The following is a 57,671-nucleotide window of genomic DNA, read 5'->3' as shown; positions in this document are numbered from 1 at the left end:
ACTTATGCTGACCGTATTGCCTACATCAATATGGGTAAGTCGATCACGTACCGCGAACTGGACCAACACAGCCAGGCCTTTGCCGCGTACTTACAAAAACTCGGACTGAAAAAAGGCGATGCTGTCGCCATTATGATGCCAAACCTGTTGCAATATCCGGTGGCGCTGTTAGGTGTGCTGCGTGCCGGTTGCACCGTCGTCAACGTCAACCCGTTGTATACGCCGCGTGAATTACAGCATCAATTGAATGATTCGCAGGCAAAAGCCATCGTCATTGTGGAGAACTTCGCGCATACGCTGGCTGATGTCCGCGCCAATGTGAAGCTGGACCACATCATTCTGACCAAAATGGGCGATATGCTGGGGCTGTTAAAAGGCTCGATCGTCAATTTTGTCGTGAAGCACATTAAAAAGATGATCCCAGCCTATCAGTTACCTGGCGCAATTTGTTACAAACAACTGATGCAGGATGCACAGAGCCTGACTTACCAAAAGCCTGTTGTAGTGGGCGAGGATCTGGCCTTTTTGCAATATACCGGTGGTACCACCGGCGTTTCCAAAGGCGCCATGTTAACCCACCGCAATATGGTGGCAAACCTCGAGCAAGTCGCAGGTTGTATCGGGCCTATTCTGAACCCGGGTAAAGAGTTTATTGTTACGGCGTTACCGCTGTATCACATCTTTGCGCTGACCGCGAACTGCCTGACCTTTATGAAATATGGCGGCACTAATCTGCTAATCACCAACCCGCGGGATATGCCCAATTTTGTCAAAGAACTGAGCAAATACCCGTTTACTGCGATCACTGGTGTCAACACACTGTTTAACGGCTTACTGAACTGTCCGGGTTTTGCTGAGCTGGATTTCGGCCGGTTGAAACTGTCGTTAGGCGGTGGCATGGCGGTGCAAAAACCGGTCGCCGAGCGCTGGCAGAAAGTCACGAAAACCCGCTTAGTTGAAGGTTATGGCCTGACCGAATGTGCGCCGCTGGTCACAGTCAGTCCGTTTGATCTGGATGGTTTTAACGGCAGCATTGGTTTACCGGCGCCTTCCACACATATCAAGCTGATCGATGACAATGGTGTTGAAGTGGCACCGGGTGAAGCCGGCGAAATGCTGGTGCAGGGGCCGCAAGTGATGCGGGGTTACCTGAACCGGCCAGATGAAACCGACAAAGTGCTGAAAGATGGCTGGTTATATACCGGTGACATCGCGCGGATGGATGAGCAGGGCTTTTTCTACATTGTCGATCGGAAAAAGGACATGATCCTGGTCTCGGGCTTTAATGTCTATCCGAACGAAATTGAAGAAGTGGTCGCGATGAATGAGAAAGTGCTGGAAGTTGCTGCGGTCGGTGTACCGAATGAAGCGACCGGCGAAGCAGTGAAGATTTTTGTCGTGAAAAAAGACCAAAGTTTGACCGATCAGGAACTGATCGCCCACTGCAAAGAACGTTTAACAGGTTATAAAGTACCGAAGCTGGTAGAATTCCGCACAGAGTTACCCAAAACTAATGTGGGTAAGATTTTACGTCGGGAATTAAAAGGCTGAGTCCTTGCTAAAAAAAACCGCCGACAGGCGGTTTTTTTTATTCGGTATCAGTCGATGCTGCGCTTTCGGCGTGGCCGCAAATGAATGACCATTGCTGAATGGCTGCACAGAAGGATCAACCGATGAATTACCAGATGCTGACTGCGGATGCTGCACTTGCAGCCTATTGTACCAAAGCAGCGCAAGCGCCTTATCTGGCGTTGGATACTGAGTTTATCCGCACTAATACTTTGCTGCCTAAACTCGGCTTAGTGCAGCTGAACGATGGCGACAGTGTGGTGCTGGTTGATCCGCTGTGCATCAAGGACTGGCAACCGCTGGCTGAGTTACTTGCCAATCCGGCGGTACTGAAACTGGTGCATTCCTGCACGGAAGATTTAGAGGCGCTGGCATCAGTTGGCATCGAACAAATCACACCGTTGCTGGATACGCAGCTGGCGGCAGAAGTCATCGGCTGGGGCGGCAGCATGGGATATGCCCGGCTGGTGGAACAGATGCTGGGGGTCGTAGTCGACAAAACCGAATCCCGCACCGATTGGCTGGCGCGACCGCTGGCTGAGACCCAGCTACAGTATGCTGCCAACGACGTGGTGTATTTACTGCAACTCACCCCGGCCTTACTGGCCGCGCTACCCGGCGAACGTGCCCGGGACATCCTGCTTGCAGAAGGCCGCTCACTGATTGAACGACGCCAACGTCAGATGCCGGCTGCGCTTAAATATCTCGAACTGAAAAACAGCTGGCAGTTCGCACCGCGCGAACTGGCGATCTTGCGGACTTTTTGCGCCTGGCGTTGTCAGTATGCCGAAGAGAAAGATCTGGCGTTGTCTTTGGTGATCAAAGATGCGTTGTTATATGAACTGGCGCGCCGCAAACCGCAAACGATGGAAGCGTTAAGCCAGGTCGAGGGCATGCAGGGCAGGGAACTGCGCCGACATGGTCAGCTCTGGCTGCAATTTATCCGCGAAGCAAAAGCGCTGGCTCCGGTTGAATTGCCGCAAACTTTTTACCATCTGGACAGTTTTCCTGGTTACAAACAAGTACAGCAACAACTCAGTGACGCGATTAAAGCCGCTGCGACTGCGGCCGGCATTCCGGCTGAAATTCTGTCGGTCAAACGCCAGCTCAATGAATATCTGAACTGGTGCTGGCGGGTGACCGATGAAGAGCGGCAACAACTGCCATTGCCGGAATTTTTAGGCGGCTGGCGCCGTGACATTTTGTTGCCGTATTTGCCGGTGCCACCACAGGTCCAGGCGCTGATTTAGACAAAACCTGATCTGGTCAAAAAAACGCCGCGTATACGCGCAATGCAGATCAGTTAAGAGTACTTGACCGATCCTGGCAGTGTAGGAAAATCCGGAACCCGTCATAGGTTCCGGATTTTTTTATGCCGTTAATTCAGGATTTAACCGAAGTCATTGAGATGTCCGGGGAGCCCGTCGCCCGGATGGAAGTATTTGCCAACCATATTCCAGATGAATGGGTCCGTATCGCCGCGGCCTTATCCGACAAGGTCACTATCCGCCGCAGGCGATTGCCCGCTGATATGGTGTTGTGGCTGGTGGTCGGTATGGCTTTTTTTCGCAATGAACCTATCTCAGAAGTCGCCCGTCATCTGAATATCTGTGCTGATGGTCTTGCCAACGATGTGCTCCTGGCTGACAGTGCGCTGTCGCAAGCCCGTCAGCGGCTTGGCGAACAACCGGTTGAATGGTTATTCCGTCAATGTGCGCAAGTCTGGGGTCATGAGCGTTATCCTGCTGATACATGGCATGGTCTGCAGGTATTTGCCGTCGATGGTGCTCTGTTCAGAACGCAGGATAATCCTGAGCTCAGAGGCCATTTTGGTTCGGGTAACACCGCTACCAACCGTCAGACGCCTTATCCGATGTTGCGTCTGGTGGCGCTGATGAATGTGCGCTCGCATGTGGTGGTCAACGCAGCCATCAGTCCTTATCGCAAAGGCGAAATCCCGTTGGCCCGCGATTTCATTCAATCCTTGCCGGCGCACTCCGTGACGTTACTGGATAAAGGTTTCTTCAGTGCGGACTTGCTGCTGGGCATTGCCGATGAAGAAACTAACCGGCACTGGCTTATCCCCGAGCGTAAAGGGCTGGTGTATACCGAAGTCGAACGCTATGGCGATGGYGACCGYTTGTTGCAGATGAAAATCTCCCCACAGGCGCGTAAAAAGAACCCGGCATTGCCGGAGTTCTGGCAAGTCAGGGCTGTGACCTATGAAATTGCAGRTGGCGAGAAAACAGTCTTYACCTCATTACCTGCGACAGAGTTCACGGCACACCAGGTGGCGACGCTCTACCATGAGCGCTGGGAAATAGAATTAGGCTTTCGGGATATTAAAAGCTCGATGCAACACAATACCATCACGCTTCGCAGCAAAAAGGTGGCGTTGGTGTATCAGGAATTATGGGGACTCTTGCTGGGATACAATCTGGTCCGAAGAGAAGCCAGTCAGGCAGCAGTCGCGCACAAACGAGCCCCTGATGAAGTCAGCTTTAAGTTTGCCTGTCAGTTTATAGCCAACAAACTGGCGATGATGGCAGGCGCTATCTCACCATCGCACACGGCAAGAAGACTGTCAGAGCTGCGCGGTTGTATCGGCAATCTGTTTATAGAAAAACGCCCCAGGCCAGCAAGGCCCAGGGCGGTGAAGATATCCAAAACCCGTTATCCGGTAAACCGCAATGCGGCTCCACTTAAGTGAAGAGCATTGCGCGTATACGCGGCGTTTTTTTATCCGGATCAATGTAAATTATTGGCTAAACCCTTCATTTAATTGCATTCATTTTATTGATCTCTGAGGGGATGGCCCGGCGTAAGCAGTCTGGTTTGATCAACAGAGGATAATAAAATGCAATGGAAAAACTCGTTAACTGTGCTTGCCCTGGGCGCAGCTTTGACTTTGACTGGCTGTGGTAGCAGCGATAGCGATAAGGCGACTCCGGTCGTGACGCCAACCGTCAGCCTGAAACTGGTGCATGCCGCTTTCGACGCCCCTAACGTCAATGCCACATCAGGTGATGCGTTTAATGCCAGCAATATTGCTTTTGGTAAAGCCAGCGCCGCCAGCAAAGTACCGGCCACCGGGCTTGGCCTCGCTGTGAGTGCCATCTTACCCGACAACAGCACTACCGCCGTGTTAACGCCATCTCTGACCTTTATGGCCGGCCAGAATTATACCGCCTATGCCGTCGGTAAAGTCGCGGATGGCAGTTTAAGCGCGTTATTGGTCAATGCGCCGGACAATGCACCAACCGCTGGCAATGCACTGCTACAGGTCGTGCATGCTGCCGCTGGCGTACCGACCGTAGACGTGCATCTGACCGCACCGACAGCGGCACTGAGCAGCAGCACAGTGACTGCAACCTTACCATTTAAACAGTTCACTGGCGCGGTTTCAGTACCGGCCGGGGATTACCGCATTCGCATCACGCCGGCCGGTGCTGCTGGCACTGCCGTATTTGATTCAGGCACTGTTGCTATTCCAGCCGGCGCAAATCTGCAGGTTGCTGCCATCAACAACCGGTTTGCTGGTCCATCGCCTGTGTCCTTATTGACGGTAGACCCAACCGGTGCCACCGGCGATATCAAAGATATCAACAGCACGACAGCGGTACGGGTGGTGCATGCAGTGGCGGATGCGCCGGCAGTAGATGTGTTGTTGAATAACAGCAAGGCGATCAGCAATCTGAAGTATCCGGAATTTACTGGTTACGCCCAGCTGAAACCGGGCAAATATAACGTCAAGGTAGCTGCGAATGCGGACAACTCAGTCGTGGTGATTAATGCGGATTTGGATTTGGCAGCCGGCAACTTCGCCACTGTACTGGCGACTGGCTCGTTAGCTGCAAACAGCATCAAACCCTGGGTGTTAGCCGATACTCCGCGTCGGGTGGCGACTGCAGCGCAGGTGCGGATTGCACACGCTTCGACAGTGGCAGGCAAAGTGGATATTTATGTCACGGCCAGCCGTGATATCAGCAGCAGTAATCCAGCCTTTAAGGATGTGCCTTTTATAGCAGAGACCGGTTATGTAAGTTTAAAACCGGGTAGTTATGTTGTGACGGTCACCCCAACGGGCAGTAAAACTGCGGCGATAGGGCCGGTCCAACTGGAATTGGCAGGCAATAAAATCTACACCGCTATAGCGCGTGATGGCATCGCCGGTGCAGCGCCAGGTTTGATCCTGTTGGATGACTTTAATCCGTAATAGTCAGATGCTGACATCTTAAAAAAGCAAAGGGCAGCCAACGCTGCCCTTTTTCCTGAATCGTATTCACTTAACCGCGTTTATCTTCCGGGAAGGTTACGTTCAGTTCCAGCACTGACAATTCGTCCGAGCTTTTCTCCAGCGTCACTGACACCTGGTCATCGGCGATATCAACGTACTTGCGGATCACTTCCAGAATGTCCCGTTCCAGCTGCGGCAAATAATCCGGGCTGGTGCGGCGACGCCGCTCGTGTGCCACGATGATCTGTAAACGCTCTTTCGCCGTCGACGCGGTATTTTTCTTCGAAGAACGGAAATAATCGAGTAATGACATGATTAACCTCCGAAGATCCGTTTCAGCAGACCTTTTTTCTCGACGTTCAGGAACCGGAACGGCACAGTTTCACCAACCAGGCGGGATACTGTATCGAGGTAAGCCTGACCCGCGTCACTGTCAGCATCCAGAATAACCGGCTGACCAGAGTTCGACGCGTTCAGCACCGCCTGCGATTCCGGGATCACGCCCAACAGTTTAATCGCCAGAATGTCGTTCACATCATCGACACTGAGCATTTCGCCTTTTTGTACACGCTCCGGGTTGTAGCGCGTCAGCAGCAAGTGTTCTTTGATGCCCGGCAGGCCTTGTTCGGCACGGCGGGACTTGCTCGATAACATGCCTAAGATCCGGTCAGAATCGCGTACTGAAGAAACTTCCGGATTGGTGACGACAATAGCTTCGTCAGCGAAATACAGCGCCATCATAGCACCGGATTCGATACCGGCCGGTGAGTCACAGATAATAAAATCGAATTCGTCAGACAGCTCGTTCAGGACGCGCTCGACACCTTCTTTATGCAGCGCATCTTTGTCGCGGGTTTGCGAGGCCGGCAGAATAAACAGGTTGTCCAACCGTTTGTCTTTGATCATCGCTTGTTTCAGATTGGCTTCGCCGTTGATCACATTGACGAAGTCATACACCACGCGGCGTTCACAGCCCATAATCAAATCGAGGTTACGCAAACCGATATCAAAATCGACGATCACAGTTTTGTGACCTTTCAGGGCCAGGCCAGTACCAATTGCCGCGCTGGTTGTGGTTTTGCCGACACCACCTTTACCTGATGTCACCACTATAATTTTTGCCATAGCACAAAGTCCTTAGAATAATTCTGCCAACATTAACTGTCCGTCCTGCAAACCAATACAAACTGGTTTCCCCCAGTAGTCACCTTGCAGGTTGTCGCTTAACCAATAGTTACCGGCAATCGAGATTAACTCGGGTTGCATATTGTAACAATAAATCTTTTTTGAGGCGTCGCCGCCGGCACCAGCAATGGCTTTGCCCCGCAATGCGCCGTAAATATGAATGTTGCCGTCGGCGATGACTTCCGCGCCGGCACCTACAGTGCCTCGGATAATCAAATCAGCGCCTTTAACATAAATCTGCTGACCGGAACGGATGTTCTGCTCAATGGTTTTGTTTTCTGTGGTGATCACGGTTGGCGCGGCTGGCGCGACAGGGGCAGCCTTGACCGGTTCTGTGGTTTTCCCTGCTTTGGGCGGTTGTAATGCCGCTAAGCCGGCGGCGTGCGCTGCTTTTTTTAACGCAGCGTCGGCACCACAGACACCGACTAACACCAGCTGTAATTCAGTAAACAGTTGTTTAATCGCAGCGAAATCCGGGATTTGGTCACAGTTTTCAACACTGATCACTACCGGAGCCTGGGTAAAAAAGCCAGGCGCCTGGGCCAGTTTGTTGCTGAGTTCCTGACGCAAAGCGGCGACGGAAAAATCCTGACAATACAGCACTGATAAAGGAAACAAACTGCCTTTGAGTTCGATGATTGGATCAGACATAGCGACCATGTGAAAAAAGGTTAAAAAAAAAGTGGTCTGCACCAATTTCGTCAAACGCCGGAGCGACGTTTTTCCGGTTTTACCCGCCGGGCATCGGTTCGCAGATTTAGCGGTTCATGGTATAGTCTGCGCCCCTGTTAGGCAAGTTACCCGGAACACAATTTCTGTCATGCTGAGCGCAATTTATAAGAGCCCGAAAAAACCTGAGACTTACCTGTATGTCACGCGCCGTGACGATTTCAGCAAAGTCCCGCCAGCTTTGTTAGAGATGTTTGGCAAGCCACAGTTGGTCACTGTGCTGGACTTGAACTCGCGTGCCACGCTGGCTGGCGCTGACCTTGCCAAAGTCCGGCAAATGCTGAGCGATACCGGCTATTACCTGCAATTACCACCACCACCGGAAGATCTGCTGAAAATTCACAAGAATTGGCTGGACGGGCAGGCTAATTAACTGGCCACCCAGAGTTTTAAAAAGGATATGTTGTTGAACAGAATTATTTTTCTGACAGCTTTGGCGTTGACTGTTGCGGCCTGCAGTCATGCCGGTCAGACCCCGCCGGTCAGTGTTGCTGCTAATAAACCTCAGTCGGCAGTTGCCACCAAGCCGGCCTCCCAGCCAGCAACTGCGCAGCCCACAGTAGTTGCCGCAGCACCGCAAGCTGATAAGACCGCCGCCGGGTTTGCGGTTTATGTCAAAGGCCTGCGGCAGGAAGCAGAGGCCGCAGGTTATCCAAAAACGTTGTTAGACCAAGTGTTTCCGACGCTGAAATTCCATCATACCGTCGTAAAGGCGGACAAAGGCCAACCTGAGTTTGTCGAAACCCTCGACACTTATTTACCCAAACGCGTTAATGCCCAGCGTATCAAAATGGCGCGTGAAGCCTATCAGAAGTATCAGGCTGAACTGGCGCCTATCAGTGCGAAATATGGCGTGCCAGCCCGTTTCATCGTGTCCCTGTGGGGGCTGGAAAGCGCATTCGGCCGCATTACTGGTAATTATTCAGTGCCTTCCGCTTTAGCGACTATGGCCTACGAAGGCCGGCGTGAAGCAATGTTCCGCCGCGAATTTTTCCTGGCGCTGGATATTCTGCGCGACGGTCACGTTAAGTTCGCCAGTATGAAAGGCTCCTGGGCCGGCGCTATGGGGCATACGCAGTTTATGCCCAGTGCCTTTATGAAATACGCGCAGGACGGTGACGGTGACGGTCACAAAGATATCTGGACCAACCGACTGGATGCTTTTGCCTCGATTGCCAGTTATCTGAAAACCGAAGGTTGGCAAAATGGCCAAAGTTGGGGCCGCCAGGTGCGTCTGCCGAAAAACTTTGATTACGCCCGCGTGATCCCAAAAGGCAGTAAAGATCGGGCGCAGTGGTTGCAATGGTGGCGCGAACGCGAACTGCCATTGAGTCAATGGCAAAAACTGGGAGTGCGTTTAGCCGATGGCTCACCGCTGCCGGCCTCTGCAATGAAAGCCGCGGTGGTGATGCCGGATGACAAAGACGGCCGCGCCTATCTGGCGTACCCGAACTATCAGGTGCTGATGCACTGGAACCGCTCTTATTATTTTGTCAGCAGTGTCGGCTACCTGGCCGATGAAATTGTCGCCAAACCTGCGGCGAAAAAAGCTGCCGCAACAGCGGCCACAGCGCCGTAACGGAGTCGGAATGCGCTATCAACATCAGGATCTGCAAGGCAACGCCGTCGCACTGCCGGTCGGCAAAGTCGTTTGTATAGGTCAGAATTATCAGGACCATATCACCGAGATGAACAGCAAAACCGCGCCGGACGCACTGTTTTTCTTAAAACCAGCCACAGCACTGCGCCATTTTGCTGAGCCCTTGGCAATTCCGCAGGACCGTGGTGCGGTGCATAACGAAACAGAAATTGCTGTCTTGATTGGCAAGCCGTTATCAGCAGTGACGCCAGAACAGGTGATGGCAGCAGTGTGGGGTTATAGCCTGGCGCTGGATTTAACCTTGCGTGACGTGCAGGCTGAGCTGAAAAAATTGGGCCGGCCCTGGGACATCGCCAAAGGTTTTGATGGTGCTTGTCCGGTCGCTGGCTTTGTGCCGGCAGCGCAGGTTGCTGACGCGCAGGCGTTGACCTTCAGCCTTGATGTGAACGGTGAGCGACGCCAAACTGGCGATGCGACGCTGATGATCCGCGGCATTGCGCAGATGATCAGTGAAATGTCGTATTGGTTCAGCCTGCAGCCGGGTGACATCATTTTAACTGGCACCCCGGCTGGTGTTGGGCCCTTGACCACAGGCGATCAATTGCTGCTAACTTTAGACAATCATTTTTCGGTTCAGAGTCAGGTGAGTCACACCCCGGCACTGGCCGTACGGAGCGGCGCATGAGCCTTGCAGAAAAATTCTGGGAAACGAAATCCCTGATGGAAATGAACGACGAAGAATGGGAAGCGGTCTGTGATGGCTGTGCCAAATGTTGTCTGAATAAATTTATCGACGATGAAGATGAAGAAGCCGAAGGCCCGACTGATTTTATCCGCGAAGGCGAAACCGTCCATTTCACCAATATTGCCTGTCAGTATCTGAACAGCAATAAATGCGAATGCGACTGCTATGAGCTGCGCACAGTGCTGGTGCCGGATTGCGTCAAACTGACGCGGGAAAACCTGAAAGACATTTTCTTTATGCCAACCAGCTGCAGCTATCGTCGTCTGCAGGAAGGGCGGGGTTTGCCGAGCTGGCACCCGTTACTGAATGGTGGCAAGAAAAGCCTGATGCACAAAAAACAAATGTCGGTGCGCAATAAAACGATTTCTGAGCGGGCGGTCAGCATTGATGATTTTGAAGATCACATCGTGACCTGGCCGCTGAACGATTTGGATTAAAGCAGAGTTTATTAAGGAGTTTTTGCAAGTGATGGATGCCAATCTGAATTGGATCACTGAGCTCAAAACGCTGACTGAGCACTATAAGCCGGAGATAGCGCAGCTGATCATCTCCGGTATTGTGTTGCTGTTTTACGCCGTATTAAGCCGGCGTATTGCGCCATTTATTTACCGCACTATCGCTGCGACCATGCTGAAAGAGGATATGAACCGCCGCGCCATGGTGGTGTTTCATATCCTGCTATTCCTGCTGCTGGTAGTCGTGCTCAGTATCATTTGGGGCATTGATATCAAAGGTTTACTGGTGCTGGCTTCGTCGATGATTGCGGTCGTCGGTGTGGCGTTATTTGCCGCCTGGAGTTTACTCAGTAATATCACCGCGTTTTTTATCTTACTGGGACAAACGACCTTTGCGCAGGGACGCACTGTCAAAATTGTCGATGGCAGCAATGCGATTGAAGGCATCATTGAAGAAGTGAATTTGTTTTCAACCACCCTGCGCACCAAAGAAGGGGAATGTGTGGTGTATCCGAATAATCTGATTGTATCGCGACCGGTTTATGTTAAAGAGCAGCAGCATTGCAAAACGCAGCTGGTGAAATCCGCAGAGCGTTGGCATACCAAACGCGAGCTGGCACTGAAACACCGGCAAAAGCCGAAATCAGTCAGTTAAAAAAAGCGCCGTCAGGCGCTTTTTTTAAATCCATAATGCGGCAGATAAGCCGCGACGTATGACGTCTGTTCTCACTGTGTGATCTGTAGTCAGTATCGTTAGCTACAAGCCCGGCGCAGCCGGTCGTTGACGTCGTCCCATTCCGGCGTTTGCGGTGGTTGCTCCAGATAAATCTGGCTGCCCGGCATCGCGTCTGCTTCAAATAAGCTGCGATACAACAACCGGGCGTAACCGGCTTTATCTTGCGGTAACTGCCGGCTGTGTGGCAGTGCCAAATCAGTAAACTCAGCACTTTGATACAAACAAATCACTGCGTCAGTGGATTGTTGCAATGCGTTTTGTAATTCCGCTTTATTGAATATTTTCAGCGGTTTGCCGGGCTGGTAATGCGCTTTGACATTGCCTGGTACGGCCACATTGTGTGATTTAGGTGCGCTGACCGGAACCCCTAATACCGTTTCCAGTTCAGCCACGCTGATCGGGCCTGCGCGCAGCACCTGTGGCTGTGCAGAAGTTAAATCGACTATGGTGGATTCCAGGCCAACACTGCAATCCCCGCCGTCCAGCACCGCAGCGATACGACCATCTAAACCTGCCATCACCTGCAAGGCGCTGGTGGGGCTCAGTTTCTTATATGGATTGGCGGAAGGAGCTGCAACGGCAAGACCGGTACGTTGTAACAGTGCCAACAACACCGGGTGGGCCGGCATCCGGATGCCGATACTGTCTTTGCCGCCAGTGACGACAGGGCTGACGTTTTCGCCTTTGGCTAACAATAAGGTCAGCGGGCCTGGCCAGAACGCCTTGGCCAGCAACAACGCTTGCGGTGGAATGTCACGCGCCCAGTTACTAAGTTGCGCCAAATCCCCAATATGCACAATCAGCGGATGATTGGCCGGGCGCCCTTTGGCGATAAAGATTTTAGCGACGGCTTGTGGATTGCTGGCATCGGCAGCCAGACCGTACACTGTTTCAGTCGGCACAGCGACCAGTTCACCGGCCTGCAGCAACTTGGCTGCGGCATCCTGATCGGTTAATGCAGATAACAGTAAGGTCATAACAACTCCGGCGCAAAAATGGCCGCGTATTATATCGTAAAAGCAGGGTCTGCAGAAAGCATGGCAAAACGACTACGCGCAAGCAGTTGCGTCTGTGGGGAACTGGTGAAAACAAAAAGCCCGCACAGGCGGGCTTTTATCTGTAGAGCAAGCGTCAGCGTTTGGCGTAATGCGCTGTTTTGTAGCGGTCAACCCACATGGCGGTAGCGCCACAGACGGCAATGGGCATCACCAGCAGATTCAGAAACGGCACCATACTGCCGATGGCGACTGTCATGCCAAAGCTGTAACTGCCGGTTAAGTCACCGCGAAGCTGCTGGCGCATGGTATGAAACGGCACTTTATGGTTGTCGTAGGGATAGTCGCAGTACTGAATGGCCATCATCCAGCTGGTGAATAAAAACCAAAGTAACTGGCCCACCAGCGGTAACAGGAAAAACGCCAGCAGAAACACCAGCGCCCGCGGCAGGCAATAAACAAACTTGGTCCATTCGCGGCCCAGCATGCGGGGGACATCTTTCATAAAAGCGGCAAAACCTTGTTCCGGCAGCGCCTGACCGGTCAGATGCAATTCAACTTTTTCACTGAGCAGCGCATTAAATGGTGCAGCGATAAAATTCGCAATCATGGTAAAAGCAAAAGCCAGTGATAGCACCACACTCAACACTACGACCGGCCACAGCAGATATTCGAGGAAGCTCAACCAGTCCGGTACCCAGCCCATCAGATGGTCAACCCAACCCTGCACTTGTTGGATCAGATAAAAAAACGCGCCGGCAAATAAAATCAGGTTAATGCCGAGCGGGATCAGCACATAACGGCGTAGTCCTTTGGTACTGAGCAAACTGAGGCCCTGAAAGAAATAATGCATGTGAATACTCCGGCAGAAAAGGCGATACGGTCCAGGCGTTGAGCTTATGAGGCAATGGCTTGATCTGCAATAGTTTTGCCGTGACAGCCATACCCCATTTTGTTACAGTCTGTGAAACTTCAACCCGGTCTTCAGCCTCTGGCATGCGCCTAAAACAGATAAAACTTGCCGGTTTTAAATCCTTTGTTGACCCGACCCTGGTGCCGTTTCCAACGGCAATGACCTGTGTGGTCGGGCCAAACGGCTGCGGTAAATCCAACGTGATTGACGCCGTGCGCTGGGTGCTGGGTGAAAGCAGTGCAAAGAACCTGCGTGGCGATGCGATGACCGACGTTATTTTTAACGGCTCAGCGCAGCGTAAACCAGTGTCTCAGGCCTCTGTTGAGCTGGTATTTGAAAATACCGAAGGCCGGGTGCAGGGCAGTCTGGCCGATCGCAGCGAGATCTCGGTCAAACGCCTGGTCACCCGTGACGCGCAGTCGCTGTATTTCCTCAATGGCAGTAAATGCCGTCGCCGCGACATCACCGACATCTTTTTGGGCACAGGCCTTGGCCCGCGCAGTTATGCCATTATTGAACAGGGCATGATCTCAAAGCTGATCGAGTCCAGACCGCAGGACCTGCGGGTGTTTATTGAAGAAGCGGCCGGTATTTCCAAATACAAAGAACGCCGCCGTGAAACCGAAACCCGCATCAGCCACACCCGTGACAATCTGGACCGGCTCGCTGACGTACGGGAAGAACTCGGCAAAAACCTCGACAAGCTACGCCGCCAGGCCGCAACGGCAGAGCGTTACAAAGAATTAAAAGCCACTGAACGCCGGCTAAAAGCTGAGTTGACTGCGCTGCGCTGGTACTTTTTTAATGAACAACTACAGCAGGCCGAACAGGCACTGGCTGTGCTCGAAACTGAATATCAGCAGTTTATGAGTGAGGGTTCCGGCGCTTTTCGCGCGGTGGAACAGCTGAAACAACTACAACAAAACCTGCGGGACAGCCTGGCACAAACACAACAGCGCTTTTATCAGCTCGGCAGTCAAATCACCGCACTGGAGCAACAACAGTTGCATCAGCGCAGTCGCCGTCAGCAAATTCATGAAGAAAAACGCCAGCTGCACAACGAGATCGAGCAAGGGCTGGATCTGCAAGTAGCGGAAGAACAGCAACTGGCAGAGCTGGAACTGTTGTTGCTTGAATTAGCGCCGACACTGGAATTGCTGGAACAACAACACGACGAGTTACAACAGGCCTATCTGGACGCCGAACATCTGGGTGTTGACAGTCAGCGCGCTTATCAACAGGCGCAGCAACAGGCGTTTGCGTTGGCGCAACAAATACAACAACTGCGGTTATCGGCTGAACATTTACACAGTCAGATCCAGCGGGCGCAGCAGCAGGACGAGGCGCTGGCGGCGCAGTTACTGACGTTGTCGCCACAGCCACTGCAGGCCGATTTGCAGCAGTTACAGCCATTAAAGCAGCAACAACGTAGCCAATGTGAGACGCTTACTGCAGAGCTGGCTACAGCCGAATTACAACTGGAGGCAGTGCAACAGCAGTTACAACAATGTCAGCTGAAAGGGAAAACTACCGGACTGGAGCTGACAGCGTTGGCGCAGCAGCACAGCGCGCTGACCCAACAACTGCAGCGGCTGGAGGCAGAACAACCGCTGTTACCCAAACTGCAGATTGCGCCCGGCTGGGATATCGCGGTGGCGGTGGCGCTGCAGGCGCTGAATTTCAGTCAGCTGACAGTGGAATTCCCGGCAACGGCACCGGAGCATCATTTGTTGCAGCCAAGCAGCGGCAGTTTTGCCGCGGCAGATCCGGCGTCGTTGGCGGGGTTAGCCACGCTGGCCAGTCAGATCAAGGCCGATGCTCGTGGGCAGAAACAAATCCCGGCGCAGTTCTGGCAAATCTTTTGTGTGCAGGATTACGCACAGGCGCTGCAGCTACAACCCAGCCTTGCTGCCGGACAGTCGCTGATCTGTCCGCAGGGCCGTTGGCTCGGGCCGAACTGGTTGCAGGTGCCGGATCAACAGGCCCGGCAAAATCCGCTGCAGCTACAACAGCAGCTGGGACAACTTACCGCACAGCAGCAGACGCTGAGTGCCACCCAGCAACAGCTGGCGCAGGACGAAGTGCAGCTTCATGCAGAGCTCAATCAGCTGCGGCAAAAGCTCAGCACTGGTCGCCAGGCGCTGGCAACGGCGCAGCAGCAGCTGCAAAGCAGCGTGAATCAGCAGCAACAACTGGAATTTCGCCTGACACAGTACACACAGCAGTCCGCGCAGCTGGAGACGCAGCGTCAGCAACTGGCGAATGACATTCTGTTATGGCAGGAACAGCAGGCGCAGCAGCAAGAGCAGTTATTTTTGCTGGAGGACGAGGCTGCTCTGCAGCAGGATACACAGCGACAGCTACAACAACAGCAAGATGCCCATCAGCAACAGCTCAGGCAACGGCGCGAGCAGGAACAGCAACTGAATCAGCAACTGACCGCGCAACGTCTGCAACAGGTCAGTCTGGAACGGCAATTAGAAGCCGCGCGGCTGCATCTGGTGCGCAGCAACAGTCAGCAGCAAAAACTGCGTGAACGCCTGAGTTTACTGACCGATCAACTGGAATTGCTGGACGAACCGGATTTGGCCGCGCAGGAAGAGCTGCAGGCACTGATTTTAAGCCGCGATGATGCCGGCGCGGAAAAGTTACAGCTGGAACAGCAGTTACAGCAAACCGATGAGCAAATTCGCAGCCTTGAGCAAGGCCAGCATGGCGTGCAGCAACAGTTAGCGGCCCGGCAAAAACAAATGGAACATTTGCGCCTCGACGCCGAAGGTTTTCGCGTGCGCGCTAACAATATGCTGGATTTGCTGGCAGAGCAGCAGGTGCAACTCAAGGAGCTGCTGCAGACTTTACCGGCCGATGCGCAGGAGCACGTCTGGCAGAACAATCTGGAAAAAACAGCCGAAGCATTAAGCCGGCTCGGGCCTATTAACCTCGCGGCGATTGATGAATTTAACCAGCAGGATGAGCGGAAAAAATATCTGGATTTACAACATGATGATTTAACCGCGGCGCTCGAAACGCTGGAAACGGCGATCAAAAAAATCGACCGCGAAACCCGGCAGAAATTTAAAGCGACTTTTGATGCAGTGAATGAGGGCTTACAGACTTTATTCCCGAAAGTATTTGGTGGTGGTAGCGCCTATTTAGACCTGACCGACGACGATTTATTGGAGACCGGGGTCAGTATCATGGCGCGACCCCCTGGTAAAAAAAACAGTACTATTCATTTATTATCCGGTGGAGAAAAAGCGCTTACCGCTTTATCATTGGTGTTTTCTATTTTTCGGCTCAATCCGGCCCCCTTTTGTATGCTGGATGAAGTCGATGCTCCGCTGGACGACGCCAATGTCGGGCGTTTTTGTAACTTAGTCCGGGAGATGTCGGAAAGCGTGCAGTTTATTTATATCAGTCACAACAAAATTGCGATGGAGATGGCCGCTCAACTGATGGGCGTGACAATGCAGGAACCCGGCGTGTCACGTGTAGTTGCGGTGGATGTGGAAGATGCCGTCAAAATGGCACAGGCCTGATAACTAAAAGGTTAAAAAACAATGGCTGAAGAATTTCGTTATGCGTTAATTGTATTAGGTGTGTTGGCAATGGCTGGTCTGGCGTTGCATGGCTGGTGGTCAGCGCGCAAGGCGTCGCAGCAGGCCCAAAGCCGCTATATGCCGGAAGACAAATCCTCAGGTGCGCCTGAAGGCTTTGATGAATACGGTGTCGGGAAAAAACGCAAACTGGCCCCCGGCGAGAAACCGCAGCCAAAACCGGCACCGAGCGTGGCACCACGCAGTGACCGCCTGCGTGAGCCGGCAAAAAAATTCCGTGAAGAGCGAGAAAAAACGGCAGAAGTCCATGACGAACCGTCGTTGTCATTCAGTGCTGACGATGATGTTGACGTCAGTCACGACACTGAGGTTGCCGACCAAGGCCCAAGTGAAGTGTTGATCCTGTATGTGTTACTGCCGGAAGGTCAGGAAATCAACGGCGCCATGTTGTTGCCAAGCCTGCTGACGCTGGGCTTTAAATACGGTGAGATGAATATTTTCCATCGTCATCAGGACAGCGCCGGCTCTGGTGGCATCTTGTTCAGCCTTGCCAACATGTTTAATCCGGGCACTTTTGATCTGGAAGAGATGGATAAACTGCAAACCCGTGGCTTAAGTTTGTTTATGACGTTGCCAGGACCTGGTGAAGCGCTGCAGAGTTTTAACCTGATGCACAGTGCAGCCCGCAAACTGTCGGATGAATTTGGTGGTCAGGTGCTGGATAACACCCGCAGTGTGCTGACGGTGCAAACCACCCGGCATTATGTGGAGAAGATCCGCGAATTCCAGCGTCAGCAGCTGATCCGCAACTGACGTTCAGTGAGTAAATCCCCAAAAAACCGGCCTCGCGCCGGTTTTTTTATTCGCGCCATCCATGGCGCTCACCTTGCAGGCCAACGCTTTGCGTTGTTAAAAATTGCTCCAGGCAATTTTTTTATGTCCAGGGATGGACGGTACAGTGAAGCAGGGATTTAGAAACGCCAAACTGTTGGCGTTTCGCCTGATGAACGCCATTCGCACTGCGAATGGCAAATGCAGGTACGTGGTACCCAGAGTTTGTCGGTGATTCGCGCCTTCCATAGCGCTCATTTTGTTTGGCCGACCATAGACCATCCCCGGCCTTGTCAGACAAATATCAATAAAATGTCACTTTGATATCCGGCAGATCTGTTCCTGCCGTCCATGGTTGTTGCGCAGCTGCTGATATGCGGCTGCAACCACAGGTATAAATAAAAAATCAGGAACATGAAATGAAAAAAATGCCGATTTATGGCGCGCTGTCCAGCGCGCTTTTTTGTTTTACAGTGCAGGCCGAGCCGGTCTGGATCAGTATTGAACCTAAGGTATTACAGGCCTTGCCTGCAGTCGAAGTGCTGCAACATCAGCCCATCACACCGGCCTTGTCTGTGTTGCAGGCTGGTCATCAGCAGCCTGTACTGATACAGGTGGATGATGCCGATTTAGTGAAATTGTCAGCCTATATCCACGACGAGCAACATCGCTGCGGCGGTTACATTGCTTATGACAGCCTGGAGCAGGCGGTAACAGCGCTGACACAACCGTTGCTGGCGGCCAGCTTTACTGCGCCGCCATTGTCGCAGGGCACCTTGGTCAACTCGCATCTGCCGCAGCTGAATCAGGCCGGTATCGCGCAATTTATCAGTGACTTAAGCCAATATACTAACCGCTATTACACCACCAGCAGTGGCACCCAGTCGGCGGATTGGATCGCCAGTCAGTGGCAAAGTCTGGCCAATGGCAAGTCATGGATGAAAGTCAGCCGGGTCAGCCACAGTGGTTATCCGCAGCGTTCGGTGCTGCTGGAAATCACCGGCAGTGAAAAGCCGGATGAAATTGTCGTGCTCGGTGGTCACCTGGACTCGATTGTCAGTGGTGGCACCAGCGAAACTACCCGTGCCCCCGGGGCCGATGATGATGCATCCGGCATCGCCACGCTGACAGAGATCATCCGTGTGCTGAGCAGTGCCGGGCTCAGACCCAAGCGCACCATCCGTTTTTATGGTTATGCCGCTGAAGAAGTGGGATTGCGCGGTAGTAAAGACATTGCAACCGCAGCCGCCAGTTCAGCACAGAACATTATTGCGGCGATGCAACTGGATATGACAAATTTTAAAGGCTCGGCCGAAGATATTGTACTGATGACTGACTACACCAACGCTAATCTGAATGGCTATCTGCAAAAACTGATCAGCACTTACCAGCCGACGCTGCGCCACAGTACCGATGTCTGTGGTTACGGCTGTTCTGATCATGCCTCCTGGCACAATGCCGGCTTTGCCGCGTCGATGCCGTTTGAAGCACGCTTTGCCGGCAGCAACAAAAAAATCCACACTGCCAACGATACGCTGGCCAATTCTGATCCAACGGCCATGCATGCGCTGAAATTCGCCCGGCTTGGCTTGTCGTTTGTGTTGGAGCTTGGTAATGCCGGCAGCACAGTGCCGGGTGGCACCAGCGGTAGTTTCCCCAATCTTGCCGCCAACACCGGTAACTGGGTGTATAAAACCATTGTGGTACCGGCGGGTAAAACTCAGCTGAATGTCAGTATGAGCGGCGGTAGCGGTGATGCAGACCTTTATTTACGTTTCGGTGCCAACCCGACCACCAGCAGCTATCAGTGCCGGCCGTATAAAACCGGCAATACGGAAAGTTGTAATATTGCCAATCCACAAGCCGGTAACTGGATAGTCGGTGTGCGCGCATACAGCAGCTTTAGTGGGGTCACAGTCAACTGGCAAATACCTTAGTAGTTTTTATGTTCGGCCAGATAAGCTGGCGCTGACTCTGTTGTCGCCAGCGTTTTCCCGATACAAAAATGCTGACAAATCAGTCGAACAGGCTTCGGCTACTTGCAAGCAACCAGACAAATCCCCATGCTATAGCCCATCACTGATTGACCACAGAGCCAGACCCGATGTCCGATCTGCAAACCCGCATTGATGCGCTGCGTCACACGCTGAACCAGCATAGTTATCAATATTATGTACTCGATAATCCCAGCATTCCGGATGCGGATTACGACGCGTTGTATCGTGAGTTGCAGGCGCTGGAACAACAGCATCCGGCACTGATCACGGCAGATTCGCCGACGCAGCGCGTTGGGGCTGCGCCATTAGATAAATTTGGTCAGGTCAGCCATCAAATTGCGATGTTGTCGTTGGATAATGCCTTTGAAGCCGCTGATTTTCAGGCGTTTTATCAACGGATGGCCGACCGCCTTGATCAGCAGATTGAATTCAGTTTTTGTGCTGAACCCAAACTCGATGGTCTGGCCGTCAGTATCCGTTATGAAGACGGGTTATTGGTGCAGGCAGCCACCCGCGGAGACGGTTATACCGGCGAAGACATTACCGGCAATATCAAAACCATCCGGGCAATTCCGCTGAAGTTACAGGGCGACTATCCGCCGGTGCTGGAAGTGCGGGGTGAAGTCTTTATGCCGCTGGCTGGTTTTGAAAAAATGAATGACAAAGCCCGGCTGGCCGGTGACAAAGTTTTTGCCAATCCGCGTAATGCGGCCGCTGGCAGTTTACGCCAGCTCGACCCGCGCATTACCGCCAGTCGCCCGCTGAGTTTTTATGCCTATGCGGTGGGGGCTGTGACCGATCCTGCGACACTGCTCAACGGCAATAGCCATTATGCGAGGCTTCAGCAATTAAAAAGCTGGGGCTTGCCGGTTTGCCCGGAGATCCGGCTGGTAAAGGGGGCTGCCGCTGCACTTGCGTACCATGCTGATATCCTGCAACGACGCGCCGCTCTTGCCTATGAAATTGACGGTGTGGTGCTTAAAGTCGACGATTTGCTGCAACAACAAAACCTTGGTTTTGTGTCGCGGGCGCCGCGTTGGGCCATTGCCTTTAAATTCCCGGCGCAGGAAAAAACCACCCGCTTACTCGATGTTGAGTTTCAGGTTGGTCGCACCGGTTCGGTCACGCCGGTGGCGCGACTGGAGCCGGTCAGTGTTGGTGGTGTCACCGTATCGAATGCCACTTTGCACAATCAGGATGAGATCAACCGGCTCGGCATCAAAATTGGCGACAGCGTCATTATTCGCCGCGCCGGGGATGTGATCCCACAGGTCGTCGCTGTGGTGCTGGCGGAACGGCCGCAGGATGCGCGCGACATTGTGTTTCCGACAGAGTGCCCGGTCTGTGGCAGCACTACAGAACGGGTGGAAGGCGAAGCAGTGACGCGTTGCACCGGTGGTTTATTTTGCGGTGCGCAGCGTAAAGAAGCGCTGAAGCATTTTGTTGCACGCAAAGCGATGGATATTGAAGGGTTAGGCGACAAGCTGATCGAGCAGTTAGTCGACGAACAGCTGGTGCAAAGCCCGGTGGATATTTACCGCTTGGATATGCCCGCGCTGGTCGGACTGGAGCGGATGGGCGAAAAGTCGGCCATGAAATTGCTGGCAGCGATTGAACACTCGAAACAAAGCACACTGCCACGATTTATTTATGCGCTTGGCATTCGCGAAGTCGGCGAGGCGACAGCACTGAATCTGGCGCAGCATTTTCGTAGTCTGGACACTTTGCGTGCAGCATCGCTGGAGCAGTTACTGGAAGTAGCAGATGTCGGGTCCGTCGTTGCCGGACAGATCCTGCATTTCCTGGCCGAGCCACACAATCAGGCGGTGATTGATGGTTTGATTGCCGTTGGCGTGCAATGGCCGGATATTGCCGAAAAAGCGCAAACGGCGCAGCCGCTGGCAGGGCAGACGCTGGTGCTGACCGGCACTTTAATTGCGATGGGCCGTGATGAGGCCAAAGAAAAATTGCAGCAATTAGGGGCGAAAGTCGCTGGCTCAGTCTCGGCAAAAACCAGTGCCGTGATCGCCGGCGATAATGCCGGTTCTAAGCTGGCCAAAGCGGAAGAGCTGGGCGTTGCGGTCTGGACTGAACAACAGATGCTGGACTTGTTCGCTGAGCATGGTCTGGCCGGATGAAGCATTATCCGGACCTGCCATTATTGGATCAGGATGGCTTACATCGGGTGCCGCTCAGGTTTTATGCAGTGTTGTTACTGCTGTTGCGGCCTTATCTGTGCTGGCTGGTGACGCTGGTAATGCCGGAAGCTGAACGCAAAGCCGTGCTGAGCTTCTTCTATCCGCTGGCGGATGATTTTATTCGTGCTGTGCTGATCGCGATACCGGCGTTGCTGGTGCTGGCTGCAGTCAGTCAGCGCGTGCCTTATGATAAAAAGCAACGACGGGGCCGGGCGAAAAAATTCTGGTTTGCACTGTGGCGTTACGGACGCTGGTTGTTGCTTGCGGTGGTTGCTATAGACTTATATTGGACTATCAGTCATTTACCGCCTTATGTAGCGCTGAATGCGCCAGGATTATTGCTGATTGTGGCGGCGTTAGGAATAAGCTTGTTGTATTTGCTGCGCAGTAAACAATTGCGGCTGATTTTCACTGAATGGCCGGAAGATAAAAAGTAACCACATTGGTGCAGGCTCAGCTGGCCAGTTGTTTTTGTTTCAGCTGGTCAAAACGGCGTTGTTGTTCCGGATTCAGTTTACCCAGTTCAATCGCCCGTAAACAGGCTTGTTGCAGCCGGCTGCGTTTGACCGGATCTACCGCGCCGGTTGGCGCCGTCAGCATACTTTGTAATAAGTTCAGCGCGATGCCGGCGTTACGCGGTAACAAACGAAAAGCATGTTCGAAGGCGCTTAATGCAGCCTGCCAGTTGCCATGCTGATAATGCATAACCGCGATGTTGTTCAGTTCACGCGGCGCCGTCGTCAGCTCAGCCCGTTCCTGTTGTTCCTGCAGCAAATAGGTCTGCAAATACGGATCTGTCGGCTGTTGTTGGCAGAATTCGCCGATTTTTTCAAACCAGCGTTTGGATGCCTGGGTCAGGCCGACTTCATGTAAGGCTTTGGCTCTGTCCAGCGCATCTTCCAGCGCAGTGATCTGCAACGGCACTTCGTCCATCGTTTCGAGAATTTTCAGCGCTTTGTCTTTTTGTGCCCGCAGATAATGCAACCGCGCCTGCAACACGGTTTGCTGTTCATGCGTATCAGATTGGGGAAAGGCGTTACGTAGCTGATTCAGTGCTTCTGTGGCCTGTTTACTGAGTTTGTTAGTTTCACCATCTTCATCCATCGATACCGCATAGTCGATGCAGGCCCGCGCCAGATTCAGGTACAGATCCGGTTGTTCATACATCGAATGACGGGCAAACTTCAGCAGATCACGGGCCGATTTGTATTGGCGTTCATAATCGTGGTTTAGGCGGGACAACTGTTGTAGTTTTTGCTGGCGGAACAAATTACGGGGCGCCAGGTCCACCGCTTGCTCCAGATGCTGTTGCGCCTGATCAAAACTTTTGTTGCGAAACTCCAGCTCGGACTGATATTCCAGCGCGACCAGCTTGGTATCGCGTTTTGTCGACATCCGTTCCAGCATCATGCCGACGGCGTCAAAATCTTCACAAGCAAACAAAGCACGGACTAAGCCGATTTGGGCCCAGCTAAACGGCTGTACGGCCTGCACCGACTGATAGAACTTGACCGCATCGGCCGCCCGGCCAGATTGCAGCAATAAATCACCTTTGAGTTTTAGCAGGGTAGGCACCAGTTTTGGCGAAGGCGCATTGGCTAACAACTGATCCAGTTCCTGCAGCGCTTTTTCCGGTCGGTTCGCATCCAGATACTGATGCAAAGGCCGCAGTTCCTGTTTGCGCTTCAGTACCCGTTCAATGCGTTGTTGCAAGTCGCCGATGGTATAAGGTTTGGCCAAAAATTCGTCTGGTTGCAGTTCAATCACCGAATGTACCAGTGACGGATCGGTCTCGGCGCTGATAAAAATAAAACCAGTATTGTGGCTTTGCAGCTGGCGGGTTTTCAGTTCTTCGTACAATTGAAAACCATCTTTACCTTGCTGCAGATTAAACGACAGGATGATCAAATCGAATTGCTGTTGCTGGCACAATTGCAATGCCCAGCTGGCGCGGTCAGTCAGTTGTACACTGCTATAGCCGAGTTTTTCCAGCGCAAATTTCAGATAATTCTGCGCTAACGCCTGTTCATCGATCACCAGGATACGGATATCCCGGCTAAATGCCTGTTCCATCAATGCCTGTCAGTCAGCTACTGCAATCTGCCTACTATAGCAGGCGCTGAAATCGCAACAATACAAATCACAGCTTTGGGCTGAGCTTTTACAGAGTGTTTACAGAAGGTTACAGCTGGTGCACCCGGTATTCTTTAGGCTGAACGCCATTGCTAATCGATGGAGAACCCTGATGTACCTGCGCCGTTTGATCCCGTTATCTGTCTGTTCATTGCTGGCGCTGACCGGCTGCGACAATGAATTTAAACTTGGTGCTGATGGCGACGTCGTCAGTTACAACTTCCAGTATGGCGCCCAAAACTGGACTGCCGGTTTCAGCGATTATCCAAGCAATGATGCGGCAACATATGAACTCGCCAGTGGTCTGCGTAACCTGCCAACTGGCTTTCAGGGTAGTGGTTTTATGCTCAGTGGTCATAACCGCAGTGACGATTTGTTTATGTTTATCAAGCGGAAAATCAGCGGTTTATCGCCTTCCAGTAAATACAAAGCACAGTTAAAAGTGACCTTTCTCAGCAATGCAGGGGCGGGTTGTATGGGGATTGGCGGCGCGCCGGGCGAAGCGGTCTGGCTGAAATTCGGTTATGCCGACAAAGAACCCAAACAAGATGGCTTCACATTAAATGTACCCAAAGGCGACCAGTCGCAAGACGGGACTCAGGCCAAAGTGCAGGGGGATATTGCTGTGGCAGATGTTAAATGTGATGGCTCAGTCTACAAAACCAAGACATTAAAAAACGCCGAGAAGACGCTGGACATCACGACGAATGCCGACGGTTCAGTCTGGTTATTCGTCGGCACCGATTCCGGTTTTGAAGGCAAAACCACATTGTATTATCAGAATATCGAAGTGCGTTTTACGCCGAAATAAGTTTCAGATGTGGTGCTTTTGCCCGGTAGTTTGTCCCGCTACCGGGCTTTTTTATGGATCAACGGTTCAGTGTCGGGATGCGTGGTGTTGCCAGAAGCATTTGAAAAAAAGAGCGGGTGATGCGAAGCATCGCAAAAAAGTTCTGATAATGATGACGTAATTTAATCGAAGATATGGTGGATGCTACTGGGATCGAACCAGTGACCCTCGTGTGGTGATGAGGAGCGGGTGATGCGCAGCATCGCAAAAAAGTTCTGATAATTATGACGTGATTTAATCGAAGAGATGGTGGATGCTACTGGGATCGAACCAGTGACCCTCGCCTTGTAAGGGCGATGCTCTCCCAGCTGAGCTAAGCATCCTGGGAATATCAAACAAGAATTGGTGGATGCTACTGGGATCGAACCAGTGACCCTCGCCTTGTAAGGGCGATGCTCTCCCAGCTGAGCTAAGCATCCTGGGGAAATACTGTCGCAGATATGGTGGATGCTACTGGGATCGAACCAGTGACCCTCGCCTTGTAAGGGCGATGCTCTCCCAGCTGAGCTAAGCATCCCGGGAATATCACACGACGACGTTATGGTGGATGCTACTGGGATCGAACCAGTGACCCTCGCCTTGTAAGGGCGATGCTCTCCCAGCTGAGCTAAGCATCCGTCCTAACGTTCGGCGGTCATTATAGGGACCGGGCTTTTTGTGTCAATAATATTTTGTGATATTACAGCCGGATGCTGCAAAAGTAGTCGTTTTTATGTGCTGTGCTGGCCGCTTGAACAGAAGCCGCCGGCAAAATCACCGTTGTGCTGCGGCTGCGGTGGATAGTCCAAACAGACGGCAGAATGGCAGACAAAACACTGCCACATTGCTACAATAGCGCCCATTTTTCGACAGACCTTCTGGAAGCCTTATGTCTACTGTGACCCGTTTCGCCCCAAGTCCTACCGGTTACCTGCATGTCGGCGGTGCCCGTACTGCGTTATACAGCTGGTTATACGCCAAAAAAACCGGCGGTAAGTTTATCCTGCGGATTGAAGATACTGATTTGGAACGTTCCACGCAGGCCTCTGTTGACGCCATTATGGATGGGATGAACTGGCTGGAACTGGATTGGGATGAAGGTCCGTATTATCAGACTAAACGTTTTGATCTGTATAAAGAAGTGGTCGCGCAGCTGCTGGCCGAAGGCAAAGCGTATAAGTGTTTCTGCACGCCGGAAGAAGTCGATGCGATGCGTGAAGCACAAATGGCCGCTGGTGAAAAACCAAAATATAACGGCATGTGGCGGGAGCGCACCGATCATCCGGCCGACAAACCTTATTGCATCCGTTTCAAAAACCCACTGGATGGTGTGGTAGTCATTGATGACATGATCAAAGGCCGCATCGAAGTTGCTAACGCTGAACTCGATGATCTGGTGATCGCACGCAGTGACGGTACCCCTACTTATAACCTGACCGTGGTCGTCGACGACTGGAAAATGGGCGTCACTCATGTCATTCGCGGCGACGACCATGTCAATAACACGCCACGTCAAATGAATATTCTGGCCGCTTTAGGCGCCACATTACCAAAATATGCCCATGTGCCGATGATCCTCGGCGATGATGGTAAACGTCTGTCTAAGCGCCATGGCGCTGTCGGCGTGATGCAATACCGCGACAATGGATTCCTGCCGGAAGCGTTGCTGAACTATCTGGTACGCCTTGGCTGGTCACATGGTGATCAGGAGATTTTCAGCCGGGAAGAACTGGTTGAACTGTTTGATTTATCAGCCTGTAACCGTGCACCTTCAGCGTTTAACACCGAAAAACTGTTGTGGTTAAACCAACACTATATCCGCACTTCGCCAGTGACGCATGTGGCCAAACACCTGCAATGGCATGTCGAAGACCAAAAGCTCGATATCACACAGGGCCCTAGCCTGGAGCAGTTGATTGCGGTGCAGGGTGAGCGGGTGAAAACATTAAAAGAGATGATCGAAGTCAGCCGTTATTTCTATGAAGACTTCAGCGCTTTTGAAGAAAACGCCGCGAAAAAGCACCTGCGCCCAGTCGCCGCTGAGCCGTTAAAAGCCGTGCAAACTCAGCTGGCTGCGTTGACTGAATGGACGGCAGAAGCGGTGCACGCTGCCATCAACGGCGCAGCAGAAAGCTTAGGTTTAGGCATGGGCAAAGTCGGCATGCCACTGCGCGTGGCGGTGACAGGTGGCGGCAATTCGCCGTCGCTGGATGTCACGCTGACGCTGATTGGCAAAGCCCGTTGTCTGGCGCGCATCGACCTGGCACTGGCCTTTATCGCCGAGCGTGGTGAAGCTGCTTAAGCATCCGAACGCTGGTTAAATCAAGTCAGGCTAAAGCCAGTCAGTGACTGGCTTTGCTATTTTTCTGGCAGCAAAGCTGCCGCTGTTTTTTTTAAAGAGTGTGTTGTGAAGAAGTTTTTATCGTTGGTAATTTTGACTGGTAGTTTGTATCTGACACCGGCTCACAGCAATGCTGCAGAGCTGGAAAACAATGTGCAAGCCATCCCGCTTGGACAAGCCGCACTGCCGCAGGAAAAACTGCGCTCCGGCCAGACCTATCAGCAGTTAAAAGAAAATGCCTTTTCGACGGATTCGGCGCTGGGTGGTGACAAAGTTCAGGCGATAGATCCCGATAAAGTCTGGGGCGGTGATGTTGAACTGGGTTTGGTGCTAAGCAGCGGTAATACCCAATCGACGGCGATTCGCACCAATGCTGAGCTGATGCACGAATTAACCGACTTCCGGAATAAATACCTGATCCAGACGCTGATCCAGCGCAATAGCCAGTTTGACGAAGCGACTGGTGATAAAACCCGGTACACCACGGCACAGCGGGTCAATCTGGTCGCGCAAAGTAACTATAAGTTTTACCAGAGTGAACACAGTATCTTCGGCCGGGCATCTTATTTAAACGACCGTTTTGGTGCCTTTGAAGAGCAGGGCTCGCTGGCGGCTGGTTATGCGATGCGGGCTTATCAGGATGGTGATGATTATCTTGATTTGGAAACTGGTCCGGGTATCGCTTATCAGCAAACCAGCGACAAAAACACCAGCAGCGGGATGATTTGGTGGGTCGCGGCCAATCTCGACTACCACTTAACCGCAAGCAACAGTTTTCGCCAGGCGCTGGAATGGTCGGTCTCGCTCGACGGCAAAAACTCCAGCTGGCAAAGCCGTTCCAGTCTGACGTCACAGGTCAATGGCCGGCTGTCAATGCGGCTGAATTTCACTGTTAAATACGATTCAAATCCGGGGCAATTCCGCCAGAAGACCGATACTGAAACTTCGGCGACATTGGTGTATTCGTTCTGATGCGTGCGGTGTTGCTGGCTTGTAGTCTGATGTTGCTGAGCACTGCCAGCGGCGCTGCGACTGATGCTTATCATTGGCTACTGCCGGATAGTTATCTGCCGCAGCCGACCGATTCTGTGCTGAGCATCAACTTTAAAAATCCGCAGCAGGTGCTGCTGAATCTGACTTTTCACGTCGACGATGAATGGCGTGATGTGCCTGCTGAAACGATGCGCGATGAGTTTATCGATGGATTGCTGGCGGTCCCAGGCGTCAAATCCGGCCGACGTTTTGTGCTCAAGTTACCGGCGCAAACGCTGGGTACGAGGCAAATTCCGGCGCGGGACTTCTATTGTCAGGACTGGCAGGGGCCAGGCCTTAAAAAAGGCAGCAAACAGATTGGCCGGATTTGTGTACTGGCGCAGCAGGCTTTGCGGGTGGTGGTCAGTCTGAATAGCCCATCGGCGCAGGCAAAAAGCGCGGCGGAACACTATCAGCTGGCGCTGTCGAGTTTAAGTCTGGATTGGGATGCACTGGTTGCGCTTCGCGATAGTCAGCCGTAACTGCAAACAGTTGTTGCATGATGCTTTGTGGTGGGTGTCGCTACGCTCGATCCACCCTACAAGCTTGGATTGAGTTGGCAGCTTGAAATGGCTGGGTGTCGCTGTGCCCATGCACCTTACACTTGCCAGAGTAAGTGTAAGGTGCAATGAGTTTGCGAATTGCACCGATAAATGTCGACAGTATCAGTGCAATACCCGCGCTTTTAACGTGCCCGGAATGGCTTTCAGTTCGTTTAAAGCCTGTTCCTGATCATCGCTGTCAATATCAATGACCACATAACCGATTTCGGCGTTGGTTTGCAGATACTGACCTGAAATGTTGATGCCGTGACGGGCAAAAGCTTCGTTGATTTTGGTCAGCATACCCGGTTGGTTTTTGTGGATGTGCAGCAGGCGTGAGCGGCCTTTGTGCTCCGGCAGCGACACTTCCGGGAAATTGACCGCAGACAAGGTCGAACCATTGTCCGAGTATTTCACCAGTTTACCGGCCACTTCATAACCGATGTTTTCTTGCGCTTCCTGCGTAGAACCGCCGATATGCGGCGTCAGGATCACGTTGTCAAAGGCACGCAGTGGCGAAACGAATTCTTCGTCGTTGCCGGTAGGTTCCACCGGAAACACGTCGATGGCGGCGCCGGCCAATTTTTTGCTGGCAAGTGCTGCCGCTAGCGCATCGATATCAACCACAGTACCACGCGAGGCGTTGATCAGGATCGAACCGGCTTTCATCAGATCAAATTCTGCTTCGCCAATCATATTTTTGGTCTGCGGCGTTTCCGGCACATGCAAAGTGACGATGTCTGAAGTTTTCAACAGGGTAGAGAAGTCGACCTGAGTAGCATTGCCCAACACCAGCTTGTCTTCAATATCATAAAACTGCACGCGCATGCCGATATTTTCCGCCATGATCGACAGCTGAGTACCAATATGGCCGTAGCCGATGATGCCGAGCGTTTTACCGCGCGCTTCAAACGACTGATTGGCGGTTTTCTGCCATTCGCCACGATGGGCAGCAGCGTTACGCTGTGGAATACCGCGCAGCAACATGATGATTTCACCCAGCACCAGTTCTGCCACAGAACGGGTATTGGAGAATGGTGCGTTAAACACCGGAATGGCGCGGCGCAGGGCGGCGTCTAAATCAACCTGATTCGTGCCGATACAGAAACAACCAATCGCCGCCAGTTTTTGCGCCTCAGCCAGGACTTTGTCCGTCAGCTGAGTACGGGAACGGATACCGATAAAATGCACGTCGCGGATTTTTTCAATCAGCTCCGCTTCATCTAATGAGGTTTTTAAGTATTCAATATTGCTGTAACCCTGATTTTTAAAGGTCTGCACAGCACTTTGGTGTAAGCCTTCCAGCAACAGGATTTTGATCTTGTCTTTGGGTAACGAGTACTTTTCCATCTTCATTTCTCTTAATGTTGCAAAATTCTGGCTAGGGCTTTGGTTGTTTTATTTATTGTTATCAGTGTTCGGTTATTTGATCACGCGGGTGCCATCAGGGCCACCCACCAGCACGATATCTGCAGCGCGCGCAGCAAACAGGCCGTTACAGACCACGCCGGTGATTTGATTGATCTGTTGCTCCAGCGTCAACGCATCTGTGATGTGTAAATCGTGCACATCCAAAATGATATTGCCGTTGTCGGTCACCACAGCTTCACGCCAGACGGGCCGGCCGCCGAGTTTTTGCAGCTCGCGCGCCACATAATTGCGCGCCATCGGGATGACTTCCACCGGTAATGGGAATTTACCCAGCACCGCAACTTCTTTGCTGGCATCAACAATACAGACAAACTGCTCTGCGACAGCAGCCACAATTTTTTCCCGGGTTAAGGCAGCACCGCCGCCTTTAATCATCTGACGGCTAGGATTGATTTCATCTGCGCCATCGACATACACACTGAAGCTGTCGATGTCATTGAGGTCGAACACTGCAATGCCAAGCGCCTGCATTTTTTCAGTGCTGGCAACTGAGCTGGATACTGCGCCTTTGATCTGATCTTTGATGCTGGCTAAAGCGTCGATAAAATGATTGACCGTGGAACCGGTACCAACACCGACAATGCTGTGGCGTGGCACAAATTCCAGTGCGGCCCAGGCGGCGCGTTTTTTCATTTCATCTTGAGTGATTGTCGATAAAGTACTTGGTGTAGACATCAGACTGCTCTTTTACGTTTAGCCATACAGACGGATATTATATCGAAAGCGGGGGCGGGCAAAAGGCCAATTTCAGCTAGTTCTGATAAATAAGCTGAATAGTCACTATGCTGCAACAACTGATGTCGGGGATCTGTGTGACTGCCAATTAAAACGCCGCAACTGTGTGCGGCGTTTTTGTTTAAGCATTGGCCAGGGAGATTAGCTGGCGACCTGTTTACGGCGCTGGCGGAAATCGTTGAGTAGTGACAGCACCACATAGACACCGATCACCGGAATTAAGCCGTAGACGATGTAATCCTGCAGCTGTGGCAGATAATCCAGCTTCAGCGTCAGTGCTACCAGATACCAGGTGTAGGCGACGTACGCAGCCAGGAACAATGCGCCTTCAATGCGGTTCAGGATGGCGCCAGCGAAGAAGAATGGTACGCATAACAGGGCCACGGCCAACATCACCGGAATATCCAGTGCAGCCATCTGAGCGCCGGCCAGTAATGGCACCGGTGAGACCAGACCTGACAGACCCAGCACACAGAGGATATTAAAAATATTACTGCCAACCACGTTGCCGACAGCAATATCACGTTCACCGCGGATGGTCGCGACAATCGAGGTGACTACTTCTGGCAACGAGGTTCCGGCGGCGACAATCGTCAGACCAATCACGGCCTCGTTGACCCCCCAGGCTGTGGCCAGTGCAACGGCACTGTCGACCAATAACCGGGCGCCCAAAACCAATAGCGCCAGACCGCCAACGACAAACAGCACGTTTTGCCACATCGGATGTGGCTCTTTTAATAACGCTTCAACTTCATCATCGCCGCCATCGGCACCTTGTTGTTTGCCCTGACGAAATAAAAACACCGTGTAGGAAATTAAACCGGCAAAAAGTACGGCGGCTTCGAAACGACTCAGTTGGCCATCTTGTACCATCCAGACACAGAGAAAAGACGCTGCAACCATAATTGGCACATCCTGACGGATCAGTTGCTTTGAAATGACCAAAGGCACAATGACGGCAGATACGCCAAGGATAAACAATACGTTAAAAATATTACTGCCAACCACGTTGGCAATCGCCAATTCGGCCTGACCGGCGTAAGCAGCTTTGACACTGACCGCCAGTTCCGGTGCACTGGTGCCAAATGCAACGACTGTCAGGCCTATCACCAGACTCGGGATACCAAAAGCACCTGCCAGCCGCGCGGCACCTTTGACCAGCGTATCTGCGCCTGCCACTAACAAAACCAGGCCGAGGCCCAGCAATAACCACGTCATCATGTTTTATCTGCCTGTTTGAAATGTTTAGAAACAAATGCGGCAAGCCTACTGGGATGTGCGTCGAAACTCAATCAAGATTAATCTGAGACCCGCACAGCTTTGACCGAAGTTAGCATCTAAGCTGCATAGCGGGGTCCGCAATAAAAAAACGGCACCCCAAGGTGCCGTTTGCAGTGATGCATTATTTCAGTGCATTATTTCGCCAGAGTCAGTTTAAAACCACTTAAGCTGTTTTGTTCTTTTTCCGCCACCAACAAATAGTTGCTGCCGCTGACCAGTTTGGTCAGCTCCGTTTGCGCCAGCAGGATCTTGTTGTTGTTATTGTCTTTATGCACCACGTACATCGTATATTCGCCGGCTGGCAAGGTCACGCTGGTCTGTGAGGCATAGTTCAGGGTGGTGATGTAGTAGGCGGTATTTTCCATGGTATAGCCCGGTTTGACAAAGTACAGACTGACCTGGTCATAATCCGGGATGGTATTGACGGCATTAAATACAAAGTCGTAAACCTGTGGCGTTTTTGAATCTGTTACCGTGATCGCGGCGGCTTTCTCCGCGGCATCCTGATAAAACACCACCGATTTGACGGCACCCTGGCTTAATGTCATCAGACCGTTACGCATCACCAGTGCGCCTTTGTCATCGGTCAGACTGACGCGATAATCGCCGGCAGCGACTTCAGTGTAAGCACTTAACGTGTCGATCGGCAGTTTGGCAATGGCTGGTGTTGCGGTCAGATCACCGAGGAACACACTGCCGGTGCCTGTGTTGTTCATCGAGTTATAGATGCGAAATTGGGCGTTGCTGGTGATATCTTCCAGTGTAGTCACTGATGTTGTATTGCCAACCAGGTCCAGCGCCAGTTTATTGCCGGCCGATGGACCAGTTGCACTGCGCAGCACCAACAGATATTCGGTTTCATAACTCAGCGTCACTGCGTCTGATTTAAACAGCACCGTTTTGTCGCCGCCTTTGGTGACATAAAAAATGTAGCTGCCGGTGTCATAGGTCTGGAACTGTGTCAGGCCTTTGTAGCTGGCAGTATTCACCAGCTTGGCATCAGAAAATGCCTTATCATCTTCAGAAATGTATAAATCGTAGCTGTTGCTGTTATTGACCAGATCCAGCATTGCGACTTTAAACTTATCGTCTAAGGTGTCGTCCCGGCTGAATTTAAAGGTCAGCAATTCCGGGCTGTTGAAATCACCAAGCATAGCTAAAAAGGTTTTTTCACCGTCCGCGAGTGTCACTTTGTCAGTGCGCACTGTGGCGGTTTCGCCACTGGCCGGTGTCCAGTTTAATTCCAGACCATAGCTGCCACCTTCCATCGTCACCAGACTGGTGACGTCGGCAAAAGTGGCCGAGCCGATGGCGATTTCATCATCATCCGCTTCAATCAGCTGCAAAGTGGTGTTGGCGCTATTGGCAGAGCCGTTATAAAACTGGATGTAAGAATCAGGGTAAGTATCAGAACTACTGCTGTCTGAACTGCCGCCACAAGCGGTCAGTGTAAAGCTGCTGATGGCCAGCGCCAGAATACGTAATGTCGACATAACTGCTCTCTATTGACAGGAAAACCTGGGTTTAAACGCGCCAATAGGAGCAGATTTTGCGACTTAAGTTTCTGATTTTACCGAGCTTTACTGCGCTTAATCTAAGTTAACATAAAGCGCCGGTAGCTTAATCTTCGGTGACATCTTCTTCATGTTGCTGCAGTGCCCACAAAGCCGCGTATCGGCCTTGTTGCGCCAGCAGTTCTGCATGGCTGCCGCTTTCCACCAGTTGGCCTTGTTCCAGCACCAGAATGCGGTCGCAGTCCACTACAGTCGATAAGCGGTGCGCGATGACCAATGCAGTATGCTCACGCGAAGCCGCCCGGATCGCCGCCATCACGGCCTGTTCACTGTGACTGTCCAGCGCTGAAGTGGCTTCATCGAATATCAGCAAAGGGCTACGTTTCAGCAGCGCCCGGGCGATAGCGATCCGCTGTTTTTCCCCGCCGGAGACTTTCAGACCGCGTTCACCAACCAGCGTGGCATCGCCTTGTGGCAGCTGATTGATAAAGTCCCGCAGGTGAGCGGCATCAATCACCGCATCGATGTCGGCGTCCGTGGCATCAGGCCGGCCATAAGCGATATTGGCGCGGATACTCTGGTTAAACAACACGGTATCCTGCGGCACTATGGCGATGTTGCGGCGCAGGCTGTCGAGCGTGACGCTGCGAATATCCGCGCCATCCAACAGGATTTGCCCGCTCTGCAAATCGTAAAAACGGTATAACAGCCGTGCCAGTGTGCTTTTGCCGGCGCCGGAGCTACCAACAATGGCCACCCGTTGCCCGGATTCAATCGTAAAATTCAACCCGTTCAGGATCGGTCGCTCCGGCTGATAAGCAAAGGCGACATCACGGAATTCGACCCGCGCCTGTTGCAGTTGCAGGGCGGTCGCATCAGGTTCATCGGCAATCACCGGCGCCCGTTTCAGCAGCCCCAGCATGTTTTCAAGATCTGTTAAGGCGCGGCGGATTTCCCGGTAAACAAATCCCAGAAAATTCAGCGGCATAAACAGCTGCAGCATATAAGCGTTGACCATTGCCAGATCACCGAGTGTCAGCTGTTTGCCCGCAACGCCCTGCGCGGCTAATAACATCATCAGGGTCATCGCCAGTGCGATGATCAGGGCCTGACCAGAGTTTAGGAAAAATAATGACATACGGTTTTGTAGCCGGGCTTTTTCCCAGGCCGCCAGCGACTCGTCATAGCGGCTGGCTTCATATTGCTCGTTATTAAAGTACTTCACCGTTTCATAGTTCAGCAGACTGTCGACCGCCTGGGTATTGGTGCTGGAATCGGCCTGATTGGCGGCGCGGATAAACTGGTTGCGCCACTCGGTCACCCTAACGGTAAACAGGATATACACCGCTACTGCGACGGCTGTGATCACCGCATACCAGACCGAAAACAGATTCCAGAAAATCAGCGCGACCAGCACGATTTCGAGCACCGTCGGCACAATGTTAAACATTAAAAAACGCATTAAAAACGACAAGCCGTTGGTGCCGCGTTCGATATCGCGGCTGATGCCGCCGGTCTGGCGATCCAGATGAAAACCCAGCTCCAGCCGGTGTAAATGCATAAAGACTTTCAGGCCAAGCGCCCGCATCGCATGTTCGGTGACGCGGCCAAATAATGCATCGCGCACTTCACCAAATAGCACCGAACCAAAGCGCAATAAGCCGTAACCGAGGATCAACCACAGCGGCAGCAGCGCCAGCGAATTCAGGCTGGGATCCAGCGCATCGATAATCAGTTTGAGGCCATAAGGCAGTGCCAGCGTCGCGGCCTTCGCGGCAATCAAGGCCAGAATAGCGCCGGTAACGTGCCACGGAAATGCGGCGAAGTACGGGCGCATATAACGAATAGTTTCGCTGAGGCTGGCGGCTTCAGGTCGCCGGCTCGGTTCAGGCTGTTTGGCTGTAGAGCGCATACCGCGCATGCGAAGTCCTTAAGACAGATTAGAGAGTTAATACAGTATTGTGCACGTTACAGCAGCAAAGCAGAAGCACCGGCGCTACCGTGGCTGCAGCGCCGTGGATGCCGGATCGCGGAAAAACAAAATCCCGGCAAAACCGGGATTTTACTTAGCCAAAAAAACGGATCAGTCCGCGTAAGTGCAGAGATAAGCGGTGTCCGTCGCGACCTGCAGCTGAAATTTTTGTCCGGCCGCCACGGCGAATGATTGACCACGGCTAAAGGTTTGCCACTGACTTTCACCCGGCAGCAGCACGGTCAGCGCGCCACTGACAATCGTCAGCACTTCATGCTGACTGGTACCAAATTCATAGTCGCCGGGTGCCATCACGCCAACAGTGGCTGGTAATTCTTCGCCGGCAAAGGCAATCGACGTCACTTTGCCATCAAAATATTGATTTACTTTAAACATGAGATCCTCAGGATTTTATTGCAACTGTTAGTAGTTAACCTGAAATGCGTTCTGCTGAAAAGAGAAATATGGATGTTTGGATGGCTGAAATGTTTTAGTCGCTGTTTCAGGCTCAATCGTGCTTACACTACGATATACCGGTCCTGTCAGGGACTGAATGCTGTGTTAGTATCAGCAACAATAGGGCGACGACCAATGATCAATTCCAATGAGCAACGGCACTACAAACGTAAATTCTAATAAGGGCAAACTGCCCGCTGCATCTGAACAGACAAATTCGGCAGTGTCGTATCAGGCACTGGGTAATTATCTCGACTTGCTGCTGGATATGATTTGCGTGGTCAGTGCTGAAGGCCGCTTTATTTATGTCAGCGCAAGCGTGAGCCGGATCCTCGGTTATAGTCCGGCAGAATTGCTCGGCCAGCCAATGCTGGATTTTGTCTGGCCAGCTGATCGTGCGATGACCATCGAACAGGCCGGACGGGTGATGGCAGGGCAGCCCGGTACTCATTTTGACAACCGCTACAGGCATAAAAATGGTTCGGCCGTTTGTTTGTCCTGGTCAGCCCGTTGGTCTGAAGCAGATCAGCTGAGGGTCGCGGTAGCGCGGGATATCACCGCCATCCGTCAGGCCCAGGCACGGCAACACGCAGTCTATGAAATTTCCGAAGCAGCGCAGCAAAGTCATGATTTAGCACAACTTTATCAGCAGGTTGCGACTATTGTCGCAGGCTTGCTGGCCGTGCGTCATTTTGTCATTGCGCTGCCGCAGTCCGAAAGTGGCTGGGAGATCCGCTATCAACAGGAGTGGCGCTATCCCGGCGATCAGCAGGCGATGTGCGTACCGGACCCGGCCAGTCTTTGTTATGAACTGAATCTGCAGAGCGCAGGACAAATCAGCAGTGGCGCTGACCAGGGCTGGTTGGTATTGCCGATGCAGGATGCCGGCACATTACTCGGGATGATCATGGTGCATCCGGGCGCCGATCTGCAATACAGCAGCACTGATCTGGAGTTACTGGGGTTTGTGACAACGCAGATCTCGGCGGCGATTTCACGGAAAACCATGCTGATACGTCTGCAGCAATTGGCATTGTATGACAGTCTCACTGGCCTCGCGAACCGCACTTTGTTGTTAGACCGCTTGCAGTCGGCTTTGCAACGCGCGTCGCGTGACGAGTTACCACTGGCGTTGCTCTATCTGGATCTGGACCGGTTTAAACAGGTTAATGACAGCTTTGGCCATCAAATCGGCGATTTGTTATTGCAACAAACCGCACAGCGGATCGTGCAGGCCGTCCGGCAAACTGATACGGTGGCCCGGTTTGGCGGCGATGAGTTTGTGATTTTACTCGAGCAGCTGGACCAGCCTCAGACAGCCGTCAAAGTGGCGGAAAAAGTCCGCCAGGCCTTGTCATTGCCATTTTCGCTGGCCGGTCAGCAATTTGATATTAGCCCTAGTATTGGTGTGGCATTGTTTCCGGATCACGGTGCGGACAGCAGGCAATTGTTGCTGCGGGCCGATGTCGCGATGTATAGCGCTAAACATCGCGGCGGCAGTCAGGTGGTGCAGGCCGGACAGCCCGAGTAGCAAAAGTTGCATAAAAAACGCCGGCATTTGCCGGCGTTTTGTCGTTATGGGACAGTCAGGTCAGACTTTGACACAGTCGACGTAATACACCAGTTTGCCATCTTGTTGCATCGTACTGAGGCCATGGATATAGGTCTCAAAGCCCGGGAACTTGTGGTTAAACTCGCGGGCGAATTTCAGGTAGCTGACGATGGTCTCGTTAAAGACTTCGCCCGGTACTAACAGCGGAATGCCTGGTGGATATGGCGTTAACATTACCGCAGTAATACGGCCGGTCAGTTCATCCAGCGGTACCCGTTCAATGCGTTTATGTGCCATGCGGGCAAAAGCGTCCGCCGGTTTCATCGCCGGCACCATCTCAGACAGATACATCTCAGTGGTCAGCTTGGCGATGTTATTGGCTTTGTAGATCTCGTGGATCTGGTCACATAAATCTTTTAAACCAATCCGCTCATACTGCGGGAATTTGGCGATAAATTCCGGTAATACACGCCACAGTGGCGCATTTTTGTCGTAATCATCTTTGAACTGCTGCAGCGCGGTGACCATGGTGTTCCAGCGGCCTTTGGTAATACCGATGGTGAACATGATAAAAAACGAGTACAAACCGGTCTTTTCAATGACGACACCGTGTTCAGCCAGATATTTGGCCACAATCGCTGCCGGAATACCACTGTCGGAGAAGTTACCGTCGACGTTTAAGCCAGGTGTCAGGATCGTGGCTTTGATCGGATCAAGCAGGTTAAAGCCTTCGGCGATATCGCCAAAGCCGTGCCAGTTTTCGTCGGCGTGTAACATCCAGGATGCACGTTCATCGAGGCCTTCGTCGGTTAAATCGTCCGGGCCCCAAACGCGGAACCACCAGTCGTCACCATATTCCTGGTCGACTTTGCGCATGGCACGGCGGAATTCCAAGGCTTCGTCTAACGATTCTTCCACCAACGCCGTACCACCCGGCGCTTCCATCATCGCAGCGGCCACGTCACAGGACGCAATAATGGCGTACTGCGGGCTGGTTGATGTGTGCATCAGGTACGCTTCGTTAAACAGGTGCGTATCGAGCTTATTCTGATTAGCGTCCTGCACCAGGATTTGCGAGGCCTGGGAAATACCGGCCAGCAATTTATGGGTGGACTGGGTCGCGAATACCATCGAGGTATCACAACGTGGACGGCCTTCACCGATGGCGTGGTAATCGCCGTAGAAGTCGTGGAAGGCGGCATGCGGCAACCAGGCTTCGTCAAAGTGCAACGTTTCAATTTCGCCGTCGAGCAGGGTTTTAATTTCTTCGACGTTATACAAAATACCGTCATAGGTACTTTGTGTAATGGTCAGCACACGCGGTTTGACGTCTGGATCTTTGGCCAGAATTTCGCGGATAAAGGGGTTGGCTTCCATCTTGCGGCGAATGGTCGCAGGTTCAAATTCGCTGCGCGGAATAGGGCCGATGATGCCGTAATGGTTACGCGTCGGCATCAGGAACACCGGCACTGCGCCTGTCATCATGATGGCGTGCAGAATCGACTTGTGACAGTTGCGGTCAACGACAACGATATCCCCCGGGGCCACTGTGCTGTTCCAGACGATTTTGTTCGACGTGGAAGTGCCGTTGGTGACAAAAAACAGATGGTCGCAGTTAAAAATCCGTGCCGCGTTGCGCTCAGAGGCCGCCACCGGACCAGTGTGGTCCAATAATTGGCCAAGCTCATCTACCGCATTACAAACGTCTGCGCGCAGCATGTTTTCACCAAAGAACTGGTGAAACATCCGGCCTACCGGTGATTTTAAAAACGCCACGCCGCCGGAGTGCCCCGGGCAGTGCCAGGAATAAGAGCCGTCCTGGGCATAATGGGTCAGCGCGCGGAAAAACGGTGGCGCCAGGCCATCAAGGTAACTTTTTGCTTCTCGGATAATATGGCGTGCGACGAATTCCGGCGTGTCTTCATGCATGTGAATAAAACCATGCAGTTCGCGCAGAATGTCGTTTGGAATATGCCGGGCGGTGCGGGTTTCGCCGTACAGGTAAATTGGAATATCCGGGTTGCGGTGGCGGATCTGTTCGACAAAACTACGCAGTTGCGCCAGCACCGATTGCGCTTCTTCGACACTGCCGCCGCCAAACTCTTCATCGTCGATCGACAGAATAAAACCGGCAGCACGGCTTTGCTGCTGGGCGAAAGACGTTAAATCGCCATAGCTGGTGTAACCAACCACATCCATGCCGGCCGCTTCGATGGCACTGGCCAGTTCGCGAATACCGGATCCGCTGGTGTTTTCAGAGCGGAAATCTTCATCGATGATCACAATAGGAAAATAAAAACGCATGGGCGGTTCCTCTGCAGGGACTCCAACAATAGGAGCGGCACCTGACTGCACAGATATGCAGTTTTGGCTGGCAAAATGGGTTTGAAATTTGCTTCGGCTGATCCGACTTGGGCCCGACATTAAGCCGGGTTGGAAAACCTGCACAAGATACCTGAAATCTGGTTTTTTTCCAGTGAAAATCTGATGAATGCGGCAAAATCGCCAAATTGGCTCCTATGTGGCCGGGATGAATGTCTGCCCGGTTTTAGTTACGGATAGATATGCGCAATTCATGCTTGTACATGCAAAGTCATTGTCAGCGCAGTTCGCGTCGCAGCATCAGTTTTAACCCGGACCAGGTTGAGTCGACGGCACAAACCTTGATATCAACCAGCCCCAATGGCAATGCCAGTTGGCGAATGGTGTCTTCGCTGATATTTGTCGGTTGGCGCGCGGCTTTTTTTGGCCAACTGACCCAGATCACTGCGTCCGGTTTTAACGTGTTGCGCAGCTGGCTGAGCTGACTTGCCAATATCGCAGCGTCCCGCACAAACAGTTGTACCCAGTCCGTTTGCTGGTTGGCAGCATTCTGACAATGCAGCACATCGTCCTGATATAGCTGCAGTTGTTGGCTCGTTAGTGCCGCGAGATAGCCCTTTGGCGCATCAATCAGTAACAATTGCAGGCCTGGTTTAATGCCGAGTTTTTTCAGCAGCGGTGTCGCCGAATAGCCATTGGCTGGGTTGAGGTCCATTGCTGAGCGCTCCTGACGGGAATTTGACTAATTTTTCACATTCGAACTGTCACTGTAGCGCCACTTGATGCTGGAGGTGCACGATGTGGAAGAAAATACTCAGCGCAATGGCGTTGCTGTTGTTGGCAGGAACCGGGGCTGGTGTTTGGCTGTTTAGTCTGTTTGATAGTGAAGCGGATAAAACTTTGCTACAGCAAACGACTGTCGCGCAGGTGCCATATTTGCAGCAGCTGCCCGCTACAACCCGTGGCAAGGTGCTGGCGGTGGTCAGCAGTACGGCGTTGTACCCGGCCGCTGTGGTCGAAGGCAAGGTCAAAAAAACCGGTTACGAACTGACTGAGTTATCGCGGTTTTATTGGGTACTGCGCGCAAACGGTTTTGCCGTCGATATTGCCAGTCCGCAAGGTGGTGATGCGCCGCGGGTGCTGGATGGTGATGACATGGGCCAATATGACTATGCCTTTTTGCATGATGCCGAAGCGATGGGCAAAGCGCGCGCCACGCTGCGGCTGACTGATGTCGATCCGGCACAGTATCAGGCGGTTTATTTTGTCGGCGGCAAAGGCGCGATGTATGACTTTGCGGACAATCCCGCCATTGCCCGACTGGTACAGGCGATGTTGGACGCTGACAAACTGCTGCTGGCGGTCTGCCATGGTCCGGCGGCGCTGATCCAGCCGCAATTCGCGAGCGGACAATCCTGGCTTGCCGGCAAAAAACTGACGTCCTTTACCAATGCAGAAGAATTGTTACTGATGCCCGAAGCGGAACAAAGGTTTGGTTTCTTATTACAAAGCAAACTGCAGCAACAAGGTGCTCAATTTAGTGCAGGGCCGCGTTATCTGCCAAATCTGGTGCTGGATGGCCGCTTGATCACCGGGCAGAATCCATGGTCGGTCTGGGCTTTGGCCGAAGCGGCCGTGACTGCGCTTGGCGTAGTGCCGGTGCCACGTCCGGCCAGTGCTGAGGAACTAACGATGCAATTGCTGCAAACTTTGGTACAGCAAGGGGAAGAAGCGGCAACCGCACAAATCCCGCAGTTGCTGCAACAAGGCGCGCTGCAACGGGATTTGTTACTGATGATGGCGCTGGTGTCAGCGCTGGCGGAGGACTGGTCTGAGTCATGGCAGCGTGTCCAACTTGCGGCAGCGGTCAAACATGCCCAAAGCCAGCAGACTACAGAACCAATCGCAGGCTCAGGCCAATCAGCAGACTGAGCACCATACTGAAGAAAGTGCCGAGCAACACGTACTCGGTCAGTTTCGTATCTTGGGCCCGCGACAGATCGGCAAAGCGGAATAGCGCTTTGCCGACCAAAATAAAACCAATAACAGCAAATTGATCGAGCAACACAAAGGTCAGGATCAGGACACGTTCCAACATACCGATATATTGGCCACCAGCGGGCAATCCTTGTGCCGGCACACTGAGAAGATCTGGCCGCCAGCGCCGCAACAATTGGCCGATCAGCACGGACGAGGGGGTCAGTACCAGCAGATAAGCCAGCAGCAAGATTAAGCTGTTCTGTGGCAACATCGGTGGCCACCATTGCCAATTAGCGGTGTACGCAGACCAGAGCAATAACAGCACCCCGAGATGTGCCAGCTGATCGAGTAAAAATGCCATCAGGCCATTGCTGCTGTATGACTTGGCGACATCAATCAGATAATGGCTAAGGCCAATCGCCAATGCCAGTGCGACCGCCATCAGACTGTCGTGACTCCAGCCATAACGCCATTGCCAGGCCAATAACACCGCAAGACTCAGCCCCATATGCACTGAGACATGCAACTGTAATTTTGGCGATTTAAAGTGCCATTGCAGCCGGTCTTTCACCCAGCTCAGCGGTTGCAGAAAAAAATCGCCCAGCACATGCGCCAGTAACAGCAACAATAATAAATCCAGTTCATTCATCAGGTGGCACTCCATGAGACGGCTGAAAACGCTTGCTGAAATAATCGACAACCTGACCAATTAAACTGTATTACGCCTGATTCAGCAAATGGGTGATGTTCACTCTGGACGTATGAAATAAATCTGCCCGTTGCTGATGCTGCGGGCGTTGTTACCAATTTTAACTACTTCAGGGCGTGTAACGGGCGGTGATCACCCAGCGTGATTGCCGCCTGCGGGGAAAAGTCAGACTCGGCGGTAAATACCGCGTCCATAGGAAGGCTGGAGCACCGATCAGTTTAAGGCAGTAACAACACCAGCGCGCTGTTAGCTTTCACGGTCAGCGGCACTACTGCAACACCAGACTCCACCTGTAGCGAATGCGCATGACCACTGAACAGCTCAGTCAGTGGCTGCGGGCCATTGGCTAACTGCCATTGTTGTACCAAATCGGCCGGTAATTGCAGTTTGAAGCGGGACGCTGTGTCGGCGAAATTCGCCACCACAATCAAGCGTTGCCGCGTATCGCTACGGGCAAACGCCAGCATCTGTTCACTATAACCCGGTGTCTGCAAATGTTGCTGATGCAGCGGGATTAACTGGCCGCGCAGGGCAGGCGCGGTCGCGCTGAACTGCAGCAGCCTGGCGTAAAACTCACGCAGATCGCGTTGTGCCGGCGTCAGATTACCCCCATCAAAACGGCCCCCATTGAGCCAGCCCTGATGCGCCGGTACACCGGCATAATCAAAAATCGTGGTGCGGCTCGGCTGGCCAAAGCCACTGGCTAACGCGCCGGCTTCACCCACTTCCTGGCCAAAATATAACATGGTCGGTGCAGTCCCAATCAGCGTTGAGACCACCATGGCGGGTTTGCCTTTTTCTGCGTTGCCGGCAAATTCCGGACTGGCAATACGTTGCTCATCATGGTTCTCCAGAAATTTCAGCATGTGGCGGTCGATATCGGCCACTTCCTGTTGTCTGGCCAGCACCTCAGATGCAGTGCCTTTGCCTTGCATCAGCAGCTTCAGGCTGTCGTAAAAGCCAACTTTGTCATACAGATAATCCATTTTACCTAACTGGATATAATCCCGGTACAACTGTGGCTGATACACTTCGGCCAGTAACAAGGCATCAGGTCGTTGTTGTTTGATCTGACTGTTTAAATAACTCCAGAATTCGACCGGCACCATTTCGGCCATGTCATAGCGGAAGCCGTCGACCCCCAGTGCCAGCCAGAACTGCGTGATATCACGGAATTTTAACCAGGAATCCGGCACTGCTTTGCCTTGCCAGAAGGTGGCGTGTTCGGCGCTGCTGCGGCCGGCAAAATCGGCTGGCAAACGGTCAAAATCGTAACTGCCATCTGGTTTAACACCATAGTTAATTTTGACTGTTTCATACCAGTCATTAAAATCCGGTTGCGCGGCGCGGGCGCCATTGCCAGTCCATTTCGCCGGATTTTCATTAAATTTACCGTCTGCCAGCGGATGTGCTTCACCACCGAGTGGCTTAAACCCGGCCGGCAGTGTCGGCAGCACAAACGGCTGGCCCGGCACGTAGTAGAAGTTGTTGTTTCGGGCGTATTCGACTGAGGTATCGTCGTCGGCACCAAAATCACGTACACCGGCCGGTTTGCCCAAAGAATGATAGTGGCGTGCCACATGGTTCGGCACGATGTCGATGACCACTTTGATGCCATGTTGGTGCGCGCGGGCGAGTAGGGCGCTGAATTCAGCCATCCGGTTTGCCGGATCCACAGCCAGATCTGGATTCACACTGTAATAGTCTTTGACTGCGTACGGGGAACCGGCGCGGCCTTTCACCACATCCGGATCATCGGCACTAATGCCGTAAGCGCTGTAATCGGCGATCAGCGCATGATGCGGCACACCGGTCAGCCACAGGTGCGATACGCCCATTTGTTTTAACGCCAGCAGTGCTGCGTCGTTAATATCGTTAAATTTGCCGACGCCATTTTGCGCGGCGTTGCCCCAGGGGATATTGCTTGGATTGCTATTGCCAAACAGCCGGGTAAAAGCCTGATAAACCACGACTTTGCCAACAGGTTCAGCAATAGCTGATGGCGGTGCAACGACCGATGCCGGTATGGGCGTTGTAGGGGCTGGGTTACAGGCGCTGAGCAGCATGGCGGTGCCACAAAAGGTAGCTAACAAATTGAATTTCATCATAGTTTTTCATTTTGTCTTTAGATCCGGATATTGCATGCTATCACGCGGACCGGTGGCATCGCAGCGCTGTGCATACGTTTGCATGATCTGGCCGCATACAATTACGGATTGTAGCGTAGGTCCACGCTGTCAATCAGCTGCAGCAGATACAGATTATCCACGGCGTCGGGCCGCTCCAGTTTACATGTGCCGGTCTCTGTTAAGACCAGCACGGCATCGCCGCTGGCGAAATAGACATGATGGCCAAAAAAACTCACCGCCACTTCCAGCCCCTGTAAACGATAACCACAACCAAAAGGCGTGTCGGCCACCACACCAAAGTGTTCCGTCGTGGCAAAAACCCGCAATAATTTTTGGCTGGGTGGTAAAGTGGGCATACTGGCTGACCTGAGCCTGATCCTTGCTGCTGATCACTGACCCTAGCATAGTTCAGCTGATTTTAACCTGCGTCTTTAGGGCGTGTTGATGTTTGGTGGTTAAGTTTTGTTCGAATTGGTGGCGTTTTGGGCGCGAAACGAGGCGCGTGGCATAGTGATTCTATGTGAGCAACGAGTGACAAAGCCCAAAACGTCACCAAACGAACCCGTAGGGCAGCGTTTGGCAGCTCTTTCTGCGGCGTTAGTGCTCGTTTGTGTAGAATAACTACACGGCTCTCGCACTGCCTTGCATAAAAAGCTGCCAAACTGCTGCAAAAACAAACACCAAACGTCAACACGCCCTAGCACATACCGGAACATTTATGGTGAAATTCATTTCTTTATCTTTAGTGGCCACGCTGTTTGCTGGTGGTTACAGCGTGACAGCTACAGCCGCTGATCATGCACTATTACACGCCTTGCAGCCTTATTGTGGTAAAGCTTTTGCCGGCACTTTAATCAGCAAGGCGCCAGAAGATGCGGCGATGGCCGGGCAAGCATTGATTGTGCATATCGCGGATTGCCGGACCGGTGAAGTGCGGATGCCGTTCCATGTCGGCGAAGATCGCTCCCGTACCTGGGTGTTGCGCGTTTTACCGCAAGGTTTGCAGCTCAAACATGATCACCGGCATCAGGACGGCAGCCATGACGAGTTGACGATGTATGGCGGCACCTCTGCCGACTCAGTGAGTGCATTGACGCAGAATTTTCCTGCCGATGCATATAGCAAACTAATGTTTCAGTCGCGCGGCAGAACTGCGGCGCTGCAGAATGTCTGGTCTTTTACGCTGGAACCCGGCCAAACACTGACTTACCGTTTAAGCCGGCCTGGTCGCGAATTTGCGGTGGCGTTCGATTTAACCCAGCCGGTTGCATTACCGCCGCCAGCCTGGGGCGCTGTGGACCGCAGACCTTAATCAATGGATGCGATTAACTGTGGCCGGTCTGAGATCGGTCACTCTGGTGCTTCAGCGCCTGCTTTAGTAACATCAGAGCGCTGTCAGCCCGATGGCAACCCCATAACGACAACAATCACCCCAGGTGATGGAGATTTTATGAAACCACAATTCTGGTTTTCAGGAACATGGTTAGCGCTCAGCGCCTGCCTTGGCCTGGCTGCCTGTCAGAAGCAGCCGGAACCGGCGGCAACGACAGTGGTGGCGCCGGCCGAAGCGGCGGTTGCGACAGCAACCACAGCGCCAGCTGCGCTGCCGGACACTGAGTTCAACCCCAAGCTTGCTGAATATATCAAAACCTTATCGTCTGACGATTTCCAGGGCCGTGCGCCAGCCACCAAAGGCGAAGAAAAAACCCTGGCGTATTTGTCTGAGCAATTCAAACGCATTGGTTTAAAACCACAACCGGACGGCACTTACATTCAGCCGGTACAGCTGGTGCAAATCGATCCCAAAGAAGTGTCAGCAATGACGTTCAGCGGTGACAAAGCGCCGGCGCCGTTTAAGTACCGCGACCAGATGTTTACCTGGACCACGCGGGTTACTGAGTTTAGCGAGATTAAAGATTCTGAGCTGGTGTTTGTCGGTTACGGCATTGTTGCCCCTGAATACGACTGGAACGACTACGAAGGCCTGGACGTCAAAGGCAAAACCGTGGTGATGTTTGTTAACGACCCTGGGTTTGCCACTCAGGATCCAAAACTGTTCACCGGCAATGCGATGACTTATTACGGCCGCTGGACTTACAAGTTTGAAGAAGCGGCCCGTCAGGGCGCTGCTGGTGCGTTGATCGTGCACGAAACTGATGCCGCCTCTTATGGCTGGCATGTGGTTGCCGGCGGTTCTGCCACCAAATTCGACCTGATCAATCCAAACAAAAATGCCGATCGCACCGCGATTGAAGGCTGGGTCACCACCGAATCGGCCAATACGTTGTTTGGCGTGATTGGTGAAAACATCGATTCGATGCGCAAAAAAGCGCTGAGCAAAGATTTTGCGCCAATTCCGCTTGGCATCAAAGCCTCCGTGTCGGTGAAAAGCAACGTGCGTGAGCTGACCTCTGGCAACGTCGTTGGTATCATCGAAGGCAGTGAAAAACCGGATGAAGCCATTTTATACATGGCGCACTGGGATCATCTCGGCCTTGATTTCGCCAACCCGAATAACAAAGTGTTTAACGGCGCGCAGGACAATGCTTCCGGCACTGGCGCGTTAATCGCCATGGCGGAATATTATGCGGCGCAGCCAAAACCAAAACGTTCGATTGCGTTTGTTGCCGTGACGGCGGAAGAGCGCGGGCTGCTCGGTTCTGCCTGGTACGCCAAACATCCGGTGTTCCCGCTGAACAAAACAGTCGCCGGGATTAATATGGACGTGATCAACGTCGATGGCCCGATGAAAGATATGACAGTTGTCGGTTTTGGCAACTCTGAGCTTGAAGTGCTGCTGAAAAAATACACGGAACAACAAGGCCGTTATATCGCGCCGGAAAATAACCCGGCCGCCGGTTCATACTACCGCTCAGACCATTTTAATCTGGCGAAAAAAGGCGTGCCGATGTTGTACGCCAAAGGCGGCGTCGACAGTGTCGACCACGGCAAAGAGTGGGGCATCAAACAGCGTGAAGAGTTTAATAAGTGCTGTTACCACAAAGTGGAAGATGAGTACAAAGACAGCTGGGACCTGCGCGGTGCGCAACAGGATATGTTCCTGTATTACCGCGTGGGTCGTGAGCTGGCAGATGATACCAGCGCCTGGCCAAACTGGTATGAAGGCAAAGAGTTTAAAGCTGCCCGCGATGCGTCTTTAGCGCAGTAACCGATTGATGTGATGAAAAATCCCTGCCTGGCAGGGATTTTTTTATTGTGCGTACAGCCAGCAAACCCAGAACGCCGGCTCAGTCATCCAAAGCAGGCTGTACCGGTTTGGGCAAAGGGCGTTGATCTTTGGCACGGGTGACAGTTTTTTTCAGTACAGTCGCCAGCGGTTGGATTAAGGCACTGTGGCGCTGATGCAAATAATGATATAAGCCGGCACGCGCCAGCGTACCCGGCAGCATTGAGATGCCTGTCTGCTCGGTTTTGGCGGGCAGGACACTTTGAACCGATTGCTGGTCTTCCAATAACACGTCGATTTTACCCTGTAGCAACATGCCCACAGCTTGTTCAAGTGTGGTCACCGGCACTGGATGGCCGGCATACTGCAGCTGACTGGCCAAACGAAAACCACGGACAAATCCAACCCGGACCTGCTTCTTCAATACCCAGTCGTGTAACTCGTTTTTCTGTTCGGTGCGAACAAACGCCAGTAATTCAATGCTGGCGAGCTGCACCGGCACTTGCCGCAACTGCGAAAACTCATGCTGCACCCCATCGATGCGGAATAATTCGCCGTCATACAAGCCGCGATCGGTCATCTGTAACGAGCGACCGGCCGGTAACCGCACCAGCTGCATCCGGTAACCGAGTCTGCCGTAAGCCCGTTGTAGTTGTTGTTCGATTTGGTTGGATAATGCCGACTGACTGAGACTGGTGGCGATCTGCAGCGTGTGGGGCGCTACGTCTGCAGCATGCAGCGGCATGCTCAACGTCAGTGCCAGAATCAACCCCCGTGCAGTTTGCAGCATCCAGTCTCCTTATGAACGTGCTGATGAGATGACTATAACGATCTGACGCCATTCTGACAGCAAGTGCGGAAAAAAAGCCCGCATGCGCGCAATGCTCTTCACTTAAGTGGAGCCGCATTGCGGTTTACCGGATAACGGGTTTTGGATATCTTCACCGCCCTGGGCCTTGCTGGCCTGGGGCGTTTTTCTATAAACAGATTGCCGATACAACCGCGCAGCTCTGACAGTCTTCTTGCCGTGTGCGATGGTGAGATAGCGCCTGCCATCATCGCCAGTTTGTTGGCTATAAACTGACAGGCAAACTTAAAGCTGACTTCATCAGGGGCTCGTTTGTGCGCGACTGCTGCCTGACTGGCTTCTCTTCGGACCAGATTGTATCCCAGCAAGAGTCCCCATAATTCCTGATACACCAACGCCACCTTTTTGCTGCGAAGCGTGATGGTATTGTGTTGCATCGAGCTTTTAATATCCMGAAAGCCTAATTCTATTTCCCAGCGCTCATGGTAGAGCGTCGCCACCTGGTGTGCCGTGAACTCTGTCGCAGGTAATGAGGTGAAGACTGTTTTCTCGCCAYCTGCAATTTCATAGGTCACAGCCCTGACTTGCCAGAACTCCGGCAATGCCGGGTTCTTTTTACGCGCCTGTGGGGAGATTTTCATCTGCAACAARCGGTCRCCATCGCCRTARYGYYCGACTTCGGTATACACCAGCCCTTTACGCTCGGGGATAAGCCAGTGCCGGTTAGTTTCTTCATCGGCAATGCCCAGCAGCAAGTCCGCACTGAAGAAACCTTTATCCAGTAACGTCACGGAGTGCGCCGGCAAGGATTGAATGAAATCGCGGGCCAACGGGATTTCGCCTTTGCGATAAGGACTGATGGCTGCGTTGACCACCACATGCGAGCGCACATTCATCAGCGCCACCAGACGCAACATCGGATAAGGCGTCTGACGGTTGGTAGCGGTGTTACCCGAACCAAAATGGCCTCTGAGCTCAGGATTATCCTGCGTTCTGAACAAGGCACCATCGACGGCAAATACCTGCAGACCATGCCATGTATCAGCAGGATAACGCTCATGACCCCAGACTTGCGCACATTGACGGAATAACCATTCAACCGGTTGTTCGCCAAGCCGCTGACGGGCTTGCGACAGCGCACTGTCAGCCAGGAGCACATCGTTGGCAAGACCATCAGCACAGATATTCAGATGACGGGCGACTTCTGAGATAGGTTCATTGCGGAAAAAAGCCATACCGACCACCAGCCACAACACCATATCAGCGGGCAATCGCCTGCGGCGGATAGTGACCTTGTCGGATAAGGCCGCGGCGATACGGACCCATTCATCTGGAATATGGTTGGCAAATACTTCCATCCGGGCGACGGGCTCCCCGGACATCTCAATGACTTCGGTTAAATCCTGAATTAACGGCATAAAAAAATCCGGAACCTATGACGGGTTCCGGATTTTCCTACACTGCCAGGATCGGTCAAGTACTCTTAACTGATCTGCATTGCCGCATGCGCGGGCTTTACGGTTCAGTCTGCTCAGAACTGATAGTTTTCTACCGGCATGCCGAGTTTTTCCAGCTGAGGCCTGACTTGTGCCGCCGGGCCGACAATCACCACACTGAAGCTGGCCGGATCCAGATGACGCTTTGCCAGCTGATTCAGCTCATCCAGCGTGATGTCCCGGACGATTTGATTGCGCTGCGTGGTGAAATCACTGGCCAGCCCATACTGCAGAATGGCCGACATAAAACCCAGTTTAGCGCCCGGAGTTTCATAAGCCAGTGCGTCGGCCTGGTTAATGGCTTTGCGCATAAAATCCAGCTCCTGCGGCGTCATGCCCTGTTGCTGATAACGACTTAATTCCTTAAAAAACTCCTGCACTGATGCCCCGGTCACATCGGCACGCACGGCGGCTGCAGCCTGATAAATGCCGGCATAACGATCGGCGCTGAAATAGCTGTTGGCGCCGTAGGTATAGCCTTTGTCCTCACGCAGATTCAGGTTGATCCGGCTGTTAAAATTGCCGCCAAGCACAAAGTTCATCAGGCCGGAGCGGAAATATTCACCGGTAAAATCGCGGCTGAGACTGCGTTTGACAATACGGATCTCTGACTGCGGTGCGTCCGGTTTATCAATCAGATAGATAGTGCCGGTTTTAGCCACTGCGTTTGGGATTTGCACCTGGCGCGTTGGCGCCTCACCCAACCAGCGCTGTAAGCGTGGTTGCAGCTCAGCCAATACCTGAGCCTGTGGCAGATCAGACACCAGAATCAGCTCAGCATGCGCCGGTTTTAACAGCCGCTGCGCATAAGTTTTGATATCGGTTATCTTCAGCGCGCTGACCGACTGTAATGTGCCCTGATTCGGATAAGCACTGATATGGTTGCCAAACATCAGTTGCTGCACCGCACGGGATGCGAGGAAACCAGCATCCTTTTCCGAATGCTGAATGAATTGCAGGGTTTGTTGCTGGGCCCGGCTGAAGTCTTCAGTGTTAAAAGCGGGCAACAACAGTTTCTCCATCAGCAATTCCAGCGTTTGTGGCAAGTGTTTGCTGAGACTTTGTACTGTGACTTCCAGATATTCGTCACCGGCGGAAAAACTGATGCTGGCGCCGAGTTTCTCCAGCGCCAGACTCATCTGCTCCGTCGTTTTAAGCATCGTGCTTTCATCGAGCATCGCTGCTAACAACTGACTGATGCCGGCCTGCTGCGGCGTTTCATCGTACAGGCCAAGTGGCACCCGCAGCAGCAACGACGTGGTCGGCGTTTCATGGCTTTGTGCACCAAGTACGCGAATGCCGTTATTGAGCTGTTGCTGCCAGGTGGCCGGCAATGTCACTGCCGGATTGGCACCGGCACCCGGGATTTTACTGCGATCCAGCGTGTCTTGCGCGCGGCGCAACTGCAAATCTTCAGCTTTGGTGGTGGAAGGGCCGCCAAAATCATGAGTAACCGGTGTGAAGTTGTCCGCTTTGGCAATCAGCTGGCGCTGGCCTTTGGGCACGACACTCATCACTACCGCTGCTTTGCCTTTGAGATATTGTTGATAGACCCGCGTGACATCAGCTTTGGTTACACGCTGGTACCGCGTTAAATCGGCAGCGGCCAGATCAGGTTCCCCAAAAAAGGTTTCGTTGGCGGCCAGCCGGCTGACTTTGCCTTCGACGCTTTGCAGCGCAAAAATGCTGGCAGCTTCCATTTTGGCTTTGACCTTGTTCAGGTCATCGTCGGTGACGCCACGTTGTTCAAACTCCGCCAGACTTTGACGGATCTGTTGTTCGGTTTCTGCCAGCGATTTCACCGCGCCTGGCGCCGGCAGGGCCAGCAGTGTGAATTCACAAGCCAGTTCCTGACAGCCATGTCCGGTTTGCGCCTGCACTGCTTTTTGTGTTTTCACCAGATTTTTGTACAGCAGCGAGTTGTTACCGCCGCCTAAGATCTCGGCGAGGATATCCAGCGCCGCTTCATCTTCATGGCGGGCATATACAGTCGGAAAGGCCATATATAACAACGGCAGGTGCACATTATCTTCCATCGATACATATCGGTCAGCCGTTAAACTGACAGCCGTTTTGGCGGTCGGCGTCACTTCAGGCCCGCGTGGAATGGCGGCAAAATACTGTTGTACCAGCGGTAGAATATCTTCAGCTTTGACAGCGCCGCCGATGGTCAATGTGGCGTTATTCGGGCCGTACCAACGCAGGAAAAAAGCTTTCACGTCATTGACGTTGGCGCGGTTTAAATCAGCCATATGACCAATCACTGGCCAGGAATATGGATGGCCATCCGGATAAAATGCCTGTGCAACCCGTTCCGATAAACGGCCATAAGGCCTGTTGTCGACACTCTGGCCGCGTTCGTTTTTCACTGTTTCGCGCTGCACTTCAAATTTCTTTTCGGTGACCGCATCGAGTAAAAAGCCCATCCGGTCTGATTCCAGCCACAACACTTTTTCCAGCTGATTGACCGGCACTGTCTGGTAATAATTGGTGCGATCGCTGTTGGTCGAACCGTTCATTTCACCACCGGCTTCGGTGATGATTTTAAAATGTTGCTCGTCCGCGACATGCTCAGAGCCCTGAAACATCATATGTTCAAAAAAATGCGCGAAACCGGATTTGCCCGGTTCTTCCCGCGCCGAGCCAACGTGATAAGTCACATCGACATGCACCAGCGGATCAGACTGATCTTCATGTACCACGACGGTCAGGCCATTGGCCAGGCGATACTTTTTGTAGGGGATAGCGACACTGCTGCTGCTTACGCTGGCGTCTTTAATTAATTCAATACCGGCAGGGAGTTGGTTGGCGGTCGGTTGCGGGGATAGCGCGGCTTGCTGACAACCGGCCAGCAACAGGCTCAGACTCAGCACAGATAAAGCAAATCGTTTCATGAAGGCTCCGGAGCGGGGCTGCAACCTGGGCAGCGCCAACAATGCATTGAAATCGGCAAACGCCGGCCTTTGCAGGCTGGCGTCTGGTTACTGTAAAAGCTTGAAACAAAAAGGCAACAATTAACTGGCATCGGCAGCCGGGATTGCGACGCTTTTCAGTGGGGTTGCGGCCAACGGGCCGGCGACAGTCAGCCAGGGCACAATACGCCAGCTGGTTACCAGCCCTTGCTGCACATAAGGATCGGCGCAGGCAAACGCTGCGATCCGGTCTGGATCATCGGTCTGAAACAACAGCATGGCGCTTTCAATCGGGTCACCAACGGCGCCGCCAAGGAGTAGCAAACCCTGGTCCGCCACCTGCCAGGCCAGTTGCAAATGCGCATCGCGAAATTCGCCCCGTCTTTGCAGGTAATCCGCGCTCAGTTGATACAGCAATAGGTAATGCGCCATCAAGACCTCCCGTCCTCTGCGAATGATGTGGCTGTCCGCGGCATTGCGGCCGCTGGTATCGCGGACAGAAAAAGTGTCCGCGGACAGTCTGAAAACAAAATAATTCACTGCAAGTTTTTGAAAAGTAACAATTAAATATATGGCACGCCAACTGCAATGCTCACATTAATCAACAGTGCAAAACGCAGTTTTAGCTGCAGATGGACAGAGGATAAGACGATTTATGATCAAAGGTACAGAGCAACAGGACGTGCGGATTGAAAAAGCGCACAAAACGCCGGTGCTGAAACTGGTTGTGGCGTTTGGCGCTATCAGCACCTTGTTGTGGGGCAGTTATCAGCTGATGTTTTCTACCGGCGCCAACGCGGCGATGGTACTGGCGCGCAGCGATGTGCAGCTGGCAACAGTCAGCCGTGGCGATTTTGTCCGTGATTTGGCGGTACAGGGCAAAGTAGTGGCGGCCAATGCGCCGACACTGGTCAGTCAGCAGGATGGGCTGGTGCGTTTTATCAAACAACCGGGCGAAGCCGTGACGATCGGCGATTTGCTGGCGGTAGTGGAAAGCCCGAGCTTAGAAAACGAAGTCAAGCAACAGCAGGCGTTGTTGTTGTCCATGCAGTCTGAGCATGAACGCGCCAAGCTGCTGGCCCGCGAGCAACAGCTCGATATGCAACAAATTGAAAGCAGTGCCCGCGTTAATCTGCAGGCAGCCAAACGTGAACTGGCCCGTGCCGAGCAGTCGATGCAGCTTGGTGTGATGCGTCAGATTGATTTGGATATTGCCCGCGACAAGCTGGCGCAGACGGAACTGGAATACAACCACGCCAAGGCCAAAGTGGCGCTGGCAGCTGACAAACTTAGTTTTGAGCAGAAATCCGGTGAGCAGGGCCTGGCGCGGCAGGCCTTAGTCGTGGCCGAGCTGGAACGCAAACTGACGGCACTGCAAATCAAAGCGCCGGTGACCGGTCAGGTCGGTAACTGGCTGGCCACACAACAAACCCAGGTGATCAGTGGCCAGAGTCTGCTGACAGTGATTGACCTTAGTCAATATGAAGCGGAACTCAGCGTACCAGAAAACTATGCGGCGGATTTGTCACCGGGTCTGCCGGTCGAAGTGACCCTGAACGGGCAGAAACTCAGTGGCCAGCTGTCGCATGTGGCGGCTGAAGTGAAAGACAGCACCGTCACAGCCCGCGTCCGGTTTGCCGATCAGGATGCCAAAGCGCTGCGGCAAAACCAGCGTGTCTCCGGCCGGATTGTGTTTGACGAACGCAAAGACGTACTGCGGGTGGCGCGAGGTGAATTTGTTGCCAGCGGCGGCGGCCGCATTGGCTACAGGCTGGAACAGGATGTTGCGGTGCGCACTCCGATTGAGCTGGGCGCGTTATCTGTGCAGTGGGTCGAGATTTTAGCGGGGGCCAAAGAGGGTGACCAGCTGGTGATCTCGAGCCTCAGTGAATTTAAAGATGCCGGGCGGGTTCGGCTGAACTAATCCAGAAAAAGGAAAATAAGATGATTAAAATTAATGCTTTAAGTAAGTCGTTCCGGACTGAGCTGATTGAAACCCAGGCGCTGAAAAACATTCAGCTGCACGTAACTGAAGGTGAGTTTGTTGCATTAACCGGTCCGTCCGGTTCCGGCAAATCAACATTGCTCAATGTGCTCGGCACGCTGGAAAGTTTTGATGGCGGTGATTATTTGCTGGATGGTCAGTCGGTCAAAGGTCTGTCGGATAAGGCGTTATCCGCGCTGCGTAATGAGAAGATTGGTTTTATTTTTCAAGGCTTTAACCTGATTAAAGATTACAGTCTGTTTGACAATATTGAATTGCCGCTGCGGTACCGGGGCTTTACTGCCGCCGAACGCAAACGCAGGGTTGAACATGCGCTGGAGCAGGTAGGCCTCGCGGCGCGCCGGGATTATCATCCGAGCCAGTTATCCGGCGGTCAGCAGCAACGGGTCGCGATCGCCCGCGCTATTGCCGGTCAGCCGCGTATTCTGCTGGCCGACGAACCCACTGGTAACCTCGACTCACTGATGGCGCGTCAGGTGATGGAATTACTGGAACAAATTAACCGCGATGGTTGCACCATTCTGATGGTGACGCACGATCCAGACCAAGCCCGACGTGCTGGCCGGCAGGTGCAGATTGTCGACGGCCAGCTCAGCGATGCCGCCATGTATGACCCACTGCAACACGCGTCCCCCGTTGCTGTGGCTTAAGGAGAGGGTGATGGAACAGTTTCTGTATTACCTCAAAGTCAGCCTGAAAAGCATTCGCCGCGCGCCTTTGCCTTATAGCCTGACCGTGCTGATTTTAAGCCTCGGGCTTGGCGTGTTTTTCGCCAATGCGACGTTTTATTACCGGTTGAATCTGGATCCCTTGCCGCACAAAAGCGACAAGTTGTTTTTCCCATTTATGAATCTGGTGCCATATGAGTGCCAGAACTGTGAACCGCCGAAGGTGCTCAGTTACAGCAATGTGCAGAAGCTCGGCGCCACCGACATTCCATCTGCAAAAGCGGCGATGTACAGCGCTGATGGCTATTTGCGTCTAACCCCGCAACAGCCGCCGATGCCGGTCAAAATCCGCCTGACGCAACCGGACTTTTTCCGCATGTTTGAAGTGCCGTTTTTGCATGGTTCAGTCTGGCCGGATGGCAGTGCCCGTGCCGAAGTGATTTTAAGCCGGCAGACCGCTGAAAAACTGTTTGGTGAGACCAATGTGGTCGGTCGTCGCCTGACACTGGATGACTTTGAGTACATAGTCTCAGCGGTGCTGGCGGACTGGACTATGCTGCCGCGTTTGTTTGATGCGAATAATAACAATCACTTATCTGAGGTTGAGGATATTTATCTGCCGCTGGAAACCGGCTATGACCGCAACTATCTGTCGAACTCGCAGTCGTCCAGTTTCGATGATGCTGACTACCGGAAGTTGGCAACAGACGGCCGGACCAAAGCCATCCATCAGCTGCAATATTGGGTGCAGCTTGACACTGTCGAACAACAGCAAGCCTATCGCCAGTTTATGGCGAATCTGACCGCCGATGAGAAAAAAGCCGGTCGTCACCCAAGTGCCGAGAACAATAAGCTGGTCGGGATGCGCGATATCGTGGCGCACTTTAATCAGGATGGTGGCGATATCAAAGCCTTTGCGCTGGTTACGTTGTTGTTTTTACTGGTCTGTCTGTTTAACGCCAGCCATTTGTCACTGAACCGCTACATCGCCAATCAATATGAAATCAGTTTGCGCCGCGCGCTGGGTGCGAGTCGCTGGCACATTCAGCAGCAGGCGCTGGCCGACGTGTTGTTGATGGCGGGTATTACGTCTGTTGCGGCATTGCTGATTGGTTACAGCGGCATCAGCCTGATGAATTATCTGTTACCGGCTAACCGGTTGTTTTCCAGCTGGGACTGGACGCTGTTATTGAGCTTGCTGGCTCTCACATTTGGCTGTAGCTATCTGGTTACCTTGTATCCATCCCTGCGTGCTTCGTTTGGCGCCCTGAATCAGCAACTGAAGGAATAAGTCATGATTTCGCTGCAGTTAATTTTTAAATCGATGTTACGCCGCAAAGTCGTCACCAGCCTGTTGCTGGTCCAGCTGGCGCTGACGCTGGCGTTGTTGTCCAACAGTAGTTTATTGGCGCTGCAGACCTGGGAGCAGTTGCGTCAGCCGACCGGGCTGGATTTAGACCATATTCTGTATGTGTCGCTGAAGCCCACCAGCAAAAATTTGCAAGAATATCCGGCCTTTGCTGATTTGCTGGAGCGTCAGCTGGCGGCCGTCCGGCAAATGCCGGGGGTGGCTGCGGTGTCGCATACCAACCAATCACCTTTGGTGACAGGCGGCTCGAATGGCAACGTTAATGACGAAAATGACCGCGACCGCAGTAACGTCAGCACAGTGCCGCAATACACAGTGTCGCCGGACTTTTTACAGGTGCTGCAACTGGATGTACTGGAAGGAGAGATCCCTCAGACTGTGCAGGCCTGGGACGGCGATGCGGCAATTCCGGTGGTGCTGACCAAAAGTCTGGCCGAACGGGTTTTTCCGGGGAAATCGGCGATTGGCCAGATGACCAATGCGGGGCCCGTCGCTGCCGTCATTGAAGATTTTTATGGCCA

Annotated in this window: 47 protein-coding genes and 4 tRNA genes (2 of these 51 cut by a window edge); 26 read left to right on the top strand and 25 right to left on the bottom strand. The window is 52.8% G+C overall.

Features of this window, described 5'->3' with window-relative positions; all coding sequences use genetic code 11:
- From fadD to ATY27_RS00510, 4 genes are all read left to right on the top strand, one after another.
- Positions 1 to 1,551 carry the 3' portion of a long-chain-fatty-acid--CoA ligase FadD gene (gene fadD / locus ATY27_RS00525; protein ID WP_208932203.1) on the top strand. The gene continues 102 nt to the left of window position 1, outside the view, so the window shows 1,551 of its 1,653 coding nt (coding positions 103-1,653); its start codon lies beyond the left edge, outside the window; its stop codon occupies positions 1,549 to 1,551.
- Positions 1,552 to 1,673: 122 nt separating this feature from the next.
- A complete protein-coding gene (gene rnd / locus ATY27_RS00520) occupies positions 1,674 to 2,819 on the top strand; it encodes a ribonuclease D (protein ID WP_208932202.1) in 1,146 nt (381 codons plus the stop codon).
- Positions 2,820 to 2,941: 122 nt separating this feature from the next.
- Complete coding sequence (locus tag ATY27_RS00515; RefSeq protein ID WP_208932201.1) at positions 2,942 to 4,279, top strand: IS4 family transposase; 1,338 nt, start codon at positions 2,942 to 2,944, stop codon at positions 4,277 to 4,279.
- 147 nt (positions 4,280 to 4,426) lie between these two features.
- Positions 4,427 to 5,785 carry a DUF4397 domain-containing protein gene (locus ATY27_RS00510; protein WP_208932200.1) on the top strand — a complete coding sequence of 453 codons (1,359 nt, stop codon included), beginning with the start codon at positions 4,427 to 4,429 and terminating at the stop codon, positions 5,783 to 5,785.
- A 70-nt stretch (positions 5,786 to 5,855) separates the two neighbouring features.
- Here the strand turns inward: ATY27_RS00510 and minE are convergent, their stop codons facing one another.
- From minE to minC, 3 genes are read right to left on the bottom strand one after another with little or no spacing between them, the layout of a single operon-like run.
- Complete coding sequence (minE, locus tag ATY27_RS00505; protein WP_031571909.1) at positions 5,856 to 6,119, bottom strand: cell division topological specificity factor MinE; 264 nt, start codon at positions 6,117 to 6,119, stop codon at positions 5,856 to 5,858.
- 2 nt (positions 6,120 to 6,121) lie between these two features.
- Positions 6,122 to 6,931, bottom strand: a complete 810-nt coding sequence (gene minD, locus ATY27_RS00500; RefSeq protein ID WP_208932199.1) for a septum site-determining protein MinD — start codon at positions 6,929 to 6,931, stop codon at positions 6,122 to 6,124.
- Between the two features lie 12 nt (positions 6,932 to 6,943).
- Entirely contained in the window at positions 6,944 to 7,642 is a 699-nt protein-coding gene (minC, locus tag ATY27_RS00495) for a septum site-determining protein MinC (protein ID WP_208932198.1), read from the bottom strand.
- 169 nt (positions 7,643 to 7,811) lie between these two features.
- Here minC and ATY27_RS00490 point away from each other — a divergent pair, with 169 nt between their 5' ends.
- Genes ATY27_RS00490 through ATY27_RS00470 form a run of 5 tightly spaced genes read left to right on the top strand, consistent with a single transcriptional unit; the run spans position 7,812 to position 11,175 of the window.
- Positions 7,812 to 8,093 carry a YcgL domain-containing protein gene (locus ATY27_RS00490; protein ID WP_208932197.1) on the top strand — a complete coding sequence of 94 codons (282 nt, stop codon included), beginning with the start codon at positions 7,812 to 7,814 and terminating at the stop codon, positions 8,091 to 8,093.
- 33 nt (positions 8,094 to 8,126) lie between these two features.
- Positions 8,127 to 9,299: a lytic murein transglycosylase gene (locus ATY27_RS00485; protein ID WP_244151375.1), complete on the top strand. Its 1,173-nt coding sequence runs from the start codon at positions 8,127 to 8,129 to the stop codon at positions 9,297 to 9,299.
- A 10-nt stretch (positions 9,300 to 9,309) separates the two neighbouring features.
- Positions 9,310 to 10,005 carry a fumarylacetoacetate hydrolase family protein gene (locus ATY27_RS00480; RefSeq protein WP_208932195.1) on the top strand — a complete coding sequence of 232 codons (696 nt, stop codon included), beginning with the start codon at positions 9,310 to 9,312 and terminating at the stop codon, positions 10,003 to 10,005.
- A complete protein-coding gene (locus tag ATY27_RS00475) occupies positions 10,002 to 10,502 on the top strand; it encodes a YcgN family cysteine cluster protein (RefSeq protein ID WP_208932194.1) in 501 nt (166 codons plus the stop codon). Before ATY27_RS00480 ends, ATY27_RS00475 begins: the two co-directional genes overlap by 4 nt.
- A gap of 31 nt (positions 10,503 to 10,533) precedes the next feature.
- The gene (locus ATY27_RS00470) at positions 10,534 to 11,175 is read left to right on the top strand and encodes a mechanosensitive ion channel domain-containing protein (protein WP_208933370.1); all 642 of its coding nucleotides are present in this window, start codon (positions 10,534 to 10,536) and stop codon (positions 11,173 to 11,175) included.
- A 98-nt stretch (positions 11,176 to 11,273) separates the two neighbouring features.
- On the opposite strand, the gene ATY27_RS00465 is transcribed toward ATY27_RS00470, so the two are convergent.
- Both ATY27_RS00465 and cysZ read right to left on the bottom strand, forming a co-directional pair.
- Entirely contained in the window at positions 11,274 to 12,233 is a 960-nt protein-coding gene (locus ATY27_RS00465) for an L-threonylcarbamoyladenylate synthase (RefSeq protein ID WP_208932193.1), read from the bottom strand.
- 154 nt (positions 12,234 to 12,387) lie between these two features.
- The gene (gene cysZ, locus ATY27_RS00460) at positions 12,388 to 13,104 is read right to left on the bottom strand and encodes a sulfate transporter CysZ (RefSeq protein ID WP_208932192.1); all 717 of its coding nucleotides are present in this window, start codon (positions 13,102 to 13,104) and stop codon (positions 12,388 to 12,390) included.
- Positions 13,105 to 13,247: 143 nt separating this feature from the next.
- On the opposite strand from cysZ, the gene smc reads away from it, so the two are divergent.
- The 5 genes from smc (at position 13,248) to ATY27_RS00435 (ending at position 22,184) form a co-directional block, all read left to right on the top strand.
- Positions 13,248 to 16,703, top strand: coding sequence for a chromosome segregation protein SMC (gene smc, locus ATY27_RS00455; RefSeq protein ID WP_208932191.1), 3,456 nt, complete (start codon positions 13,248 to 13,250; stop codon positions 16,701 to 16,703).
- 21 nt (positions 16,704 to 16,724) lie between these two features.
- Positions 16,725 to 17,534: a cell division protein ZipA gene (gene zipA, locus ATY27_RS00450; RefSeq protein ID WP_208932190.1), complete on the top strand. Its 810-nt coding sequence runs from the start codon at positions 16,725 to 16,727 to the stop codon at positions 17,532 to 17,534.
- A 437-nt stretch (positions 17,535 to 17,971) separates the two neighbouring features.
- Positions 17,972 to 19,489 (top strand): M20/M25/M40 family metallo-hydrolase, encoded by a 1,518-nt coding sequence (locus tag ATY27_RS19820; RefSeq protein WP_244151374.1) that lies wholly within the window; start codon positions 17,972 to 17,974, stop codon positions 19,487 to 19,489.
- A 167-nt stretch (positions 19,490 to 19,656) separates the two neighbouring features.
- Positions 19,657 to 21,687, top strand: coding sequence for an NAD-dependent DNA ligase LigA (gene ligA / locus ATY27_RS00440; protein ID WP_208932189.1), 2,031 nt, complete (start codon positions 19,657 to 19,659; stop codon positions 21,685 to 21,687).
- Positions 21,684 to 22,184 carry a DUF2919 family protein gene (locus tag ATY27_RS00435; protein ID WP_208932188.1) on the top strand — a complete coding sequence of 167 codons (501 nt, stop codon included), beginning with the start codon at positions 21,684 to 21,686 and terminating at the stop codon, positions 22,182 to 22,184. The genes ligA and ATY27_RS00435 overlap by 4 nt, the downstream gene beginning before the upstream one ends.
- Before the next feature lie 16 nt (positions 22,185 to 22,200).
- Here ATY27_RS00435 and ATY27_RS00430 read toward each other — a convergent pair whose 3' ends face one another.
- Positions 22,201 to 23,820, bottom strand: coding sequence for a response regulator (locus tag ATY27_RS00430; protein ID WP_208932187.1), 1,620 nt, complete (start codon positions 23,818 to 23,820; stop codon positions 22,201 to 22,203).
- Positions 23,821 to 23,992: 172 nt separating this feature from the next.
- Here ATY27_RS00430 and ATY27_RS00425 point away from each other — a divergent pair, with 172 nt between their 5' ends.
- Entirely contained in the window at positions 23,993 to 24,691 is a 699-nt protein-coding gene (locus ATY27_RS00425) for a hypothetical protein (protein ID WP_208932186.1), read from the top strand.
- 286 nt (positions 24,692 to 24,977) lie between these two features.
- On the opposite strand, the gene ATY27_RS00420 is transcribed toward ATY27_RS00425, so the two are convergent.
- The 4 genes from ATY27_RS00420 to ATY27_RS00405 all read right to left on the bottom strand — a co-directional run bounded on the left by ATY27_RS00420 (position 24,978) and on the right by ATY27_RS00405 (position 25,347).
- Positions 24,978 to 25,053 (bottom strand) — tRNA-Val (locus ATY27_RS00420).
- A gap of 20 nt (positions 25,054 to 25,073) precedes the next feature.
- Positions 25,074 to 25,149, bottom strand: a tRNA-Val gene (locus ATY27_RS00415).
- 22 nt (positions 25,150 to 25,171) lie between these two features.
- A tRNA-Val gene (locus ATY27_RS00410) sits at positions 25,172 to 25,247 on the bottom strand.
- Between the two features lie 24 nt (positions 25,248 to 25,271).
- A tRNA-Val gene (locus tag ATY27_RS00405) sits at positions 25,272 to 25,347 on the bottom strand.
- A 251-nt stretch (positions 25,348 to 25,598) separates the two neighbouring features.
- Between ATY27_RS00405 and gltX the strand changes: the two genes are divergently transcribed.
- The 3 genes from gltX to ATY27_RS00390 all read left to right on the top strand — a co-directional run bounded on the left by gltX (position 25,599) and on the right by ATY27_RS00390 (position 28,564).
- Entirely contained in the window at positions 25,599 to 27,011 is a 1,413-nt protein-coding gene (gene gltX, locus ATY27_RS00400; RefSeq protein ID WP_208932185.1) for a glutamate--tRNA ligase, read from the top strand.
- A 105-nt stretch (positions 27,012 to 27,116) separates the two neighbouring features.
- A complete protein-coding gene (locus ATY27_RS00395) occupies positions 27,117 to 28,022 on the top strand; it encodes a DUF481 domain-containing protein (RefSeq protein WP_208932184.1) in 906 nt (301 codons plus the stop codon).
- Positions 28,022 to 28,564 (top strand): hypothetical protein, encoded by a 543-nt coding sequence (locus ATY27_RS00390; protein WP_208932183.1) that lies wholly within the window; start codon positions 28,022 to 28,024, stop codon positions 28,562 to 28,564. The genes ATY27_RS00395 and ATY27_RS00390 overlap by 1 nt, the downstream gene beginning before the upstream one ends.
- A gap of 183 nt (positions 28,565 to 28,747) precedes the next feature.
- Here the strand turns inward: ATY27_RS00390 and serA are convergent, their stop codons facing one another.
- From serA to ATY27_RS00360, 6 genes are all read right to left on the bottom strand, one after another.
- Entirely contained in the window at positions 28,748 to 29,974 is a 1,227-nt protein-coding gene (serA, locus tag ATY27_RS00385; RefSeq protein ID WP_208932182.1) for a phosphoglycerate dehydrogenase, read from the bottom strand.
- Between the two features lie 72 nt (positions 29,975 to 30,046).
- Complete coding sequence (gene rpiA, locus ATY27_RS00380) at positions 30,047 to 30,703, bottom strand: ribose-5-phosphate isomerase RpiA (protein WP_208933368.1); 657 nt, start codon at positions 30,701 to 30,703, stop codon at positions 30,047 to 30,049.
- A 228-nt stretch (positions 30,704 to 30,931) separates the two neighbouring features.
- On the bottom strand, positions 30,932 to 32,011 hold the full coding sequence (locus ATY27_RS00375; RefSeq protein WP_244151373.1) for a calcium/sodium antiporter: 1,080 nt from the start codon (positions 32,009 to 32,011) through the stop codon (positions 30,932 to 30,934).
- 194 nt (positions 32,012 to 32,205) lie between these two features.
- Positions 32,206 to 33,564 (bottom strand): hypothetical protein, encoded by a 1,359-nt coding sequence (locus ATY27_RS00370; RefSeq protein WP_208932181.1) that lies wholly within the window; start codon positions 33,562 to 33,564, stop codon positions 32,206 to 32,208.
- Between the two features lie 127 nt (positions 33,565 to 33,691).
- On the bottom strand, positions 33,692 to 35,506 hold the full coding sequence (locus ATY27_RS00365; protein WP_208932180.1) for an ABC transporter ATP-binding protein/permease: 1,815 nt from the start codon (positions 35,504 to 35,506) through the stop codon (positions 33,692 to 33,694).
- Between the two features lie 162 nt (positions 35,507 to 35,668).
- A complete protein-coding gene (locus ATY27_RS00360) occupies positions 35,669 to 35,953 on the bottom strand; it encodes a pyrimidine/purine nucleoside phosphorylase (protein ID WP_208932179.1) in 285 nt (94 codons plus the stop codon).
- A gap of 208 nt (positions 35,954 to 36,161) precedes the next feature.
- Between ATY27_RS00360 and ATY27_RS00355 the strand changes: the two genes are divergently transcribed.
- On the top strand, positions 36,162 to 37,544 hold the full coding sequence (locus ATY27_RS00355; RefSeq protein WP_208932178.1) for a diguanylate cyclase: 1,383 nt from the start codon (positions 36,162 to 36,164) through the stop codon (positions 37,542 to 37,544).
- A gap of 60 nt (positions 37,545 to 37,604) precedes the next feature.
- Here the strand turns inward: ATY27_RS00355 and ATY27_RS00350 are convergent, their stop codons facing one another.
- Positions 37,605 to 39,869 (bottom strand): arginine/lysine/ornithine decarboxylase, encoded by a 2,265-nt coding sequence (locus ATY27_RS00350; RefSeq protein WP_208932177.1) that lies wholly within the window; start codon positions 39,867 to 39,869, stop codon positions 37,605 to 37,607.
- Between the two features lie 295 nt (positions 39,870 to 40,164).
- On the bottom strand, positions 40,165 to 40,602 hold the full coding sequence (locus ATY27_RS00345; protein ID WP_208932176.1) for a DUF3052 family protein: 438 nt from the start codon (positions 40,600 to 40,602) through the stop codon (positions 40,165 to 40,167).
- An 83-nt stretch (positions 40,603 to 40,685) separates the two neighbouring features.
- On the opposite strand from ATY27_RS00345, the gene ATY27_RS00340 reads away from it, so the two are divergent.
- Positions 40,686 to 41,819, top strand: a complete 1,134-nt coding sequence (locus ATY27_RS00340; protein WP_208932175.1) for a type 1 glutamine amidotransferase domain-containing protein — start codon at positions 40,686 to 40,688, stop codon at positions 41,817 to 41,819.
- Here ATY27_RS00340 and ATY27_RS00335 read toward each other — a convergent pair.
- From ATY27_RS00335 to ATY27_RS00325, 3 genes are all read right to left on the bottom strand, one after another.
- Positions 41,779 to 42,516, bottom strand: a complete 738-nt coding sequence (locus tag ATY27_RS00335) for a DUF3307 domain-containing protein (protein ID WP_208932174.1) — start codon at positions 42,514 to 42,516, stop codon at positions 41,779 to 41,781. The genes ATY27_RS00340 and ATY27_RS00335 overlap by 41 nt on opposite strands.
- 278 nt (positions 42,517 to 42,794) lie before the next feature.
- Entirely contained in the window at positions 42,795 to 44,684 is a 1,890-nt protein-coding gene (locus ATY27_RS00330) for an alpha-amylase family protein (RefSeq protein ID WP_208932173.1), read from the bottom strand.
- Positions 44,685 to 44,785: 101 nt separating this feature from the next.
- Complete coding sequence (locus ATY27_RS00325) at positions 44,786 to 45,061, bottom strand: hypothetical protein (RefSeq protein ID WP_208932172.1); 276 nt, start codon at positions 45,059 to 45,061, stop codon at positions 44,786 to 44,788.
- Between the two features lie 362 nt (positions 45,062 to 45,423).
- Between ATY27_RS00325 and ATY27_RS00320 the strand changes: the two genes are divergently transcribed.
- Entirely contained in the window at positions 45,424 to 46,017 is a 594-nt protein-coding gene (locus ATY27_RS00320; RefSeq protein WP_208932171.1) for a hypothetical protein, read from the top strand.
- A gap of 138 nt (positions 46,018 to 46,155) precedes the next feature.
- Complete coding sequence (locus ATY27_RS00315) at positions 46,156 to 47,874, top strand: M28 family metallopeptidase (RefSeq protein ID WP_208932170.1); 1,719 nt, start codon at positions 46,156 to 46,158, stop codon at positions 47,872 to 47,874.
- A gap of 79 nt (positions 47,875 to 47,953) precedes the next feature.
- Here ATY27_RS00315 and ATY27_RS00310 read toward each other — a convergent pair whose 3' ends face one another.
- The 4 genes from ATY27_RS00310 to ATY27_RS00295 all read right to left on the bottom strand — a co-directional run bounded on the left by ATY27_RS00310 (position 47,954) and on the right by ATY27_RS00295 (position 53,540).
- Positions 47,954 to 48,682, bottom strand: coding sequence for a hypothetical protein (locus tag ATY27_RS00310; protein ID WP_208932169.1), 729 nt, complete (start codon positions 48,680 to 48,682; stop codon positions 47,954 to 47,956).
- A gap of 98 nt (positions 48,683 to 48,780) precedes the next feature.
- Entirely contained in the window at positions 48,781 to 50,118 is a 1,338-nt protein-coding gene (locus ATY27_RS00305) for an IS4 family transposase (protein WP_208932168.1), read from the bottom strand.
- A 113-nt stretch (positions 50,119 to 50,231) separates the two neighbouring features.
- A complete protein-coding gene (locus ATY27_RS00300; RefSeq protein ID WP_208932167.1) occupies positions 50,232 to 53,090 on the bottom strand; it encodes a pitrilysin family protein in 2,859 nt (952 codons plus the stop codon).
- Positions 53,091 to 53,210: 120 nt separating this feature from the next.
- Entirely contained in the window at positions 53,211 to 53,540 is a 330-nt protein-coding gene (locus ATY27_RS00295) for a YciI-like protein (RefSeq protein WP_208932166.1), read from the bottom strand.
- 223 nt (positions 53,541 to 53,763) lie between these two features.
- Between ATY27_RS00295 and ATY27_RS00290 the strand changes: the two genes are divergently transcribed.
- The 4 genes in view from ATY27_RS00290 to ATY27_RS00275 are tightly spaced (at most 20 nt apart) and all read left to right on the top strand, a layout consistent with a single transcriptional unit that may run on beyond the window.
- Complete coding sequence (locus tag ATY27_RS00290; RefSeq protein ID WP_208932165.1) at positions 53,764 to 55,032, top strand: HlyD family efflux transporter periplasmic adaptor subunit; 1,269 nt, start codon at positions 53,764 to 53,766, stop codon at positions 55,030 to 55,032.
- A gap of 20 nt (positions 55,033 to 55,052) precedes the next feature.
- A complete protein-coding gene (locus ATY27_RS00285; protein ID WP_208932164.1) occupies positions 55,053 to 55,763 on the top strand; it encodes an ABC transporter ATP-binding protein in 711 nt (236 codons plus the stop codon).
- Positions 55,764 to 55,773: 10 nt separating this feature from the next.
- On the top strand, positions 55,774 to 57,072 hold the full coding sequence (locus ATY27_RS00280) for an ABC transporter permease (protein WP_208932163.1): 1,299 nt from the start codon (positions 55,774 to 55,776) through the stop codon (positions 57,070 to 57,072).
- A 3-nt stretch (positions 57,073 to 57,075) separates the two neighbouring features.
- On the top strand, positions 57,076 to 57,671 hold the 5' end (the start) of the coding sequence (locus ATY27_RS00275; protein WP_244151372.1) for an FtsX-like permease family protein. It continues 601 nt past the right edge of the window; the window shows 596 of its 1,197 coding nt (coding positions 1-596); its start codon is at positions 57,076 to 57,078; its stop codon lies beyond the right edge, outside the window.

The sequence above is a fragment of the Rheinheimera sp. F8 genome (genome assembly GCF_001518915.1).
Note: the sequence above shows the minus strand (reverse complement) of the source record. Positions and strands in the feature narration are given on the sequence as shown.

Bases quoted from the DNA above. Each gene is read 5' to 3' on its own strand.
- rnd (WP_208932202.1), top strand. From the start codon at position 1,674: ATGAATTACCAGATGCTGACTGCGGATGCTGCACTTGCAGCCTATTGT.
- ATY27_RS00510 (WP_208932200.1), top strand. From the start codon at position 4,427: ATGCAATGGAAAAACTCGTTAACTGTGCTTGCCCTGGGCGCAGCTTTG.
- minE (WP_031571909.1), bottom strand. From the start codon at position 6,119: ATGTCATTACTCGATTATTTCCGTTCTTCGAAGAAAAATACCGCGTCG.
- minD (WP_208932199.1), bottom strand. From the start codon at position 6,931: ATGGCAAAAATTATAGTGGTGACATCAGGTAAAGGTGGTGTCGGCAAA.
- minC (WP_208932198.1), bottom strand. From the start codon at position 7,642: ATGTCTGATCCAATCATCGAACTCAAAGGCAGTTTGTTTCCTTTATCA.
- ATY27_RS00490 (WP_208932197.1), top strand. From the start codon at position 7,812: ATGCTGAGCGCAATTTATAAGAGCCCGAAAAAACCTGAGACTTACCTG.
- ATY27_RS00480 (WP_208932195.1), top strand. From the start codon at position 9,310: ATGCGCTATCAACATCAGGATCTGCAAGGCAACGCCGTCGCACTGCCG.
- ATY27_RS00475 (WP_208932194.1), top strand. From the start codon at position 10,002: ATGAGCCTTGCAGAAAAATTCTGGGAAACGAAATCCCTGATGGAAATG.
- ATY27_RS00470 (WP_208933370.1), top strand. From the start codon at position 10,534: ATGGATGCCAATCTGAATTGGATCACTGAGCTCAAAACGCTGACTGAG.
- ATY27_RS00465 (WP_208932193.1), bottom strand. From the start codon at position 12,233: ATGACCTTACTGTTATCTGCATTAACCGATCAGGATGCCGCAGCCAAG.
- cysZ (WP_208932192.1), bottom strand. From the start codon at position 13,104: ATGCATTATTTCTTTCAGGGCCTCAGTTTGCTCAGTACCAAAGGACTA.
- smc (WP_208932191.1), top strand. From the start codon at position 13,248: ATGCGCCTAAAACAGATAAAACTTGCCGGTTTTAAATCCTTTGTTGAC.
- zipA (WP_208932190.1), top strand. From the start codon at position 16,725: ATGGCTGAAGAATTTCGTTATGCGTTAATTGTATTAGGTGTGTTGGCA.
- ATY27_RS19820 (WP_244151374.1), top strand. From the start codon at position 17,972: ATGAAAAAAATGCCGATTTATGGCGCGCTGTCCAGCGCGCTTTTTTGT.
- ligA (WP_208932189.1), top strand. From the start codon at position 19,657: ATGTCCGATCTGCAAACCCGCATTGATGCGCTGCGTCACACGCTGAAC.
- ATY27_RS00435 (WP_208932188.1), top strand. From the start codon at position 21,684: ATGAAGCATTATCCGGACCTGCCATTATTGGATCAGGATGGCTTACAT.
- ATY27_RS00430 (WP_208932187.1), bottom strand. From the start codon at position 23,820: ATGGAACAGGCATTTAGCCGGGATATCCGTATCCTGGTGATCGATGAA.
- ATY27_RS00425 (WP_208932186.1), top strand. From the start codon at position 23,993: ATGTACCTGCGCCGTTTGATCCCGTTATCTGTCTGTTCATTGCTGGCG.
- gltX (WP_208932185.1), top strand. From the start codon at position 25,599: ATGTCTACTGTGACCCGTTTCGCCCCAAGTCCTACCGGTTACCTGCAT.
- ATY27_RS00390 (WP_208932183.1), top strand. From the start codon at position 28,022: ATGCGTGCGGTGTTGCTGGCTTGTAGTCTGATGTTGCTGAGCACTGCC.
- serA (WP_208932182.1), bottom strand. From the start codon at position 29,974: ATGGAAAAGTACTCGTTACCCAAAGACAAGATCAAAATCCTGTTGCTG.
- ATY27_RS00375 (WP_244151373.1), bottom strand. From the start codon at position 32,011: ATGATGACGTGGTTATTGCTGGGCCTCGGCCTGGTTTTGTTAGTGGCA.
- ATY27_RS00370 (WP_208932181.1), bottom strand. From the start codon at position 33,564: ATGTCGACATTACGTATTCTGGCGCTGGCCATCAGCAGCTTTACACTG.
- ATY27_RS00365 (WP_208932180.1), bottom strand. From the start codon at position 35,506: ATGCGCGGTATGCGCTCTACAGCCAAACAGCCTGAACCGAGCCGGCGA.
- ATY27_RS00360 (WP_208932179.1), bottom strand. From the start codon at position 35,953: ATGTTTAAAGTAAATCAATATTTTGATGGCAAAGTGACGTCGATTGCC.
- ATY27_RS00355 (WP_208932178.1), top strand. From the start codon at position 36,162: ATGAGCAACGGCACTACAAACGTAAATTCTAATAAGGGCAAACTGCCC.
- ATY27_RS00350 (WP_208932177.1), bottom strand. From the start codon at position 39,869: ATGCGTTTTTATTTTCCTATTGTGATCATCGATGAAGATTTCCGCTCT.
- ATY27_RS00345 (WP_208932176.1), bottom strand. From the start codon at position 40,602: ATGGACCTCAACCCAGCCAATGGCTATTCGGCGACACCGCTGCTGAAA.
- ATY27_RS00340 (WP_208932175.1), top strand. From the start codon at position 40,686: ATGTGGAAGAAAATACTCAGCGCAATGGCGTTGCTGTTGTTGGCAGGA.
- ATY27_RS00335 (WP_208932174.1), bottom strand. From the start codon at position 42,516: ATGAATGAACTGGATTTATTATTGTTGCTGTTACTGGCGCATGTGCTG.
- ATY27_RS00330 (WP_208932173.1), bottom strand. From the start codon at position 44,684: ATGATGAAATTCAATTTGTTAGCTACCTTTTGTGGCACCGCCATGCTG.
- ATY27_RS00325 (WP_208932172.1), bottom strand. From the start codon at position 45,061: ATGCCCACTTTACCACCCAGCCAAAAATTATTGCGGGTTTTTGCCACG.
- ATY27_RS00320 (WP_208932171.1), top strand. From the start codon at position 45,424: ATGGTGAAATTCATTTCTTTATCTTTAGTGGCCACGCTGTTTGCTGGT.
- ATY27_RS00315 (WP_208932170.1), top strand. From the start codon at position 46,156: ATGAAACCACAATTCTGGTTTTCAGGAACATGGTTAGCGCTCAGCGCC.
- ATY27_RS00310 (WP_208932169.1), bottom strand. From the start codon at position 48,682: ATGCTGCAAACTGCACGGGGGTTGATTCTGGCACTGACGTTGAGCATG.
- ATY27_RS00300 (WP_208932167.1), bottom strand. From the start codon at position 53,090: ATGAAACGATTTGCTTTATCTGTGCTGAGTCTGAGCCTGTTGCTGGCC.
- ATY27_RS00295 (WP_208932166.1), bottom strand. From the start codon at position 53,540: ATGGCGCATTACCTATTGCTGTATCAACTGAGCGCGGATTACCTGCAA.
- ATY27_RS00290 (WP_208932165.1), top strand. From the start codon at position 53,764: ATGATCAAAGGTACAGAGCAACAGGACGTGCGGATTGAAAAAGCGCAC.
- ATY27_RS00285 (WP_208932164.1), top strand. From the start codon at position 55,053: ATGATTAAAATTAATGCTTTAAGTAAGTCGTTCCGGACTGAGCTGATT.
- ATY27_RS00280 (WP_208932163.1), top strand. From the start codon at position 55,774: ATGGAACAGTTTCTGTATTACCTCAAAGTCAGCCTGAAAAGCATTCGC.